This window comes from Megasphaera indica, from assembly GCF_046614755.1.
Lineage (GTDB): Bacteria > Bacillota > Negativicutes > Veillonellales > Megasphaeraceae > Megasphaera > Megasphaera intestinihominis.
On record NZ_JBKKJR010000005.1, the window covers coordinates 1 to 57671 of the forward strand.

Sequence of the window (57671 nt, forward strand, 5' to 3'; positions counted from 1 at the left end):
CAAGCAGCGATGCGTTACTTGGGACAAGAAATTCCGGTGAAGAAAGCGAAGGGACGGGAAGGCCTGCAGGGCTAACTGAGCGATAACCAGCCAGGTCAGCAGGAATTGCGTAGGCCGTGTCGCCGCAGAAAAATATGGAGAAAAGAAACGAAACAGACTACCAATAATCGAATTTTCGAGGTATAATGAATTCATCGCGTAACTCCTTTGAGATGGTGTGTTTTAGCAGATTCATTATACTTCAAAGTGTGGTTACGCGATATTTATTTGTTCAAAAAGTTGTAAACTGCTGAACTTAATTAATAAATCAATCAAATTTCGCCAATTTCTCTATAATCACTTTATCCACATCCGTATCAAACTTCCGAGCCATCAAATATCCAGAATTTTTCATAGCACCATAATCAGCTATCGTTAGTGTATTAGGACTATTTTTGACTTTTCCATCTTGGCTAGTCCAATCAACATAATGCAGATAATTATGTCTTGTTTCTTTATAGGGCGACATCATAAATAACGTTTGAAAAAAAGATTCATCAGGCGTCAAGCTGGATTTGTACCCTTCTTCGTACCAAGGATTATCGGACAAATATGATAATAACCACTTAGTGAAAGAATCTGTAATAGCAATCCATTGTGGCCCAAAATAAAAAGAAAGGGTGGAAAATTTATCCTTCCTACGAAAAATATAATAAGTAGAATTCCACCCCCCCGATATTTCTATATACAAACGTTTGAGGACTCTTTTAGAAAAAGTTCTATCCATAAAAAATTCCGGATATTTCATTACATTTCGTTTATCAAGATGATTTTCATGATGGTCGTTTCGATAATTATAAGACGGACGAAGAGATATAAAATTACGGCCAACATGCTGACTGAAATATTCAATAATCTGCCCCGGAGACTTTAAGGGAAAATCTTGTCCGCTGCAAAGCCAATAATAATCGAATCTAGTCGTTTTGTAAGCTTCTTTCAATAGATTAAGCGTTGCTTCAATCATTGAAAATCCGCTCCATTTCACATCGACACGAAGATTATCCGGTAACACATGGATATCTGGTCGTTTGATTAGTTGATCTACGATGTCGGCCTTCTTGTCCATATGAATAAAAAATTCGATGTCTGGATGCTTTAATGTCTCAAGAAAAAGATTAATTTGCTCTGCGTTTTTATGACAAAGCAACAAAATCGCCAACTTCATTCCGCATTACTCCTTATCCCATTATTTTCGCAAGATTTGTTTAAATAAAAATGCCCGTAACCAATTAGGTACAATAGCTCCAATCAGACGAATCATGCTCTGAATCTGGTATTGGTTTCTTGTGATGAACCCAGTTTGTGCCATGTATTTGAAGAGATTGCGCTGAGACTGGACATATTTCCAGCCACCTCGACGTTTATACATATCACTGCCGGCCCGCATCCACAGTAGCGGCTCCTGCAAATTATAGCCGATGAAACCTTGTTGGAGCATGCGAACCCAGAGATAGTAATCTTCTAACAGATAGAAATCTTGATAGCCTCCGGCAGCTTCTACGTCGCTTTTTTTGTACATAATACAAGGATGGTTGAAAGGATTGCGTTTCTTAGCAAAGTCAATGATGTCGTTTTGGTGTTCGGGAACGATACGGCGAACGGAGACGTTCGTGACGGTATCGCTGAATTCTTCTACGATACCGCTGACCAAGCTGTATTCGGGATGGTCCTGAAATGCGGCAAGCTGTCGTTCACACCGGTCGGGGCGACTGACGTCATCGGAATCCATGCGGGCGACGAGGTCGTTTTTGCATTGTCCGATACCGAAGTTCAAAGCTTTACCGAGGCCGCCGTTTTTTAAAAGACGGCAGACGTTCAGGCGCGGCCCGAATTGTTGCTGCATGTCGGCGATAACCGCATCCAGTTCCGGCGTCAATGGGCCATCACAGACGAGAACGAAGTCGTCAGTCGGGACGGTCTGGTCGTAAATACTTTGCATGCTTTGCCGCAAGTAATCGGGATGCTCTTTGTAGTAGACAGACATTAAAACAGAATAATTTACAGGCATAAATAATCCATCCTTTGTAAAAATAGGAAGAACCTCTCCGCCACTTCGTGGCACCTCCAGCACGACTCTCCGTTTTGGCAACCATCTTGCGCTTCCCTGCGGTCAGCACCTGATGGGCCAAAAAGGGCTTATTAGGGGAGGCTTTGAGGGCTTTTTAGCGCTGGAATTTGCTTAGGTCCAGGTCTTTGCCGCTGACGTCTTTGCCTTCGGTAGCGCTCTTGGTGACTAGGATCTTGATGGTCTGGATCATGATGATGAAGTCTTCTAAGATGCTGTAGTTTTCAATGTACATCAGGTCGTAGACGAGTTTGTCGTACGGCGTAGTGTTGTACTTTGCGAAGACCTGGGCCAGACCGGTGATGCCCGGTTTGACGTTATGGCGATAGGCGTATTCGGGGTTTTCTTGTTTGAATTTTTCGACGAAGAAAGGCCGTTCTGGTCGGGGCCCGACGAGGCTCATGTCTCCGTTGAGGACGTTGAGGATCTGCGGCAGTTCGTCCAGGCGGGTGGCGCGGATGAATTTGCCGACTTTGGTAATGCGTGGGTCGTCTTCCGTCGCCAGCTGGGGACCGGAATATTTTTCTGCATCGACGCGCATGGAACGGAATTTATAGACTTTATATTCCTTGCCAAAGCGTCCGACGCGGACCTGACTGTAGAGAACGGGACCGCCATCGCCGAGCTTGATAGCCAGGGCGACGGGAATGGCGAAGGGCAGGGCGCAGATGGCAGCCATACCGGCCACGATGATATCGACAGTGCGCTTGACGGCCCGTTGTTCCACGCTGAGGCGCAGGCTCTTGGGCCGGAAGACCGGGACGTCGTCGATTTTCTGCAGCATGGCACCGTTACAGAAGATTTCGTAAGAGCCGGGAATGATGTACGGCTGGATTTCCTTATCCGTGCAGTAGTTGACGATATCCGCCTTGGTTGTAATGGGGATATCCGAACAAATGATGAGCGTGTCGATGTCGCAGGTTTCCAGTTCCTGGCGCCAATTTTTCTGCGGATTCATGACGACGTGCTGGAGCTTCAGCTTGAGCTGAGGCTGGGCACTCATGCGGTAATAGACATGACGGCATTCGTCTTCGTTGCCCATAATTATGACCCGGCGGACAGGATGAAGGCTCTGTTCCCAACGTTGGACGGCTCGCTTCCAAAAACCGAGTAGGACAAACTGTACAGCCGTACTGGAAGCAATCAAGACCCGGGAATAAGCGAATTCATGAATGACAAAACTCAAAGCCATGACCAGGATGAGGACCAGGAAGAGACTGACAGCCAGGCTGATCAGGACTTCACTGAAGCGCTTGTGTTCAATCGTATAAAGATCATTGATGCTGAACAATAAGACCGAAAAGATAACAGCAACCGGCAGCATACCCGAGTATAAAGCCTGATGTATTTCCCGCGCACTAGGCGGGATAATCAGATAGGTCAGGAGTATATAAGTTAGGGTGATGATAGTCACGTCACCAAGTAAACCGAAAAGTTTACGTGACGTAGGATAGACACGGGTCTTCATGACCTTTTTTCATTCCTTTCATTGTATTATGGGGCCTTCAGCCCCGTCGTTCATCGTAGTTCGTTCGTCGTTAAGCCTCCCCTCATAGGGGAGGTGGCCTGAAAGGCCGGAGAGGTTGGTTTGTCGTGGGCGCCCTTATGGGCGCGCAGGTCGCTGTTCGCAAAACCATGCCACATTGACCAGTTAGATATATAGCTGACTGGTCGCTGTAAGAACCCTTCAGTCAGCTTCGCTGACAGCTCCCCTTCACAGGGGAGCCATTCGCCTCACTTGATAAGGGGAGGGGGACCGCTTGCGGTGGTGGGGTTCTTCCCTACGAGCCAAGGGTTACTCGAGGCGATGTTGTCGCTCTGAGTCTGTCGCGGCGGAACGCCGCATCTGAGTCCGAGGCGGCCGGCGGCCTGCGCCTCCCCTTCGCAGGGGAGGCTAACGTCTTTTCCGTTTTTTATTATGATTTTCGTCGTAATAGTAGTAGTAATAGTAGCCGCTCTTGTGGTGCTGCGGGACTTTATTTAAGATGACGCCTAGGATGTTGGCGTGGACTTTTTCTAAGAGTTCTTTGGCTTGTTTGCCTTCGTCCGGACTGATATCCCCGCTGCCCAAGACGAGGATGGTACCGTCGGTCTGGCTGCTCATGAGGACGGCATCAGTGACGGCCAGGACGGGGGGCATGTCGAGGAAGACGTAATCATACATTTCCGCCGCTTCCTGTAAAAGGGCCTTCATCTTCTTCGACCCCAGGAGTTCGGCCGGATTCGGCGGAATGGGGCCACTGGTAACGATATCGACATTGAGAAAAATATCCGGCTGGATGACTTCCTGCAACGGCAGGTCTTCAGCAAAGCAGTTCATTAATCCCCGGTTCAGTAAGCTGAGCCGACGATGAAGAGTCGGTCTGCGCAGGTCGCAGTCTATGAGTAAAGTGCGCTTATCATCTTGCCCTGTAATAATGGCAAGATTAGACACGACAGTCGATTTCCCTTCGTTCGGAACGGCCGACGTAAAGACGATGGTTTTCATTTTTTTCCCGGCACCGGCGAACTGGAGATTCGTCCGAATAGCGCGGTATGCTTCAGATACCGGAGACCGGCTGTTATAATGAGTGACAAAATCTATTTCCGCCATAATTTCCTCCTAAGTTTCGACCATAAACCGTCACGGCTGTCTTGTTCTTCCTGTAAGGTACTGGTATCGGGGATCATCCCCAGGACAGGCAGTCCCAATTCTTTTTCCACGTCTTCGGCCGTCCGTATCTTGCGATACATGAGGGATTGGACGATGACCGTCCCCATGCCGACGATGAGACCTAACAAGGTCATGATAGCCATAATCAAGACTTTCCGCGGCTTAATCGGTTTTTCCGGCAATGTCCCCCAGTCGACGACCTGTACTTCATTTGGTACCATGACTTCGGCTACTTTGGCTTCTTCCAAGCGTTTGGCCAGCATGACATAGATTTCGTTGTTGACGTCGGCATCGCGCTTGACGCGGACGAAGCCCTGTTCCTTTTCCGGCAGCGACGCGATGATGGCGTCATTCTGGGCATCCATCTGGTCCAGGGCCGTCTTTTTGCTCTGGGCTACGGCGATGGCCGCTTCGTTCTTGAATTTATCGGCCAGTAAGCCCTGCTGGACAGTATTGCTGGACGGCGCCTGCTGGGCGACAATCTTGCTGATTTCCTGATTCAGAGAATCACGGGTGGAGTTGATCTGGTTATTGATTTCCTGCATCTTCGGATGTTCGTCGGTATATTTGCCGACGTAACTGGCTTTGGTCGCTTCCAGCTGCGCCAGCTGGGTCTTATACTGCTGGATGGCCGGGCTGTCGGCGATGGAGACGCCAGCCGAGCTGAGCTGTTCATTGACGCTGCTCAGGCCGGCCTGGGCCGTTTCCAGGTTGAGCTGGTTTTCGGCTTTAGCCTTGTCGACAATGTTCAGCTTATCCGTAAGCTGCTTCATCTGGTCATCCGTCGAGTACATCTTGTTGGCCGACTGATACTGCTGCAGCTTATCTTCGGCCTGACTCAATTCGTCTTTGGACGCGGCCAGCCTCTTTTCCAGGAACTCGCGGGTCCGCTTCTGTTCGTCATGGCTCAGTTCGGTCAGGCGGTTCATGAAGCCCTTGATGATGAGGTTATTGGCCTTCTGGGCCTGTTCCGGCGACTTGCCTGTGACGTCGACTTCCAGGATTTCTGTATCTTTATACGGTTTGGTAATGATGTGCTTCTTGACATAGCCATCATAATCGGGCAGTTTCCCGTCTTCATCGCGTTCTTCTGTCTGGGCGATGACCGGCAGGACGACGTTGCGGCTCTTTAGGATTTCTGCATCAGTCATCATGCGCTGTTTATCGTCCATGGCATTGCCGCCGGACACTTTGGACAAAATCGAATCGCCCAGGCCCTTATCCTGCTTGATGCGCAGCAGCGACGTCGACTGGTACACCGGCGGCGCGACGAGCAGATAGGCCCCGCCGGCAATCATGAAGGCCGCCGTAATAGCCGCGATTTTCTTCTTGTTGGCCATGACAACTTGAAAGAGGTCTTTCAAATCAATGGTTATTTCTTCCACCCTGTTCAACTCCTGTATGGTAAATACTAATTGTTATCTAAGTTGTCTTTCGCTTCGGTAATCATGTAAATACTGCTGAAGATCGGCGCGATATCGCGGGCAAAGTCGATGCGATGGTTCTTGGTCAGGTAAAGGATGTCCCCTTCGCGGAGGGTGACATTCTGCGACATATCGCCGGTTTTGAGCATATTATTGAGGTTAATGGGAATGAGCGATTTCGGCTGATCCTGATGGATGAGGAAAATCTTCTTCTTCGCCGTATCCCGCGTAAAGCCCTGAGCGGCACCGATAGCGTCGATGACGGTATGGCCCTTTTCCAGTTCCACGGCACCGGGCTTCCTGACTTCACCAAAGACGTAGACCCGGACGCGGCCTAACTTGGAAATATTGACGGATACATCGGGATCGACGATATACCGGGCCAGGCCCTGCTGCAGGACATTGATGAACTGAGAGACCGTCATGCCTTCAGCGTGGATTTCCCCGACTAAGGGAAAGGACACGTTACCGTCGGGCCGGACAACGAAGGGCGACTGATTCGTTGATGAATTGCCCAGGTCCTGCTGCTGCGTGACGACGATGTTGAGCTCATCGCCAGGCCGCATATAATACTCTTCGGCACAGGCCGTCCCGGTCCACAAAGCGGTCACGGCGGCCAATGCCAGTATACTTTTCTTTAACATCTGTATTCACATCCTATATTCAACCAAAGAGACGATGGAAAAAGCCTTTTTTCTCCTTTTGCCAGTGCGACGGCAAGTCGGGATAAAAGACGCGGTTCTTTAAAATACATTCGGCATTGCGAGTCGCCGTGTTCCAAAGATTGACGTGCTGCTTATCCTTGGCAGCCAGGCGGTCCAGTTCTTCGTGGGCTTCGCGTATATCCGTCGTGCGAAATTCCACGCGATGCCCGTCGCTGCCCAGGAAGTGGATCATGCCATTGCGGTAGAGGTCGCGGACGCGCTGCTGCAATTTCGAGCCGAAATAGCCCGTGAAACTGCCTGTATTGCATTGAGCTAGGACACCCTTATTCATCCATGCCAAGAGCGTTTCCGGACGCTCCATGAGGCGCTCATAGCGTTCTACATGTGCTAAAAGTGGCAGGAACCCGCGCATTTGCAGCTCATAAATCATCTTTTCGACGATATCCGGCTGGGACTGGTCGGTCAGTTCCAACATGACATAACGGCTGCCAGCCAGGCAATAGTCGTCGTGATTTTCCTTCATAAAGCGCAACGTGTCTCCGTTGAGTTCCACTTCCGCGCCCGTATAGATACGGATAGGAATTTGAGCCTTATCCGCTTCTTCCTGAAGGGCTGCTACCTTGTCCAGAATCGTCTGCCAGGCCGGTATATGGCCCTGACGATTGACATGAGGCGTCGCAATAATATCGGTGACTCCGGAATCGACGGACATGCGCAGCATCTGCAGCGACATATCCAAAGCTTCAGAGCCATCATCAATGTCGTATAAAATATGTGAGTGAATATCTATCATGATTGTTCTCCATTTTGAGGCGCCCTTATGGGCGCGCCGGCCGCAGGCCGCTGTTCGCGAAACCATGCCACATGGACCCGGTTGGTGTATGGCCGACTGGTCGCAGCGGGCCGCCCTTTGGGACGGCCCCTACGCTGGCCCCGGTCGGGGCATGTCGTTCGTCGTAGTTCGTAGGTCGTTCATCGTTATGCCTCCCCTTATAGGGGAGGTGGCCTGAAAGGCCGGAGAGGTTGGTTTGTCGTGGGCGCCCTTATGGGCGCGCAGGTCGCAGGTCGCAAAACCATGCCACATTGACCAGCTTGGGTATATGGCTGACTGGTCGCTGTAAGAACCCCTCAGTCAGCTTAGCTGACAGCTCCCCTTCACAGGGGAGCCATTCGCCTCCCTTGATAAGGGGAGGGGGACCGCTTGTGGTGGTGGGGTTCTTCCCTACGAGCCGAGGGTTTCCCGAAGCGTCGTTGTCACTTTGAGTCTGACGCCGCGCAGCGGCATTTGAGTCCGAGGCGATCGGCGACCGGCGAACTGTGCCTGCGAAACCTCTCAGTCAGCTTCGCTGACAGCTCTCCTATCAAGAGAGCCGTATTCTAATACCTCCACTGAATGGTGGCAGTAGCGAATTTGTCGTGGTCTGTATGAATGGTGAAGTCCGCGTTTTCTACGTTGGCGTAGCCGATGATGCCGTTGAGGTAGACGTCCTGACCCAGTTTGGTCTGGCCAGTGAGGCCGAATTCATTGACAGTCGGATGGACGCGCATGCCCCGTTCCATTTCCGTCCGCTGGGCATAGAGGCCGATGGACGTTTCATGAGGCAAATAGTGGCGGATAGCGCCATAGTATTTGCGGGCATCGCGGCCCATGGCATCGCCCATGATGGCGTCGTGATAGGTCCAGCCGTTATTGAAGCGCTGGTGGCCGTACCAGACGTCGCTGGGTATCAGCCATTTCCAAGGTCATGTCCCAGGACCCATCATGAGTCAGTTTCGGCAGGTATATGCCGGCCCGGTAAGCAACTTTGGACGGCATATAGTGCGACTGGTCTTCGCCGTAGAGTTCGCCATAGAAGTCGCCGCCGGCAATATCATCCCAACGGTCCGTATCGGCATCGTCATTACGGCCATAGAGCCAATGGCCCCAGTCGGAACTATCCAGGCCATTACCGTCACCGCCGAGCATGGACAGGCGGGACAGGCCGAAGGTGAAGTACGATGTCGGCGAAAAGTCGGCGCGGATGCCGATGAGGCCGGCATCGTCGTAATCTGTCATTCCCCGGGCAGCCGCACGATCATGACGGTCGCCTTCGAGGAAGCCGTAGAAGAGATGGACGTCTGCCTGACCGAGGAATCGGAAGAAGCCGCCGACGCGCTGTGGTTCAATGAAGTGCGCCTGGATGGTCGTCAAGGGGCGCATGTTGTTCCCTAAGGCCAGATTGCCCGTTTCCCCCTGCCCCCAGGTCATGGCTTCTTTGCCGGCTTCAAAGGCCCAGATGCCGGCACGGGTCTTGATATAGCCTTCTTCCAGACTGGCGCTGAAATCGTTGTCCTTGTCATAGCTGAAGCGCGGCCGCAGGGCGATAGCCGTTTCATGACCGATGTTCCCGGAAATTTCAGCTTCCAAGATGCCATTGCCGTAACGGCCGTATTTATAGCCATTGCGATTGGCGCCAAAGGTCTGCCAGCCTGCATTAGTAGTATGACTGCGATTAATATGGCTATAGGAATGGCGTGGCGTATCCGAGAGCTGAGCCGCTGCCGTCAGCGAGACCGAGCGGAGTTTCAACGAATCGTATGTCTTTTCCCCGCGCAGGGTAGCCACTTCCGGGGCGACGTACTGCGCCAGGGCATCGACCTGATCTGCCAAGTATTTCGGCATGGGTTTGGTCTGGGCCTTATCCTGAGCCTGGACGACCCATTGAGCCATCTGCATGCGGCTGTATGGTTTGGCCCCATTGGGCATGGTATCGAGATAGCCCATGGCACTCAATTTTTCGATATACCCATAATACGGGCTGTCTACGGAAACGTTGGCCGTCGTCGCCGGTGCTGCCAATACACTCGCCGTCACACCCAAACTCAGCAGGACAGCACTCATCAAAGTTTTTTTCATTCTTTTCACCGCTATTAACCTAGTTGGTTTTATAGAGCCAATATTATATATTTTATCAATATATAATCTTTAATAATTAATTACAAATTCAATATTTTATATTAATAATTTATAAGTAGTAGAATAAATGACCTGTCAATGTCAAGCTCCAAAATATGTCTAAATCGTCGTATAAACGCAAAAAACGACAGATGATGTCCATCTGTCGTTTTTTACAATCTATTTAGTTATATAGAATTCATATAGCAAAATTCCATATGTTGTACATGTTCATTGTCTTCGGCAAAGGTGATGATGCCCTTTACTTTTTCTTTTTTCAGCAGCATAGGAATCCACGTCCGGTCGCCTTTCCACATTTCATCATACGGAAGGGCTACCGAGTCGAACCATTGCGGTTCCATCTCTTCGGTTTCCTGGACAGTCCCCTGCCATTGGCGGAGGAAGTAGACGAATCCGATGTGGTCCAGGTCCGGTGAGGCCGAGAAGTGAAAGTCCAGGAAGCCGACGAGTTCCAGGTCTTCTTCCCTGGCGATGAGGCCCGTTTCTTCCCGGAGTTCCCGGACGGCGCACTGCAGGAAGTTTTCACCGGCTTCGATCTTACCGCCGAAGCCGTTCCATTTGCTGACGCCGAAGCCGCGTTTTTTGCGGCCTAATAAAAGTTTCCCGTCCGGGCGGACGGGAAAGCAAAGTGTCGTAGGACGCATGGTCTTACCTCTTTTTATGAAAATATTCGTGTTCTTTCGACAATTCCTGCAAAATCGTTTCGATAGTCCAGGAAATGTTGTTCGGCGTCAACATGGCCTTGAGGGGTACGTTCTTCAGGCGGCCCCGGCGGATACTGCTCAGGAGCAGGTTGACAGCTTGGTTATCGAAGCCGCAGAGGATCAGCGCTTCCTTGGTGACAGGCGGAAGTTTTTCGTCTTCGTTCATCTGTTCATGAACCTTGGTCTGTTCCGTTTCCTGTTTCATAGCGGCGATTTCAGCGATTTCTTCGTCAGTCAGTCCCAGGACTTTGCCGACCGTTTCGCCTTTTTCCGCTTCCGTAACGGCCTTGACCTTCGATTTCGTCAAGAGGGCCAGGAGCTTGACCTGGTCCAGCCGTTCCGGTGTAAAGTTGACAGCTAACATCATACGATATGGCATTTATATTCACTCCTTTTGGGGTAGGCTCGCGTAGCGAGCTAGTGGTTAGTGGTTAGTGGTTAGTGGTTAGTGGTTAGTGGCTTATCGCCTTCGGCGATGTCGTTCATCGTTATGCCTCCCCTTATAGGGGAGGTGGCCTAAAAGGCCGGAGAGGTTGGTTGGTCGCATGCGCCCTCATAGGGCGCGCCGGCCGCAGGTCGCAGGTCGCAAAACCATGCCACATTGACCAGCTTGGGGTATGGCCAACTGTTCGCGGCGGGCCGCCAAAGGCGGTCTGAGAGGTTAAAGGTCGGCCCCCACGATAGCCCCGGTCGGGGCGTTTTTTACGAGCCGAGGGTCTTGATACGTTATCCCGCACCTGTAGGGGCGACCACGTGGGGCGCCCGCTACGCGCTGAGGGTTTCCCGAAGCGCCGTTGTCAGTTTAAGTCTGACGCCGCGCAACGGCATCTGAGTCCGAGATAAACGGCCGGTCGCCGGCCGCAGGTCGTGGGCGCGCTGTTCGCAGACCGCAGGTCACAAAATCATACCACATAGATTCGTTAAGTATATGGCCGATTGGTCGCGGCGGGCCGCCCAAGGCTCCCTTCATAGGGGAGCTGGCCGCCAAAGGCGGTCTGAGAGGTTAAAGGTCGGCCCCTACGATGGCCCCAGTTGGGGCATTTTTTAAGTTTGTCGCCGAGCAGCAGCATCTAAATCCGAGGCAGCCTGCGAAACCTCTCAGTCAGCTTCGCTGACAGCTCCCCTATCAGGGGAGCCATACGCGCCCCGATTGGGGCGTTTTTTACGAGCCGAGGGTCGTGATACGTTATCCCGCACCTGTAGGGGCGACCACGTGGGGCGCCCGCTACGCGCTGAGGGTTTCCCGAAGCGCCGTTGTCAGTTTGAGTCTGACGCCGCGCAACGGCATCTGAATCCGAAGCGGCCTGCGACCGGCGACCGGCGGATTGCAAAAAAGGAGCTGTCTTGCGACAGCTCCTTTTTTCTTACAAGCTTATACTAATTCGATGATTACCATCGGAGCAGCATCGCCCTGACGAACGCCAGTTTTGATGATGCGAGTATAACCGCCCTGACGATCTTTGTATTTCGGTGCAATTTCGTCAAACATTTTTTTGACAACTTCTTCATCCATCATGTATGCCAAGACCTGACGGCGAGCGTGGAGGTCGCCGCGTTTTGCGAGGGTAAGCATTTTGTCAGCGACTTTGCGAAGTTCTTTTGCCTTTGCTTCTGTCGTTTCAATGCGTTCATGCTGGAATAAAGAGGTGACAATGCTACGCAGCAATGCTTTACGTGCGGAGCTGTCTCGTCCCAACTTTCTATAAGCCATCGTTCATCCTCCTCGAACTATTCTTCGTTACTCGATTTTAAATCGTAACCTTCTTTTTGCAACTTTTCAATGATTTCATCGACAGACTTCTTGCCGAGGTTGCGAATCTTGGACAAGTCGTCTTCCGTCCGTTCTACGAGGTCGCCTAAGGTGTAGATGTTTGCACGTTTCAGGCAGTTCGAAGCGCGTACGGAAAGATCGAGGACATCAATCTTGATGTCGTTGAGGTCCGGTTCTGTCGGTGCTTCCGGTTCTTCGCCATCTTTGTTGGTGAATTCAGCCAACGTGTCATTGACTTTGGCGTCGGTGGCGATGTCCTGGAAGTAGTTCAAATAGCTGATCATAATGGATGCAGCCTTGGCGACGGCGTTTTCAGCACTGATGCTGCCGTCCGTCGTCACTTCAAGCGTCAACGAATCGTAATCCATTTCGTTGCCGACCCGGATATTGCCTACTTCGTAGTTGGTGCGCACAATAGGCGAAAAAATCGAATCGATGGGGATGACCCCGATCATATCCGTTTCTTTCTTGTTCTTCGTAGAAGGAACATACCCTTTGCCGCGTTCAATGTGGCACTGCATACGGATTTCAGCGTCCGTATCCAGCGTGGCAATATGAAGATCCGGGTTCAAAATTTCAATGTCTGAGTTTACGTTAAGATCGTTTGCAGTGAATTCACATTCACCAGAGATATCGACAGTGATATCGAGTTCGTTGATATCATCGTCCAGGAATTTCATCCGAACCTGTTTGAGGTTGAGGATGATTTCCGAAACATCTTCCCGAACGCCGGGGATGGTCGAAAATTCATGGAGAACACCATCGATTTTAATCGAAGTGATTGCTACGCCATCCAGGGATGCCAGGAGGACACGCCGCAAACTATTACCCAATGTGATTCCGTAACCCCGATCGAGAGGTTCACATACGAATTTTCCATAGGTACCGCCGTCATTGATTTCGACGGTTTTAACTTTAAACTTGTTATCATCGATCATTAGGAAAATCCTCCTATTTCAGAATCAAAACACCTTGGTTAATTATCTACGATTATACGCGTCTCCGTTTCGGCGGACGGCAGCCGTTATGCGGAATAGGAGTTACGTCTTTGATGGAGTTGACTTCAAGACCTGCAGCCTGCAATGCGCGGATAGCAGCTTCACGGCCGGAGCCCGGACCTTTTACGAAAACTTCTACCTGACGGAGGCCATGTTCCATAGCAGCTTTGGCAGCCTGTTCAGCAGCCATCTGTGCAGCGAACGGAGTGCTCTTACGGGAACCGCGGAAACCGAGGCCGCCGGCACTTGCCCAGGACAGTGCATTGCCTTTTGCATCAGTGATCGTAACGATCGTGTTATTGAAAGTAGAACGGATATGTGCTGCGCCCGATTCTACGTGTTTCTTTTCTTTTCTTTTGTTGCTTCTTACGTTCTTAGCCAAAATCGTTTCCCTCCTTACTTAAAGAATCTTATTTCTTCTTACCTGCTACAGCTTTTCTCGGACCTTTACGGGTACGTGCGTTCGTCTTGGTGCGCTGACCGCGGACCGGAAGACCTGCACGATGACGTTTGCCGCGATACGAATTAACTTCGATCAGGCGTTTGATGTTGAGTGCTGTTTCACGGCGAAGGTCACCTTCAACTTTATATTCAGAACCGATGACTTCACGAATTTTCTGTACTTCGTCTTCTGTCAGGTCGCGAACGCGGGTATCCGGGTTTACGCCAGTCTTAGCCAGGATCTTCTGGGAAGAAGAAAGACCGATACCTAAAATGTAAGTCAAACCAATTTCAACTCGTTTATCACGTGGTAAATCCACACCGGCTATACGTGCCATCTATTCATTCACCTCCTGCTTATTAACCCTGTTTCTGTTTATGTTTCGGATTTTCGCAAATGACCATGACGCGGCCTTTACGTTTGATAATTTTGCATTTTTCGCAAATTCTTTTTACTGACGGTTTTACTTTCATCATTAACCTCCTGCGTAATACTCTTACTTAAAGCGGTACGTGATACGACCGCGATTCAGATCATACGGTGTCAATTCGAGTGTGACCCGGTCGCCCGGAAGGATACGAATGAAGTTCATCCGCATTTTACCGGAGACATGAGCCAGTACGATGTGATCGTTTTCAAGCTTGACTTTAAACATGGCGTTTGGCAAAGCTTCAACGACGACGCCTTCTACTTCAATGACATCTACCTTCGACATAGTAACCTCCCTGGTCAATTCTTCACAGCCCGGTTCAAGACGGACCGTATCCATTCATTGCTGATTCTCGCGGGACCAGCGCTTCCAGTGGATACGCTCGTTCCCAATATCCGGAGATGCCGGCAATTCTTTTTTTTCGGCTTATCCAGGTTGTACTTTCTACCGTCAGCAATCCATACGTAGGGATAAGCCAGACTGCCGACAACAACATACAAGTGGCCTTTATCCCTGCCTGCCAGGCTTTCTACGACCGTGCAGACAGGTATCATCTGTGTCCGTTCCATCTTATTCTTCCGGAAGGGTAAGGATTTCAGGACCGTTTTCCGTGATGGCTACTGTATGTTCGAAGTGGGCTGCCGGTTTGCCGTCACGCGTGACGACGGTCCAGCCGTTCTTCAACTGGCGGACTTTTTCCGTGCCCATATTGATCATCGGTTCAATGGCCAGGACCATGCCCGGTTCCAGCAGTTCGCCGTGACCGGCCATGCCGTAGTTCGGCACTTCCGGATCTTCGTGCATGTCCGTACCGATGCCGTGGCCGACGTAGTCGCGGACGACGCCGTATCCAAAGGATTCGGCATACGACTGGACTGCGTGGCCGATGTCGCCGAGGTGATTCCCGGCAACGGCCTGTTCGATGCCTTTATAGAGGCTTTCTTCGGTGACCTTCAAGAGCTTGAGGGTCGCCGGATGAACGTGGCCGACGGGAATCGTTACCGTCGAATCGCCATGGTAGCCATTCTTGTTCACTACTAAATCAATGCTGATTATATCACCATCTTTGAGCTTGCGGTGGCCCGGGATGCCGTGGACAACTTCTTCATTTACGCTGGCGCAAATGGTTGCCGGGAACCCGTAATAGCCTTTGCAGCTCGGAAAAGCGCCGCAGCTGCGGATGTATTCTTCACAGCGCTGGTCGAGTTCGCCTGTCGTGATGCCAGGTTTTGCCAATTTCTTCATGAGCTGAAGGGCGTTGGCCGTAATGCGGCCAGCTTCGCGAATATACTCAATTTCCCGTTTGGATTTTAAAATAATCATGCTTATTTACTCTTTTCAAGACTAGCAACAATGTCTTTGTAGACATCTTCCATGCTCTGTTTGCCATCGATTTCGATGTAGAGATTGGAATTCTTATAGTAGTCGATGAGCGGTTTCGTCTGTGCAGCGTAGACGCTCAAGCGTTTCTTGACGGTTTCTACTTTATCGTCATCGCGCTGATACAATTCGCCGCCGCATTTATCGCAGACGTTCTTCACCTTGGACGGTTTGAATGTGACATGGTATGTCGCACCGCAGGAGCGGCAGATCTGACGGCCCGTCGTCCGTTTGATGAGTTCTTCATCGGGGACGGCGATGTTGATGACGCCATCGAGTTTGATGCCCAAATCGCGGAGGATGGCATCAAGGGATACAGCCTGGCTGGTCGTGCGCGGGAAGCCGTCGAGGATGAAGCCTTTTTTGCAGTCATCTTTGGCGAGGCGTTCTTTGACGATGCCTACGGTAACAGCGTCCGGTACGAGCTGGCCGTTGTCCATGTACTTCTTGGCTTCGAGGCCGAGCGGGGTCTGTTCTTTTACAGCTGCCCGGAACATGTCGCCTGTCGAAATCTGGGGAATACCATATTTTTCAATCAATCGTTCAGCCTGGGTACCTTTACCAGCACCCGGAGGGCCCATTAAAAGAATATACACTCAAACTACCCCCTTATTATTTCATAAATCCTTGATATTGTCTATTCAAAACTAAGGATTCTGCCTGTTTCATCGTGTCGATGGCAACACCGACGACGATGAGGATGGCCGTACCGCCGAAGTAAACCCCTTCGATCCCCGTAACCCAGCCGATGAAGTTCGGCAGGATGGCGATGAAGGCCAGGAAGAAGGCACCGGCGAGGGTAATTCTCGTCATGATGCGATCGATATACATGGCTGTCGGCTGGCCCGGGCGGATGCCAGGGATGAAGCCGCCATACTTCTGCATATTTTCCGTGAGCTGCGGGATGTTCAGCGAAATAGCCGTGTAGAAATAGGTGAAGAACATGATCAGGAGAGCGTACATGACCGTGTTGGTCACCGTCCCCCATGCAAAGAAGCTTGCAATCCACTGGACTGTTTCATTCTGTACGAACTGTGCGATGGTAATCGGGAACATCAGTACAGACGAAGCGAAGATGATGGGGATGACGCCAGCCTGATTGACTTTCAGCGGAATATGTGTCGAGTGACCGCCATACATCTTACGGCCGACGATACGTTTCGCATACTGTACCGTGACGCGGCGCTGACCCTGCGTGACTTCAATGACCACGACGATCATGAACAAGGCGATGACAGCAAAAAGCAAGGCCTGGAAGATGTTGATCGAACCAGCCTGGATGTACTTGTAAATCGTCATACAGCCTTGCGGGAAGCGCGCTACGATACCGGCGAAGATGATGAGAGAAATGCCGTTGCCGATGCCGCCAGCTGTAATCTGATCACCGAGCCACATGAGGAAACATGTGCCTGCCGTGAGGACCAGGGAGACCATGACGACCATGGCCCAGCTGTCGACGATGAGGGCATTGTTGACTTTCAGCGCATAGCTCATGGCGAAAGCCTGGATCAGTGCCAGGACAACCGTGCCGTACCGCGTGACCTTCTGGATCTTATCGCGGCCTTCCTGATTGTCCTTTGCCCATTGTTCAAAAGTCGGAACGACGGCTGTCAGCAGCTGCATGATGATCGACGCGTTGATGTACGGCGTGATGCTCATGGCCAGAACGGAGAACTTGCTCAGTGCCCCGCCGGCGAACAAGTCCAGGAGTCCGAACAAGTTGCCGCTGCTGAAGAGATTCTCAATGACCGACGAATCCACACCCGGTACGGGGATATGGACGCCGAGTCTGAAAACGATGAACATGATGAGAGTGAAGACTGCCCGTTTCCGGAATTCCGGGACGTTCAGTACGTTTTGGATGTTTTCTAACACCGCAACTCACCCCTACTGTTCTGCTACCGGTTCTTCTCCCGGTACTACAACCTTACCGCCTGCAGCTTCGATTTTAGCTTTAGCGGATTTCGTGAAGCCGTTGGCTACGACAGTGAGTTTCTTTTCGAGTTCACCGTTGCCGAGGATACGGACGCCGTCGCGGACATTCTTGAGGATGCCAGCTTCTACGAGAGCGACGGGATCGACAGTCGTGCCGTCTTCAAAGCGGTTGAGTACAGAAACGTTAACTTCTGCATATTCTTTAGCCCAAATGTTTTTGAAGCCGCGTTTCGGGAGCAAACGATACAACGGCATCTGGCCGCCTTCGAAGCCCGGGCGCTTGCCGCCACCGCTACGGGAGAGCTGACCTTTCATACCTTTGCCAGCCGTCTTGCCATTGCCGGAGCCGATGCCGCGGCCGACGCGGTTGCGTTTTTTCTTGGAACCAGGAACAATACTCATTTCATGAAGTTTCAATTCAGCGCACCTCCTTCTATATTAAATTTCTTCTACTTTTACTAAGTGTTCTACTTTATGAAGCATCCCTTTAATCTGCGGGGTGACTTCTTTTACTACGCTGGAGTTCGTCTTGTGGAGACCGAGGGCAACGATGGTTGCGCGCTGGTCGCCAGGACGGCCTGCCAAACTCTTTACGAGTGTAACTTTAACCTGAGCCATCTTGTTATATCCTCCTTATTAACCGTAAATTTCTTCTACAGTTTTGCCACGGAGTTCAGCAACTTTGTTGACATCCTTCAAGCGGCCCAAGCCTTCGAGGGTTGCCTGAACCATGTTGTTCGGGTTGGAAGAACCGATCGATTTGGTGAGGATGTTGCGGACGCCTGCCAGTTCCAATACGGCACGGACCGGGCCGCCAGCGATGACGCCAGTACCTTCAGCAGCCGGTTTCAGGAATACTTTGCCTGCACCGAAGATACCCGTGATCGTGTGGGGAATGGAACCGTTCTTGAGAGGAACGGAAATCATATGTTTCTTAGCGTCTTCAACGCCTTTGCGGATTGCTTCAGGAACTTCGCCAGCTTTACCTAAACCTGCGCCGACATTGCCATTGCCGTCACCGACAACAACGAGGGCACTGAAGGAAAAACGGCGGCCGCCTTTAACTACCTTAGCAACGCGGTTGATGAATACTACATTTTCCTGTAATTCGAGACCTGCATGGTCAACTTTTGCCATGTGTTATTTCCTCCTTGATTAGAATTTCAAGCCAGCTTCACGAGCTGCTTCTGCGAGAGCTGCAACACGGCCGTGATAAATGTAACCGCCACGGTCGAAGACAACCGTCGTGATACCTTTTTCGATAGCCCGTTTTGCAACTAAAGCACCGACTAATTTTGCGCCTTCGGCGTTGCCGCCGCTGACGTTCTGACCTTTGATTTCTTTGTCCAAAGAGCTTGCGGAAACCAAAGTTACGCCGTTCTGGTCGTCGATGACCTGAGCGTAGATATTGTTAAGGCTACGGAAAACGTTGAGACGCGGACGTTCTGCCGTGCCGTTGATGTTCTTGCGTAAACGCCAATGCCGTTTCAAACGGATTGTGTTTTTACTCTTCTTCAAGGAATTCACTCCTTTCTAATTAAATGTTACTTATTTCTTCGTACCAGCTTTACCAGCTTTACGACGGACATGTTCGCCTACATAGCGGATACCTTTGCCCTTGTACGGTTCAGGCAGGCGGTAGCCGCGGACTTTAGCAGCGAATTCGCCGACGACTTCGTTATCAGCACCGGAAATGGTGATCTGCGTAGCGCTCGGGCATTCGATGGTGATGCCGGCCGGAGCGTCGAGTTCGAGGGGATGGGAGAAGCCAAGAGTCAAGGCAAGTTTCTTACCTTTCATCTGTGCTCTGTAACCAACACCGACGATTTCCAATTCTTTCTTGAAGCCTTCCGAAACGCCTTTTACCATGTTGGCAATAAGGGCACGGGTGAGGCCGTGTAATGCACGATGATTTTTATCGTCAGACGGACGTTCTACAGTGATGACGTTATCAGCCACTGTGATTTTCATATCCTGGTGGAGCGTACGTGTGAGTTCGCCTTTCGGGCCTTTAACGGTAATTACGTGGCCATCGAGGTTTACATTTACGCCTGCCGGGATATCAATAGGCATTCTACCTACTCGGGACATATTGACACCTCCAAAACGATTTACCAGACGTAAGCGATAACTTCGCCACCCAAGCCGAGTTTACGAGCTTTTTTGTCGCTCATAACGCCCTGGGACGTAGAAATTACAGCGATCCCCAAACCACCGAGAACGCGCGGGAGTTCTTCCTTGCCAGCGTATACGCGCAGGCCCGGTTTGGAAATTCTCTTGATGCCGGTAATTACTTTTTCTTTATTAGAACCATATTTCAACGTAACCTTCAGCGTTTTGCCTTCGTTTACGGATTCGTAGTTTTTGACGAAACCTTCTTCTTTGAGGATGTCGAGCACTGCAGCTTTCATCTTCGAAGCAGGGATTTCTACTTTTTCGTGATATGCCGAGTTAGCATTACGGATTCTTGTGAGCATATCCGCAATCGGATCGGTCATTGCCATAATCTAAAAACCTCCCTCCATGGAATACGTGTTACCAGCTGGCTTTTTTAACGCCAGGGATCTGACCTTTGTAAGCCAGTTCACGGAATGTGATGCGGCAGATGCCGAATTTACGCATATAACCGTGAGGACGGCCGGTTACTTTGCAACGGTTGTGCAGACGAACCGGAGATGCGTTAGCCGGCAGCTGAGAAAGTGCTTCATAGTCGCCTTTTGCTTTGAGTTCAGCGCGGAGCTTAGCGTATTTGGCAACCATTTTTTCACGTTTCTTTTCACGTTCGAGCATCGATTTCTTTGCCATGTATGTTATCCTCCTCTATTACTTTTCAAAAGGCATGCCCATCATTTTCAGCATGTCACGGCCTTCTTCGTCGGTCGTAGCTGTGGTAACGATGGTGATGTCCATGCCGCGAGCTTTATCAACCTTATCGTATTCGATTTCCGGGAAGATAAGCTGTTCTTTCAGGCCGAGGGTATAGTTGCCGCGGCCGTCGAAACCGGTGGCACTGACGCCGTGGAAGTCACGGACGCGGGGCAGTGTCAAGTTCATCAGTTTATCGAGGAATTCATACATCCGTTCGCCGCGCAGGGTAACTTTGCAGCCGAGGTTCATGCCTTCACGGATTTTGAAAGCTGCGATGGATTTCTTGGCTTTCGTGATGATCGGTTTCTGACCGGAAATGATGGTCATATCATTGACAGCAGCGTCCAAGGCTTTGGAGTTGGTAACAGCTTCGCCAACGGCCATGTTGATAACAACTTTGGTAACCTTCGGAATCTGCATTACGTTTTTATAATTGTATTTTTCCTGCAAGCCTTTTACGACTTCGGAAAGGTATTTGTCTTTTAATCTGGACACTCTCAAGGGCCTCCCTTCTTATTAGATAGCTTTACCGCTCTTTACGGCTGTACGGACTTTGGTGCCATCGGCCTGCTGGACCATTTTGACACGAGTCGGTTTGCCGCTTTCAGGATCTACGAGCATTACGTTGGAAACATGGATTGCTGCTTCCTTGGTGATAATGCCGCCTTGAGGATTGTTCTGACTCGGTTTCGTGTGGCGCTTAACCAGGTTAAGGCCTTCAACTACAACACGGTCTTTTTTCGGATACGTTGCGATGACCTTGCCTTTTTTGCCTTTTTCTTTACCAGCGATGACGATGACCGTATCGCCTGTTTTAACGTGTATTTTACCCATTGAGAACACCTCCTCCTTATAATACTTCCGGAGCCAGGGAGATGATCTTCATGAAATCTTTTTCACGCAATTCTCTGGCAACGGGCCCAAAAATACGAGTACCTTTCGGGCTTTTATCATTATTGATTACGACAGCTGCGTTTTCGTCGAAACGGATATAGGAACCGTCTGCACGGCGCAAACCTTTTTTAGAACGAACGATAACAGCTTTGACTACGTCGCCTTTCTTGACAACGCCACCGGGTGATGCATCTTTAACAGATGCGGTAATGATATCACCAATGTTGCCATATTTACGATACGAGCCACCCATGACCTGGATGCACAAGATTTTCTTGGCGCCAGTGTTATCGGCAACATTCAACACAGTTTCTTGCTGAATCATGGCTTAACCTCCTAATTAATGAAGCTTATTTAGCTTTTTCTACGATTGTCACTACTCTCCAGTGTTTCTGTTTGGACAGCGGACGAGTTTCTTCGATGCGGACTACGTCGCCAACATGGCATTCGTTGTTTTCATCGTGGGCTTTGAATTTTACAGTCGAGATAATCGGCTTTTTGTACAGCTTGTGCTGTGTTTTATATTCTACAGCAACGACAACGGTTTTGTCCATTTTATCGCTGACAACTTTACCTACGCGGATCTTCCGTTCATTTCTTTCCATCTGTGCTTGTGACCTCCTTTTAGATTCCAATTATGGACGTTTCTTACGCCTGCGCTTTCAGTTCTGCTTCACGCTGTACCGTTTTGATGCGAGCGATCGTCTTTTTGACTTCGCGGATACGCATTGGATTTTCTAATTGGCCGGTCGCATGTTGAAAACGGAGGTTAAACAATTCTTCTTTCAGGCTAACCACTTTTTCATCCATTTCGGCAGCGCTCAGCGCACGGATTTCTTTAACCTTCATTTTATTCACCACCTAATTCCTGACCTTTAACAACAAACTTCGTTTTAATCGGCAGCTTATGGCCGGCAAGACGCATTGCTTCACGAGCAATTTCTTCGCTTACACCGCCCATTTCAAAGAGTACGCGGCCCGGTTTTGCAACGGCAACCCAGTATTCAGGAGCGCCTTTACCGGAACCCATACGAGTACCAGCCGGTTTTGCCGTGATCGGTTTGTCCGGGAAGATTTTGATCCAGACTTTACCACCACGTTTGATATAACGGGTCATAGCGATACGGGCTGCTTCGATCTGGCGGTTCGTGATCCACGACGGTTCGAGAGCGACGAGACCGAAATCGCCATGAGCAACTTTATTACCACGATGTGCCTGGCCTTTCATGCGGCCACGGAACTGTTTACGATATTTAACACGTTTTGGAATTAACATTATGCTTCACTCCCTTCGCGTTTCTTCGGAGCTTTCTTAGCTTCCGGGAGGATTTCACCTTTGTAAATCCAGCATTTTACGCCGATGCAGCCATATGTCGTATGAGCTTCAGCGAAGCCATAGTCGATGTTAGCGCGGAGCGTGTGCAAGGGGATGGAACCGTCGCGAAGGCTTTCGCTGCGAGCGATTTCAGCACCGCCAAGACGGCCGGAGCACATGATTTTGATACCTTTAGCGCCCATACGCATGGTACGGCCAACGCACTGTTTCATAGCGCGGCGGAAGCCGATACGGCGTTCGAGCTGGCCGGCAACGTTTTCAGCAACCAGTGTTGCATCCATTTCGGCCTGTTTGATTTCTGCGATGTTTACGTCGACAGTCTTAGTGGTGAAGGCTTTCAACGCTTTTTTAATATCTTCGATACCTGCGCCGCCACGGCCGATGACCATGCCCGGTTTTGCGGTATGGATAATCAATTTGATACGTTTTGCAGAGCGTTCGATTTCAATACGAGAAACACCTGCGATGTATAACTGTTTCTTTAAGAATTCACGGATCTTGACGTCTTCATTCAAAAGTGCAGCGTAATCTTTTTCTGCATACCATTTTGCGTCCCAAGGTTTGGAAACGCCGACGCGGAATCCATGGGCATTAACTTTCTGACCCACTCCATTTCCCTCCTTATGCTTTTTCGTCAACAACAACCGTCAAATGACTGGAATGTTTGAGAATTTTGAAGGCCTGTCCACGGCTGCGCGGATGAATACGTTTCATCGTGGAATCCTGGTCAACAAAGATTTCAGAAATGAACAATTTTGCAACGTCCATATCATTGTTATGTTCCGCATTAGCAACGGCACTGCGCAAAGTTTTTTCAACTACACGGGAACCCACTTTCGGAGTGAATTTCAAGATAGCGAAAGCTTCGCCGACGTTTTTGCCCCGAACCAAGTCAGCAACAATCCGAATTTTACGGGGAGCAATGCGAATGTGTTTCGTAACAGCTTTTACTGCCATTTATGTTACCCCCTTATTTAGTTACTTTTTCGGCTTTAGCATGACCCTTGAACGTACGAGTCGGTGCGAATTCGCCTAATTTATGACCTACCATATCTTCCGTGATATAGACAGGTACATGTTTACGGCCGTCGTGAACAGCGATGGTGTGGCCGACGAAGCTCGGCAGGATCATCGAGGCACGGGACCAGGTTTTGATTACTTTCTTTTCGTTGGCTTCGTTCATAGCGTCGATTTTCTTCAAGAGATGGTGTGCTACGAATGGGCCCTTTTTAATGGATCTGGACACTTAGTTATCTCCTTTCCTCAACACTTATTTACGTCTCTTCACAATGAATTTATTGGAAGCTTTCTTAGCGTCGCGAGTCTTAACGCCATAAGCAGGTTTACCCCAAGGAGTAACCGGACGTTTACGACCAACAGGAGCTTTACCTTCGCCGCCGCCATGCGGATGATCGCACGGGTTCATGACAACACCGCGGTTGCCCGGACGGATGCCCTTCCAACGGGAACGGCCGGCTTTACCGATGGTAATGTTTTCATAATCCGTATTGCTGACTACGCCGATCGTAGCGCGGCAGCGTACGTGTACCTGACGAAGTTCGCCAGACGGAAGGCGGAGCAGTGCATAGTTGCCTTCTTTAGCCATGAGCTGAGCCGATTCACCAGCAGAACGGACCATCTGGCCGCCTTTGCCGATTTTCAGTTCAACGTTGTGTACGAGTGTACCGAGGGGGATATTCTGGAGCGGCAATGCGTTGCCGACTTTGATATCCGATTCCGGGCCGCTGTAGACGACGTCGCCAACTTTAAGGCCGTTCGGAGCGATGATATATTTCTTTTCGCCATCTGCGTAGAACAGAAGAGCGATGTTGGCAGAGCGGTTCGGATCGTATTCGATCGTCGCAACTTTTGCCGGGATGTTATCTTTAATACGTTTGAAGTCGATCAAACGATAACGGCGTTTGTGACCACCGCCCTGATGGCGGACAGTCATACGGCCGCTGTTATTACGACCGCCCTTATTGGTTACTTTAGCCAATAAGGATTTTTCCGGTTTAGACGCCGTGATTTCTTCGAATGTCGAAACAGTCATGAAACGGCGGCTAGCGGAGTACGGTTTAAATGATTTAATGGCCATTGTAGTGCCTCCTCCTTATTCGTTAATTCCTTAAGCTCCTTCGAAGAATTCGATGGTTTCGCCTTCCTGAAGGGTTACGATGGCTTTCTTGTAATCCGGGCGCTTGCCGATGTATTTACCCATGCGCTTGAATTTGCCCATCGTGCGAAGTGTTGCTACGCTTTTAACTTTGACGCCGAAGACGGCTTCAACAGCTTTACGGATTTCAACTTTATTAGCACGGAGCGGTACTTTGAATGTGTATTTGCCATCAGACATCATCATGGTCGTTTTTTCAGTGATGACCGGTTTCAGCAAGAGATCATGCATGTTCATTATGCGAGCACCTCCTCAATCTTAGCTACAGCGCTCTTCGTAACGAACAATTTCGTGTAGTGGAGCAGGTCAAAGATGTTGACGCCCGTAGTGGAAATGGCTTTAACGCCTTTGATGTTGCGTGCGCAGCGTTCTACGACTTCATCGTTGTCGGTGATGAAAAGGACTTTTTCACCAGCGAATTTGAAGTTGTTGATGAGTGCGACGACTTCTTTCGTCTTCGGAGCTGCGAGATTGATTTCGTCGAGGACGAACAATTCGTTAGTATTGACTTTATCGCTCAAAGCGGATTTAACGGCGAGGCGACGAGCTTTACGCGGCATTTTCTGTGCGTAAGAGCGCGGATGGGGACCCCAGATGGTGCCGCCACCAACCCACAACGGGCTGCGGCTGCTGCCTACACGGGCCCGGCCGGTTCCTTTTTGTTTCCAAGGCTTTCTGCCACCACCGCGAACGACGCCGCGAGTTTTGGTGGAATGTGTGCCCAAGCGCTGGTTGGCGAGCTGACGGAGAACGGCCTGACGCATAACGGCTTCGTTCACTTCAACGCCAAATACGCTATCGTTCAATTCGATTTCACCGGTCTGTGCACCGGTAATATTATACGTGCTTACTTTTGGCATTATATTTTATCCTCCTTCCTGTAGACAACTATTAGCGGGGTTTTACAGTATCGCGAATCATGACGAGGCTGCCTTTGGCGCCCGGGATACCACCTTTAACCAGGATCAGGTTCTTGTCCATGTCGACTTTGACGATGGAGAGATGAAGAACAGTTGCCTGATTGCCACCCATTTGTCCAGGAAGTTTTTTACCTTTGACGACTTTACCGCCGCCACCACTGGTCATAGGTCCGAGAGAACCGGGTTCACGATGAGATTTGGAGCCGTGACCCATCGGTCCGCGGTGGAAACCGTGACGTTTGATGGTACCTGCAAAACCTTTGCCCTTGCTGGTGCCAATTACGTCGACGAGATCGCCGCTTGCGAAAATATCAGCTGCCAGAGTTTGGCCTACCGTATATTCCGGCGTATCTGTCAAACGGAATTCGCGAAGATACTTAACAGGAGCAACGCCTGCTTTGTCGAATTGACCCTTAACGGGTTTTGTCAGATGTTTTTCTTTGATTTCACCATAGCCGAGCTGAATGGAGTTGTATCCGTCCGTATCAACGGTCTTGACACGTACAACTACGTTCGGGGAAGCTTCGACGACGGTTACAGGGACGACTGCGCCTTCTTCAGTAAAGACCTGAGTCATACCTAATTTTTTACCCAAAATAGCTTTAGACATAATCGCACCTCCTCCTATAATTTGATTTCAATGTCTACGCCTGCCGGCAGATCGAGTCTTGTCAAGGCATCAACGGTCTTATTGGATGCTTCGAGAATGTCGATCAAGCGTTTGTGCGTACGGAGTTCGAACTGTTCACGAGAGTCTTTGTTGACATGGGGAGAACGAAGAATCGTGAAGATGTTCTTTTCTGTCGGAAGCGGAATCGGTCCGGATACCATAGCACCGGTACGTTTCGCCGTGTCGACGATTTTCGCCGCGCTCTGATCAAGCGTTTTGTGATCGTAAGCTTTGAGGCGAATACGAATTCTTTCCTGTTTTGCCATTACTTAATTCCTCCTAACGTCTATTTCCTTGAATAGACTGCTCCATAAGAGTTTCCCCGCAAGGCGGGCAACATCTTATATCATAGTTTAGCGCGCCGCAGAGGGTATTACCCTGTTGTCGCGTACTTACTTAGTTTACTACAAAAAGGCGCATCATGCAAGGAGTTTTCTATGTTTTTGAGAAATAATCGAACCAATTTAACATGGGTCCCATGTCGTTGCATCATGCTAAAGGACTTGTCGCATGACGACAAGTCCTTTAAGTTGTTAGCAGTTAGTGGCTAGTGGTTAGCAGCCCGGCTCTCCTGCTAGGAGAGCTGTCAGCGCAGCTGACTGAGAGGTTAACCTCTCCGGCCCTTCGGGCCACCTCTCCTATGAGGCGAGGCTTTGGTGCCCCACGCTACCGTAACCGCGATTCCCTCATTATGCCAGAAGCGGGCTCGCCACGTGCGAGCCCCTACAATCGCTTCCCCTCTGACGTACCAATGGAATGAAGCAAAGAACCCTTCCACCGCAAGCGGTTCCCCTCCCCTTCGCAGGGGAGGCTTTGTATGCAAAAAAGAGGCTGTCGCATATGCGACAGCCTCTTTGCGAACAGCGGACTGCGAACAGCCAACTGCCAATGACCTTATGTAATTCTTAGCCTTCGATTTCGGAAACGACGCCAGCGCCTACTGTACGGCCGCCTTCGCGGATAGCGAAGCGGAGGCCGGCTTCGATAGCGATCGGAGTGATGAGTTCAACATCCATTTTGACGTTATCGCCAGGCATGCACATTTCAGTGCCTTCCGGGAGCTGGATGACGCCAGTTACGTCAGTTGTACGGAAGTAGAACTGCGGACGATAGCCGTTGAAGAACGGAGTGTGACGGCCGCCTTCGTCTTTCGTCAAGACGTAAACCTGAGCTTTGAATTTCGTGTGCGGATGAATGGTACCCGGTTTAGCGAGGACCTGGCCGCGTTCGATTTCTTTACGGTCGACGCCGCGGAGAAGAGCGCCGATGTTGTCGCCTGCTTCAGCGCGGTCGAGGATCTTACGGAACATTTCAACGCCCGTAACAACCGTATCTTTCGGTTCGTCAGCGAGGCCGACGATTTCAACTGCGTCGCCAACTTTGAGTTCGCCACGTTCAACACGGCCTGTAGCAACAGTGCCGCGGCCTGTGATGGTGAAGACGTCTTCGACAGGCATGAGGAACGGCTGGTCCGTCGGGCGCTGCGGAGTCGGGATGTATTCGTCAACAGCATCCATCAATTTGAGGATGGACGGTTTGCCGATTTCGCTTTCGTCGCCTTCGAGGGCTTTGAGAGCAGAGCCAACTACGATAGGAACTTCGTCGCCGGGGAAATCGTAGGAGCTGAGGAGATCACGAACTTCCATTTCAACGAGTTCGATGAGTTCCGGATCGTCAACCTGGTCAGCTTTGTTGAGGTATACGACGATAGCCGGTACACCAACCTGGCGGGCCAAGAGGATGTGTTCACGAGTCTGGGGCATCGGGCCGTCAGCAGCGGAAACGACGAGGATAGCGCCGTCCATCTGAGCAGCACCGGTGATCATGTTCTTGACATAGTCAGCATGGCCCGGGCAGTCAACGTGTGCATAATGACGTTTGTCTGTTTCATATTCAACGTGTGCCGTGTTGATTGTAATACCACGTTCACGTTCTTCCGGAGCCTTGTCGATATCAGCATAGTCTTCGAATTTAGCGTAGCCTTTTTCAGCCAAAACTTTGGTGATGGCAGCTGTCAAAGTAGTTTTGCCGTGGTCGACGTGACCGATCGTGCCAATGTTAACATGCGGTTTGGTTCTTTCGTAATGTTCTTTAGCCATTTGCTGTTCCTCCAGTGTGAGTTAAATTATATTAGCCTTTTTCGCTGATGACTTTTTCGGCTACGTTCTTCGGAACTTCTTCGTAGTGGTCGAATGTCATCGTATAAACGCCACGGCCCTGCGTACGGGAACGCAAATCCGTTGCATAGCCAAACATTTCTGCCAGCGGTACGAATGCGTTGATATGTTCTGCACCGGAGCGCATTTCCATACCTTCGACACGACCACGGCGGGAGTTGAGGTCGCCGATGACGTCGCCCATGTATTCTTCAGGAACGACAACTTCGACTTTCGTGTACGGTTCGAGGAGAACCGGGTCTGCCTTGCGGGCACCTTCTTTGAAGCCCATAGAGCCAGCGATCTTGAAGGCCATTTCCGAGGAGTCGACTTCATGGTAAGAACCGTCGTATACGACAACTTTGATATCGACCATCGGGAAACCAGCCAAAACGCCTGTTTCCATTGCCTCTTTGACACCGGCTTCAACGGAGCCGATGTATTCCTTAGGAATAGCGCCGCCAACGACTTTGTTTTCAAATTCGTAGCCTTTGCCCTGTTCCTGCGGAATGAGTTCGAGCCAGCAGTCACCATACTGACCACGGCCGCCGGACTGACGCTTGAAGAAACCACGAGACTTGACATCTTTGCGGATGGTTTCGCGGTAAGCAACCTGCGGTTTGCCGACGTTGCAGTCTACTTTGAATTCGCGGGACATGCGGTCGACGATGATATCCAAATGGAGTTCGCCCATACCGGAGATGATGGTCTGGCCGGTTTCAGCATCGGTCTTGACTTTGAATGTCGGGTCTTCTTCAGCCAGACGAGCCAAGGCAATGCCCATTTTTTCCTGGTCAGCTTTCGTCTTCGGTTCAACGGCTACGGAAATAACCGGATCCGGGAATTCCATCTTTTCGAGGATGATCGGGTGTTTTTCATCGCACAGCGTATCGCCTGTAGTCGTATCTTTCAGGCCGACGATACCGCCGATATCGCCCGTGTAGGCTTCCTGGACTTCTTCACGGTGGTTAGCGTGCATCCGGAGGATACGGCCAACACGTTCTTTTTTACCTTTTGTCGAGTTGTAGACATAGGTACCGGCCTGTAACGTACCGGAGTAAACGCGGAAGAATGCCAGTTTGCCGACGAAGGGGTCAGCCATGATCTTGAATGCCAATGCGGAAAGCGGTGCATTGTCATCAGCTTCACGGGTTTCTTCTTCTTCAGTGTCGGGGTTGGTGCCTTTGACCGGAGGAATATCCAACGGGCTCGGCATGTAGTCGACGACAGCGTCGAGGAGCATCTGGATCCCTTTGTTCTTGTAAGCAGAACCGCAGAGGACCGGGAACAATTTGTTCGTGCAGACGCCTTTACGGATAGCTGCTTTCAATTCGTCGATGGTGATTTCTTCACCTTCGAGGTATTTCATCATGAGGTCTTCATCGGTATCGCAAACAGCTTCAACCATGATGTCATGATATTTCTTAGCTTCTTCTAATTCGTCTTCCGGGATGTCGACAACTTCGATTTCTTTACCGAGTGCATCGTCATAGACTTCTGCTTTCATGGTAATGAGGTCGATGATGCCGCGGAAGGTTGTTTCAGCGCCAATCGGGAGCTGAATAGCAACGGCATTCGCCTGGAGACGATCTTTCATCATGTCGACAACGTTCAGGAAGTCAGCACCGGTCGTATCCATCTTGTTGACGAATGCGATACGGGGAACATGGTAATGTTCAGCCTGACGCCATACCGTTTCCGACTGCGGTTCTACGCCGCCCTTTGCGGAGAAAACAGCAACAGAGCCGTCGAGTACGCGCAGCGAGCGTTCAACTTCAACCGTGAAGTCAACGTGCCCCGGAGTATCGATGATGTTGATGCGGTATCCCTTCCAGTGAGCCGTCGTAGCAGCCGACGTGATGGTGATACCACGTTCCTGTTCCTGAGCCATCCAGTCCATGGTAGCAGCGCCGTCATGAACTTCGCCGATCTTGTGGACACGGCCGGTGTAGAACAGGATACGTTCTGTTGTCGTGGTTTTACCAGCATCGATGTGAGCCATGATGCCAATATTTCTCGTTTTTTCCAAAGAAAATTCTCTTGGCACGGTTTTTTCCACTCCTCAAAAAATAATAAATATCGTAAATTACCAACGATAATGTGCGAAAGCTTTGTTAGCTTCAGCCATTTTATGAGTATCTTCCTTTTTCTTGATGGCAGCGCCTGTGTTGTTGAAGGCGTCCATCAATTCGCCAGCGAGCTTTTCTTTCATCGTGCGTTCGCCGCGTTTACGGGCATAGCCGACAGTCCAGCGGATACCGAGGGACAGGCGACGGTCTGCACGTACTTCGACAGGAACCTGGTAGTTAGCACCACCGACGCGGCGGGCACGGACTTCCAGGACAGGCATAACGTTGTTGAGAGCCTGTTCGAATACTTCCAAAGGATCTTTATTCATTTTAGAACGGATGATGTCGAAAGCATCATAAACGATGGTTTCAGCGACACCTTTTTTGCCGTCCAACATAACTTTGTTGATGAAGCGCGTTACCAATTTGGAATGGTACACCGGATCCGGCAGCACATCACGCTTCGGCACGGGGCCTTTTCTTGGCATGTCTAATTCCTCCTCTATGCTATGTAAGTCATCTTGTTCATCTTAAATGGCAAATCTTATTTGCCTTTCTTAGCGCCGTATTTAGAACGGGACTGCTGACGATCTGCTACGCCAGCTGTATCCAAGGCACCGCGGACGATGTGATAACGTACACCAGGAAGGTCTTTGACACGACCGCCTCTGATTAATACAACACTGTGTTCCTGTAAATTGTGACCAATGCCGGGAATATAAGCAGTTACTTCGATGGAGTTCGTCAAGCGAACACGGGCAACTTTACGCAGAGCAGAGTTAGGTTTTTTCGGGGTAGCTGTGTACACACGAGTGCAAACACCGCGTTTCTGCGGGCAGTTTTTCAAAGCCGGTGCTGTCGATTTTGTGACGGCAACCTGACGTCCTTTACGAACCAATTGGCTGATTGTTGGCATTTGGGCACCTCCTCTCCAAACAATTAGATTTATAATGTAATCATCAACGAGCAGAGCTCATGAGATGATGTTACCGAAAATTATTTTAACAAGCCGACAGCTGCAGCTTTTACCTTGATGTGGCAGGCCATGCCCAGCTCCGTCATGGTATACGCGCGGTCGACAGGGATGTGAGCGCCTTCGGCTTCTGCAATAAGCGGCGCTACGACCTGTTCATCGCAATCATTGGCGATGTACAGTTGTGTGACTTCGTTTCGTTTCATTGCTTTCAGGGTTTGCTTCGCGCCCACGGTCTTGCGGACACTGGCAGCTAGTTCCAAGCTCACGAAACCTCACTCCTTACGTCTTGCAATTTAGACGCAATACTTTCATTGCGACACTTAGATATTTTATCATCACGCTTATTATATGTCAATGAGTTTTTTGGTAAAAACTGCGTAATCAGTACATCTTTTATTACACGCGTCCTAGTGATTCGTGAGCCACGAGCCTTCCCATATATACAAAACGGGCTCGCCACGTGCGAGCCCCTACGAACGACAAACCACTAACAACAAAAAAGGCGCCGTCTTCATGGGACAGCGCCTTTTTTACTCTCTTAATGTCCGGCTTCCGGTGTCGTATCGGCACCTTCCGGTGCGTCTACGGGGTTGCCTTCTTCGTCTTCATAGCTGATAGACGGAACGGTCTTTACGACCTTGATCTTGCGGTAGCGGCTCATGCCCGTACCAGCCGGGATGAGTTTACCGATGATGACGTTTTCTTTAAGGCCCAGGAGCGGGTCGATCTTGCCTTTGATAGCAGCATCAGTCAGGACACGGGTCGTTTCCTGGAAGGATGCAGCCGACAGGAAGGAGTCCGTTGCCAGTGCGGCCTTGGTGATACCGAGGAGCATCGGTTTGCCGATAGCAGGCTTGCCGCCATTGCTTTCGATGCGCTTGTTCATATCTTCAAAGATGTTGACGTCGATATAATCGCCCGGCAATACATCGGCATCGCCGGCGTCTTCGATCTTCATCTTGCGCAGCATCTGGCGTACGATGACTTCGATGTGCTTATCGTTGATACCAACACCCTGGGATTTGTATACCTTCTGTACTTCGTATACGAGGTACCGCTGGGTAGCTTCGACACCCAGGATGTGCAGGATGTCGTGGGGGTTGATGGAGCCGGCCGTGATGCGGCTGCCCTTTTCGATGAAGTCGCCTTCATGTACGACGAGGTGCGAACCGAACGGGATGGTGTAGCTCCGTTCTTCACCGTCCTTGGAAGTGACATGGACGATGTTGATATCGTGATGGTCTTCTTTTTCGGTAATCGATACGGTACCGCTGATTTCCGTGACGATAGCATTGCCCTTCGGCTTACGGGCTTCAAACAATTCTTCGACACGAGGAAGACCCTGGGTGATATCGCCGGCCGTTGCGACACCGCCCGTATGGAAGGTACGCATGGTCAGCTGTGTGCCCGGTTCACCGATGGACTGAGCAGCGATGGTGCCGACCGATTCGCCGACATTGACCTTGCCGCCCGTACCGAGGTCGCGGCCATAGCACTTCGCGCAGACGCCATAACGGCTGCGGCAGGTGAGGACGCTGCGGATCCGGACTTTATCATAGTATTTTGCAATTTCTTTGGCCTGGTCTGCCATGATTTCTTCGTTGAGGGCAACGATGACTTCGCCCGTTTCCGGGTTGACCAGGGTTTCGGCAGCCGTACGGCCTTCGATGCGGTCTTCCAGCGATTCGATGACGCCGTTGCCGCTGTCTTCGACGATAGCCGTGACTTCGACGCCGCGGATGTCGTTGTTGCGGACCTTGACTTCATCGACGTCGCTGTTGAGGATGCGGTCGATGGCATCTTCTGTGAGCGGCGTGCCTTTGGCGCAGATTTCAATGCCGTTGGAATCAATGACGGCTTTTTCGACAGTCTTGCCGAGCATATTTTCCGCCATGGATTTGCGGATAGCTGCGCGGAAACCTTCTTCCGGAGCACCGAGGGAAACCGTTTCGATGACGTTGGTGTGGTTCAGGTCATCGTTGATATCCATCTGGCTGCCGCGGAGGTAGAGTTTCGGGATCTGGTGTTCGATGACCGTATCCATATCGTCATTGGTCAGGAGATGTTCTGCCGGGAAGACGATGTCGCCCGTTTCCGGATCCGCTACATCACGGGCCAGGACGCGGCCGATGAGCTTGTCACGCAGGAGGTTGACAGCCTGGCGGCACGAGCTGGCCAGACGGGCCCGTTCGCGGACGAGGTCGATGCCGAATACGTCGCAGTCATCTTCACGGACAATGACGTCCTGAGAGACGTCGACGAGACGACGGGTCAGATAACCCGAGTCAGCTGTACGCAGTGCCGTATCGGCCAAGCCTTTACGGGCGCCGTGAGACGAGGTGAAGTAGTCCAGTACGGACAGGCCTTCACGAAAGTTCGCTTTGATCGGCAAGTCGATGATACGGCCCGACGGGTCAGCCATCAAGCCACGCATACCGGCAACCTGACGAATCTGGTCACGGCTGCCTCGAGCGCCGGAGTCAGCCATCATGAAGATCGAGTTGAACGGGTCCATGTTATCCATCATGACATCCGTAACGTCGTTGGTGGCCTTTGTCCAGATTTCGACGCTCTTGTTATAGCGTTCGTTTTCGGTAATCAAGCCGCGCTGGTACATGGCATAGGCATTCTGGACCTTCTTGTCGGCTTCATTGAGGATATCCCATTTTTCTGCCGGGATCTGAATATCAGAAATAGCGATGGACATACCGGCCTGGCGGGCGTAATGGTAGCCGATGGCCTTGATCTTGTCCAGGAGTTCTGCCGTCTTGGTATTGCCGACGAGGTGGAAGCAGGCATCGACGAGTTTGCCGATCTGTTTCTTGCTCATGAGGACGCCCAGGCAGTTGACGTCGACATATTCTTTATCTTTCTTGAATTCAGCCACAGCGGCTTCGTCGATCTTACGCTTCGGCAAGGGGCGCGTAGCCGTGAGGTCGACACCGAATTTTTCTTTCAGCTGCGAGAAACCATAGTCGCGGATATGGCCTTCTTCGTCTTTGATCTTGACGAAGTGGGACCAGTCGATGAGGCCGTTTTCATAGGCGAAGACCGTGTCCTTCGGGTCCGTGAAGACCATGACTTTATCCGTATGGAAGAGGCGCAGTGGTTCATAGATCTGATAGTTGTAGAGCAGTTTGCCTGCCGTCGTTTCGATGAGGCCGTGGCCAGGGATGCGGACCTTGATCAGGGCTTCGATGTCGATGACTTTGGCATCGTAAGCGAGCATGACTTCATCGTAGTTGGAGAAAATCTTGCCTTCGCCCTTGGCAGCCGGTTTGACCAGGGTCAGGTAATAAGCACCGAGGACCATGTCCTGTGTCGGGACGGCGACCGGTTTGCCATCTTTCGGAGCCAGGATGTTATGAGACGAAAGCATGAGCGTCCGTGCTTCGGACTGGGCTTCTACGGAAAGAGGCAGATGGCAGGCCATCTGGTCACCGTCGAAGTCGGCGTTGAATGCCGTGCAGACCAGCGGATGCAGTTTGATGGCGCGGCCTTCCCAGAGGATCGGTTCGAAAGCCTGGATACCCAGACGATGCAGTGTCGGGGCGCGGTTCAAGAGGACAGGATGTTCCTTGATGACGTCTTCCAGGACGTCCCAGACTTCACTGTTGACGCGTTCGACTTTCTTCTTAGCGTTCTTGATATTGGTAGCAATGCCTTTTTCGACGAGTTTCTTCATGACGAAAGGCTTGAAGAGTTCCAGGGCCATTTCTTTCGGCAGGCCGCACTGGTGCATCTTCATTTCCGGACCGACGACGATAACCGAACGGCCAGAGTAGTCGACACGTTTACCGAGCAAGTTCTGGCGGAAACGGCCCTGTTTCCCTTTCAGCATATCCGACAGGGATTTCAGGGGACGGTTGCCCGGGCCCGTGACCGGACGGCCGCGGCGGCCGTTATCGATGAGGGCATCGACGGCTTCCTGGAGCATACGTTTTTCGTTGCGGACGATGATGTCCGGTGCGCCCAGTTCCAAGAGGCGGCTCAGGCGGTTGTTACGGTTGATGACCCGGCGATAGAGATCGTTCAGGTCGGACGTGGCGAAGCGGCCGCCGTCGAGCTGTACCATCGGGCGCAGTTCCGGCGGGATGACCGGGATGACATCCATGATCATCCATTCCGGTTTGTTGCCGGAGTGGCGGAAGGCTTCGACGACTTCCAGCCGGCGGATAGCGCGGACGCGGCGCTGGCCCGACGAATCGCGGAGTTCATCGCGGAGCTGTTTGTCCAGCTGGTCCAGGTCCAGGCCCTGCAGCAGTTCCTTGACAGCTGCAGCGCCCATACCGACGCGGAATTTATCGCCGTACATATCCAGATACTGACGATATTCCGTTTCCGTCATCAGCTGCTGCTTGGTAAGCGGCGTATCGCCCGGATCGAGGACGATGTACGAGGCGAAGTACAAGACTTTTTCCAGCGAACGGGGAGAAATATCGAGGATCAGGCCCATCCGGCTGGGGATGCCTTTAAAATACCAAATATGAGATACCGGTGTAGCCAGTTTAATATGGCCCATCCGTTCACGACGGACTTTGGCGCGCGTGACTTCGACGCCGCAGCGGTCGCAGACGACACCTTTATACCGGATACGTTTGTATTTGCCGCAGTGACATTCCCAGTCCTTTGTCGGCCCAAAAATGCGTTCGCAGAACAACCCATCCCGTTCCGGTTTCAATGTACGGTAATTGATCGTTTCTGGTTTCTTGACTTCCCCGTGGGACCATTCGAGGATCTTTTCCGGCGAAGCAAGACCGATCCGCATGGAATCGAATTCATTCACATCAAGCACTAATACCGCTCCCTTCTATCGACTCGTTATTCATCATCTTCAGTAGTATCATCATCGTCAGCCTGTTCAGCTTCGGCGACGGCATCGAGGCTCATGGCACTCATGATGTCATCTTCGCCGCCGTTGGCGACGGGTTCCTGTTCTTCGCCTTCTTCTCCTTCGGCAGGAGCGTCTTCAGCCGGTGCAGCCGGTGTTTCCGGACCATTTTCACCTTCCATGACGCGGCGGAGTTCATCGGTCTGTTCCGGTTCCGTTTCATCGTCATCATCGAGTTCCTTGATGACGACTTCTTCGCCGTCTTCGTTCAGGATCTGGACGTCGAGGCCGATGGCCTGGAGTTCTTTGAGGAGGACCTTGAACGATTCCGGTACGCCCGGTTCAGGAATATTTTCACCTTTGACGATCTTTTCGTAAGCCTTGACACGGCCGACGACATCGTCAGACTTAACAGTCAGCATTTCCTGGAGAGTATAGGCTGCGCCATACGCTTCCAGAGCCCAGACTTCCATTTCGCCGAAACGCTGGCCGCCGAACTGGGCTTTACCACCGAGCGGCTGCTGCGTGACCAGGGAGTACGGGCCTGTCGAACGAGCATGGATCTTGTCGTCGACGAGGTGATGCAGTTTGAGGAAGTACGTGTAACCGACAGTGACGCGGCGGTCCATCGGTTCCCCTGTGCGGCCATCATAGAGGACGGATTTGCCGTCTTCCGGCAGGCCGGCGATCTTCAGGGCTTCAAAGACGTCTTCGGCCTGAGCGCCGTCGAAGACCGGTGTTGCAATATGGACACCGGCGACGTCCGGTTTGGGCATGCCGTATTTATCGAAATCATAGCCGGCAGCGCGGAGTTTTTCTTCCAGGCCCGGATCCATTTCCTTGATCTGTTTACCCAGTTCGTGGACAGCCCAGCCAAGGTGGGTTTCCAAAATCTGACCGATATTCATACGAGACGGTACGCCCAAGGGGTTCAGGACGATCTGGACCGGCGTGCCATCGGGCAGGAAAGGCATATCTTCCTGGCGCATGACGCGGGAGACGACACCCTTGTTGCCGTGACGGCCAGCCATCTTGTCGCCTTCGTGGATCTTACGTTTCTGGGCGATGTAGACGCGGACCAGACGGTTTACGCCAGGCGGCAGTTCGTCGTTATTTTCACGGGAGAAGATGCGGACGTTGACGACTTTCCCCGATTCACCATGAGGTACGCGCAGCGACGTATCGCGGACTTCGCGTTCCTTGTCGCCGAAGATGGCGCGCAGCAGGCGTTCTTCCGGTGTCAGTTCCGTTTCGCCTTTCGGCGTGACTTTGCCGACCAGGACGTCGCCCGGGAAGACGTCGGCACCGATCATGATGATGCCGTTTTCGTCGAGGTTCTTCGTGCTTTCTTCACTGACGTTGGGGATTTCACGGGTAATTTCTTCCGAGCCCAGTTTCGTGTCGCGGGCATCACATTCGTATTCTTCGATGTGGATGGATGTGTAGAGGTCGTTCTTCGGGAGTTCTTCACTGAGGAGAACGGCGTCTTCGTAGTTATAGCCTTCCCAAGGCATGTAGGCTACGAGGATGTTGTAACCAAGAGCTAATTCGCCGCCGTCCGTAGCCATGCCGTCAGCCAGGGGCTGACCTTCCGTGACCCTTTCGTTCTTATAGACCAACGGGCGCTGGTTGATGCAGGTGCTCTGGTTGGAGCGGACGAATTTGATGAGTTTATATGTATCGACAGAACCAGAATCCGTGCGGACCTGGATGGTGTCGCCAGTAACGCGGGATACGACGCCGCTGTGTTTTGCCAGGACGCAGACGCCGGAGTCACAAGCCGTCTTGTATTCCATGCCGGTGCCGACGAGCGGAGCCTGTGTGCGCAGCAAAGGTACTGCCTGGCGCTGCATGTTCGCACCCATGAGGGCACGGTTGGCATCGTCGTTTTCCAGGAAGGGGATCATGGACGTACCGACGGAAACGACTTCCTTAGGCGATACGTCCATGAAGTCGACGCGGTCAGCCCGGAATTCACGGGTATCTTCACCGTGACGGCAGGCAACGCGTTCGTGGACGAAATGGCCATCTTCGGTCAACGGTTCGTTGGCCTGGGCGATGACGTACTGTTCTTCTTCATCAGCCGTGATGTAGTGGACATCTTCCGTAACGACGCCCGTTTCTTTATCGACGCGGCGGTACGGGGCTTCGATGAAGCCGAATTCGTTGACTTTACCGAAGCAGGCCAGGGACGAAATCAAGCCGATGTTCGGGCCTTCAGGCGTTTCTACCGGGCACATACGGCCGTAGTGGGAATGATGGACGTCGCGGACTTCGAACCCTGCGCGTTCACGGGACAGACCGCCAGGACCGAGGGCGCTCAGACGGCGTTTGTGCGTGATTTCTGCCAGCGGGTTGGTCTGGTCCATGAACTGGGACAGCTGGCTGGAACCAAAGAATTCTTTGATAGCAGCGACGACAGGACGGATGTTGATCAAGACCTGAGGCGTAATGCTTTCGGCATCCTGGATGGTCATGCGTTCGCGGACGACGCGTTCCATACGGGTCAGGCCGATGCGGAACTGGTTCTGCAGGAGTTCGCCGACGCAGCGCAGGCGGCGGTTGCCCAGATGGTCGATGTCGTCAATGGTGCCGAAGCCGTCCATGAGGTTGAGGAGATAGCTGATGTGGGCGATGATGTCTTCGCGGGTAATCGTGCGGTGGTCATACGGAAGGTCGCTGTTGTTGCAGATGATCTTGTAGACCGAGCCGTCCGGTTTTTCGACGAAGGCTTCGACGAGGCCGCCGCCGTCACCGGCGGGCGCACCGTCGGCGATTTCGCGATGGAAGACGCCGCTTTCGCGGATCTTTTCAACTTCAGCCGAGCCGATTTCCGTATGGGCATCGACGATGACTTCCCCTGTTTCCGGGTTGACGATCGGTTCGTGCAGGGTCAGGCCAAAGAGGCGGCGTTCCCAGCCGAGCTTCTTGCCGGCTTTGTAACGGCCAACGCGGGCCATATCATAACGGCGCGGGTCGAAGAAGAGGCCTTCAAAGAGATTGCGGGCACTTTCAACGGTCGGCGGTTCACCAGGGCGGAGTTTCTTATAGATTTCAACGAGGGCTTCGTCCTGATTTTCCGTCGTATCTTTTTCAAACGTAGCCTTCAGGCGTTTATCGTCAAAGAAGAGTTCGAGGATGTCGGCGTTCGACGACCAGCCCAGCGCGCGGATGAGGACCGTGACAGGAATCTTGCGGTTGCGGTCGATACGGGCATAGACGATGTCGTTGGCGTCTGTTTCCAATTCGATCCAGGCCCCGCGGTTCGGGATGACCGTCGAATTGTACAGGCGGATGCCCATCGGGTCGATTTCGCGGCCATAGTAGACGCCCGGAGAACGGACGAGCTGGCTGACGATAACGCGTTCTGCCCCATTGATAATGAAGGTACCTGTATCGGTAATCAGTGGGAAATCACCCATGAATACTTCCTGGTCCTTGATTTCACCTGTTTCGTGGTTGACAAGACGGATCTGGACGCGGAGCGGTGCGGCGTATGTCGTATCGCGTTCCTTACATTCACGAATGTCGTACTTCGGTTCCCCTAATTTAAAATCCTCGAAGGATAAAGACAGGTTACCCGATGCATCTTCGATGGGAGAAATGTCTTTGAAGATATCTTTCAGTCCCTTTTCCAGGAACCATTCGTAGGATTTATTCTGTAAATCCAACAAATGAGGCATTTTCAAGACCTCGTTAATCTTAGCATACGTGTATCGAGTCCTTTTCCCTACTTGTACAGGTTTGAACATGCTGATTCTTCACCCCTTATAAAAAGTAAATCATTATGATAGCGTTGTACAGCGCCGTGTAAAGCGACAGAAAAGCAAGGCTCTCAGACGATTTGAACCTTGCTTAATTTTTTGCTCACCGGAAGCGCTTCCTCCATGTATCTCATAATATCAATTGAACATTTTGCAATAAGTTATTATTGCATAGCAAAGCGCTTCTGTCAATATTCTATTTTAACAATTTTCTAAAATTTACCCTTACTGATGAACCCGAGCCAAAGTATATTTCTTCTTCCCTTTGCGGACGATGACGAACTTGCCGTTGGAATTCTTGTGAGGTTTGACGATTTCGTCGAGGGACGTGACTTTGATGCCGTTGATGGTGACCGCACCGTGGGTGATGTCTTCACGGGCCTGGCGTTTCGATTTGTAAATCTGGGAATCGACGAGCCAGTTGACGACGTCTTTTTCTTCGTTGGAAACGTCGACAGTCGGCATCTTGCCGAAGGCCTGTTCCAATTCGCGTTCCGACAGGTCGGCGATGCTGCCGTGGTACAGGGCTTCCGTGATGTTCTGGGCTTCCTTCAGGGCTTCCGGGCTGTGGACGAAAGTCGTGACTTCTTCAGCCAGGCGGCGCTGGGCCAGTCGTTTTTCCGGTTCTTTTTCGACCGATTCGGCCAGGGCGTCGATTTCTTCCTTGCTGAGGAAGGTAAAGTATTTCAAGTATTTGACGACGTCCGCATCATCCTGGTTGAGCCAGAACTGATAGAATTCAAAGGGCGATGTTTTTTCCGGGTCGAGCCAGACAGCACCGCCGGCGGTCTTGCCGAACTTGGTGCCGTCCGATTTCAGCATGAGGGGAATGGTCAGGCCATAGGCTTTGGCATCGCTGCCGTGCATCTTGCGGATTGTGTCGATACCGGCCGTGATGTTGCCCCACTGGTCGGCGCCGCCGATCTGCAGCTGGACGTCGTTATGGGAAAAGAGGTGTTCAAAGTCGATGGACTGGAGAATCTGGTAGGAAAATTCCGTAAAGGAAATGCCTGCTTCCAGACGGCTGGCAACGACTTCCTTGCTGAGCATGATGTTGACGCTGAACAGTTTGCCGTAATCGCGGAGGAAATCGAGGAGGCTGATCTGGCTGAGCCAGTCATAGTTATTGACGAAGGTGATGTTTTCCGAATCGCCGAAAAGATGCATGAACTGAGCCTTCAATTTTTCGGCATTGGCCTTGATTTTATCGAGAGTCTGGAGCTGGCGTTCCGTCTTGCGGCCGCTCGGGTCACCGATTGCACCGGTACCGCCGCCAATGACGACATACGGATGATGGCCGGCATTGGCAAAGCGTTTAAGCATCATGAACGGAATCAAGTGGCCGATATGCATGCTGTCACCCGTCGGGTCGACACCGCAATAGAGGGAAATGCTCTTTTCTTCCGTGAGCTTACGCAACCCTTCTTCATCTGTCATCTGATTGACGGCACCGCGCCAAGACAATTCATCAATAATATTCATCGAATTCGCTCCTTTTGTATAAAAAATGATAAGTTACTCTTCATTATAACGACATGAACGTATTACGTCAATGATGGGCGCCGAAGGCGCCCGCAGTTCGTGGCGCCCTTTATAGGGCGCGCCGTTCGCAGACCGCAGACCGCCGTTCGCAAAACCATGCTACATTGGCCCGCTTGGTATATGGCTGACTATTCGCGGCGGGCCGCCCAAGGCTCCCTTCATAGGGGAGCTGGCCGCCGAAGGCGGTCTGAGAGGTTAAAGGACGACCCCTACGCATGATGGGCGCCAAAGACGCCCGCTGTTCGCAGACCGCAGGTCGCAGTTCGCAAAACCACGCCACATTGCTCCGTTTGATGTATGTCCGATTGTTCGCGGCGGGCTCGCCACGTGCGAGCCCCTACCGATAATTACAGGAAAGGCTATCGGCTTACGCGGTTGACCAGGAAGCCGCCGAGGATGGCCGCCGTGAGGGACGCGGCGATGATGGCGGTCTTGGCCGTCATCAGGACCGGGCTGCCGGGAAAGGCCAGGCCGGCGATGAACAGGGACATGGTGAAGCCGATACCGGCCAGGAGGCCGACGGCCCAGAAGTGTTTCATCGTCAGCCCTTCTGGCAGGGACGCTTTTTTCAAGGCCGTCAACAGCCAGACGGCCAGGCCGATGCCGATGGGCTTGCCCAGGACCAGGCCTGCCAGGACGCCCAGTCCCGGTGCCGACGCCAGGCCGGTCAGGCCGCTCAGGTCGAGGCGGATGCCGGCGTTGGCCAGGGCGAAGACGGGCATGATGACAAAAGCCGAGACAGGCGTCAGGGCGTGTTCTGCCCGCAGCAGCAGGCCTTCCCTTCCATCCTTGCCGGGCACGGCCGGCATGGCGAAGCCCGTGAGGACGCCGGCCATGGTCGGATGGATACCGCCGTAGAAGAAGGCCAGCCAGATGAGGATACCTCCCACAGCGTAAAACCAGGCCGATTGCCAATTCCTGCGGCACCCAGCCAGCATCAGCAGCCAGACGATGAGGCCGCCGGCCAGGACCGGAAGATTGAGGGAACCGGCATAAAAGACGGCGATGACGACGATACCGCCGAGATCATCGACGATGGCCAGGGCCGTCAAAAAGACGACGAGGCTGCGCGGCGCTTTCGGAGCCGCCAGGGACAGGACGCCCAGGGAAAAGGCGATGTCCGTCGCCATGGGGATGCCCCAGCCACCAGCCGTCGGCAGGCCGGCATTGCACAGGCCATAAATCGCAGCCGGCACGAGCATGCCGCCTAAGGCCGCAGCCATGGGCAGCATCGCTGCCGACCGGGACTTCAGTTCTCCATAGAGGAATTCCCGCTTCACTTCGGCGCCGACGACAAAGAAGAACAACGCCATGACGGCGTCATTGACCCAGTGCAGCAGGGACATGTGCGTCCCTGCCGGCAGCGGGGCCTGGAGCCAGCGTTCATAAACGGGACCGAAGGGAGAATTAGAGATGGCCATGGCAAGTATCGCACAGGCAATGAGTAACAGTCCGCTTAACGATTCTCGTTTCATATTTCCTCCTTGATTTGGTGATGTCACACGAATGTTTCTAATATCATGCACGGATTTTTTCTTTATAGCTTGTAGTATAGAGTTTGTAGTTTGTAGAAGATGGCTTTAAATTATTTACGCTTTGCTGCAAACTAAAAACTGCAAACTTAAAACCGGGCGGGCCGCCCTTGGGGACGGCCTCCACTACGGGTTCGGACGGCGTTCGAGGATGACGCCCTGGCGGTAGGCTTCCAGCAGGGCCTTCAGGTCGTGGATCATCTGGAGGAGCTTCTTGCCGTTATCCGTGTCGCCGATCATGACGCGCTTCGGTTCCAGTTCGACCTGTGTCGATTCGGAATCGATGTCGACGTTGTTCATCAACGCCTGGTAGACATCTTCAAAGGGGTAGTGAGATTTGATGCGGATGCCGTGGGAATTAAAGATGAGCGTGTAGCCGGCAATGCCCGTCGACCCCTGGTAGGCCTTGCAGAAACCGCCGTCGATGCAGATTTCCTTGCCTTCCGCCCTGATAGGGCTTTCGCCTTTCTTGACCTTGACCGGCGTATGGCCATTGATGATGTGTCCCTGAGGCGAGTCGATGCCGAATTCGTGGAGGATCTTGATGCATTCGTCTTTATCGCGATTCAGGCGGTAGTAGGCATTCTGCGGTTCTTTCCACGTCGATTCGTCTATGATGTAACTCCGTTCAAAAGTCTTGACGATGCGGCCGGATACAGGGGAATCGGCACCGCACCAGAGGTACCACATATAGTCCAGGCTGTCAGTATCGCGCTGGTCATAAGCCCGGCGGATGAGGTGTTCCGCCTTATCCATGAAGGCTTTGCCCTTATACGGCTTACCGTCGAGGTAGATTTCCTTAAAGCTGCCGTCTTCATTGAGGGGCAGGCCGCCGTGGAACAGGAGGTTGTTATTCATGCAGCGGTATAACGAGCCGTGGCTGTAGAGGAAGCGGATGTGGCGCTGCAGGCGTTCGCTTTCGGTAAATTCAGCCTGGATATCGTTCATGAGCTGGTGTTCTTCCGGCGACAGCGTGTACGGGTCCTGGGGATTGACCGTCGGGAAGTCCTTGGTCTTCAATTCATACGTCTTGCCATCGAGGGTGATGACGCCTTTTTCCCAATCAATCTTGTGGAACAGCAGGCGGTCGTCCATGTTGTAGTCGGGATGGCGGTAAATGGTCTGACCTTCCAGCTTGGCCACGATGACGTTGATGGCCTTGACCATGGGCTCAATGCCGTCGTCCTCTTTATACGTCTGCAAGGCAAAGAGGGCAAAGGGCCGAAGGCTGATGCCATAGCCGCTTTCTAATATTTCCATATTATGGTAACGGATGTTATTGCGCAGGACATTGGCGATGCAGGCCGCGTTGCCGGCAGCAGCACCCATCCAGAGGACGTCGTGGTTGCCCCACTGGATGTCCAGAGAATGATGATGCATGAGCGTGTCCATGATCTTGTCGGCATGAGCGCCGCGGTCGTAGATATCGCCGATGATGTGCAGGTGGTCGACGGCCAGCCGTTTGATGAGATTGGCCAAAGCGTAAATGAATTGGCGCGTACTTCCCGTTTCCAAGATGGTGTCGAGAATCTTCATGTGATAGACCAGCTGGTTCTGGTCTTCATCGGGCTGGGCGTGCAAGAGTTCATCGATGACGAAGCGGAAGACTTCCGGCATGGCTTTACGGACTTTCGACCGCGTATATTTCGACGACAAAAGCTTGGCCAGGTCGATCATCCGTTCCAGCGTCGTCCGGGCCCAGTCATCGTTGACCTTGCCTTCGCGGTAGAGCATGTTCAGCTTTTCCTTAGGATAATAAATAAGAGTCAGTAAGTCGTCCTGTTCGGCCTTGCTCATCTTGTCAGAAAAAATCATTTCCACTTTTTCGCGGATGACGCCGGAGCAGTTGTTGAGGATGTGATAGAAGGCTTCGTATTCACCGTGCAGGTCACTCATGAAGTGTTCTGTCCCTTTCGGCAGGTTGACGATGGCCTGCAGATTGATGATTTCCGTGAACGTCGCCGCCTGCGTGGGATACTCCTTGGACAGGAGCTCCAAATAGCGCAAATATTCCGGGGAATAGGTATCGTACGTTTCCATGTTGCGTACCTCTCTTTCTTATATAGTATATGTTGTATGGCTTATTTACTTTCTATTGTATATCATCATTGTCAGGGTGACTAGGTTCTTTTTCTGATTTTCGTCACCTTCTTCTCCATTTTGTTTAACTGGTGTATACAATTATTTCTCCAGCAAAAGACAAAGGGCCGTCTTCCCCCTTCTTCCTCAATAAGTATAGTTCTATTTATACCATGATTTTGATTCATATTGCAATTATTTTTAACGAATACTTCCCTTTAACTTACTATAACGTTTATCTTATACCTTAAAAATCCTTGAATTTTGACGTCCTCTTTCACATAGTGGCAATGTAGTGCCATCATGGAAAAATCTTTTCCTCATTGTGGTATTTGCAAGGACGGAAAAACATGCTATTATGTAATTGTAGAAATCAGTTTTGGGTATAATTAATTTCAAATGAGGTGATTACATATGAATAAGTATTTGGAATCTGTCATTGAAAATGTACGCACGAAACACGCAAACGAACCGGAATTCGTCCAGACCGTCGAAGAAGTCTTCAGCTCCCTGGACCCTGTCGTCGAACGCCACCCGGAATATGAAAAGTTCGACCTCCTCAACCGTCTCGTCGAACCGGAACGGCAATTCACATTCCGCGTCGTCTGGCAGGATGATGCAGGCAAATACCACACCAACACGGGCTACCGCTTCCAGTTCAACGGCGCTATCGGGCCCTACAAAGGCGGCCTTCGTTTCCAGAAGAACGTATACTCAGGCATCATCAAATTCCTGGGCTTTGAACAGATTTTCAAGAACGCACTGACCGGCCTGCCTATCGGCGGCGCCAAAGGCGGGGCTGACTTCGACCCGACGGGCAAGTCCGACGCTGAAATCATGCGTTTCTGCCAGAGCTACATGCAGGCTCTCTATCGCTACATCGGTCCCGATGTCGACGTACCGGCTGGGGACATGGGCGTCGGCGGCCGTGAAATCGGCTACCTCTTCGGCGAATACCGCCGCCTGAAAGGCTGCTTCGAAAACGGCGTCCTCACGGGCAAAGGCTTCAGCTTCGGCGGTTCCCGCATCCGTCCGGAAGCTACAGGCTACGGCGCCGTATACTTCCTGGAAAACGTCCTCAAAGACGACGGCCAGGACATCAAAGGCAAAACTATCGCCGCTGCCGGCTTCGGCAACGTAACCTGGGGCATCTGCAAGAAAGCAACGGAACTGGGTGCCAAAGTCGTTACTCTGTCCGGTCCGGACGGCTACATCTATGACCCGGACGGCGTCGCTACGCAGGAAAAGATCGACTACATCGTCGAAATGCGCAACAGCGGCCGCAACCGCGTCCAGGACTATGCCGACAAATTCGGCGTCGAATTCTTCCCGGGTGAAAAACCGTGGGGCCGCAAAGTCGATATCGTCATGCCGTCGGCTATGCAGAACGACGTCCATATGGAACAGGCTAAACAGATTGCTGCCAATAAGATCCGCTACTACATCGAAGTCGCCAATATGCCGACGACCAACGATGCCCTGAAATTCTTACTCGACCAGAACGACATCATCGTCGCTCCGTCGAAAGCCGTCAACGCCGGCGGTGTCGCTACATCGGCCCTGGAAATGAGCCAGAACAGCGAACGCCTGGTATGGACTGCCAAGGAAGTCGATGACCGTCTCCACGAAATCATGAACACCATTTACCAGAACTGCAAAGACGCAGCTGCCCGCAACGGCCTGGGCTACAACCTCGTAGCCGGTGCCAATATCGCCGGGTTCGAACGCGTCGCCGACGCTATGCTGGCACAAGGTGTCTTCTAAGGTATACCTGAAACTGAATATATAGAACGTGAAAAAAGGAGCTGTCGCATCGCGACAGCTCCTTTTTCTGTAGGGGTCGCCACGTGGGCGACCCGTTCACGCAAATCCGTTCTACAAGTATTTCACATATACCTAACGGGCTCGCCCTCTACAGCGGTCCGTTTCAGCAGCCGTCTTGCCATTCCTTGCAGTCATAACCTGACAGGCTGAAAAGGCATGTACGAGCCCCTACAAACTACCTCTATCAGGAGAGGCTCTTCGCCGTGAACTCGTCTTTCATCTGCTGGCGCAGGGCCGTGTCCTTGGCGAAGAGCAGGGCCAGGCGTGCCATGATTTCGGCGCCTTTGACGATGGTCGGTTCGATGGTCCTGGCCTTGACGGCATTGGCGATGTCCGTCGAGTGTTCCGGCATGGGGACGTCGCCCAAGGCCAGGTGGACGTGGACGGCCGGGCACTGATGGCTGACGTTGCCGACGTCGGAGCTGCCGCAATCCTTTGGTTCTTCGTAAGGGATCCCCATGGCCTGGAGGACCTGTTCCGACGCTTTCGTCGCCGCTTCATTCCAGACCATGTTATCGAATTTGCAGCCCATTTGGGTGACGTCATATGTCGTTTCCGTAGCAATGGCCGCCCCTTTGAAGCAGTTCATGACCTTGGCCACAACGGTATCGAGATATTCCCGTTCGCTGTGGCGGATACAACATTCGACTTCGGCGTAATCGGGAACGACGTTGGAGGCGGCCCCACCGTTTACGATATACGAGCCGATGCGCGTTTCCGGCCGGACGTGCTGGCGCAGCATATCGACGGCGTGCAGGGCCAGCATGGCCCCATTCAGGGCATTGCGGCCGTTCCAGGGTTCACCGGCGGCGTGAGCCGTCTGGCCGTGGAAGGCGATGCGGTAGTCGTCGAGGGCCAGGAAATGGGAATTGGCATTGGTCTGGGTCGGCGACACATGGACCATGACGGCGAAATCGTAGTCCTTGAAGACTCCCTGGTCGCACATGATGACCTTGCCGCCGCGCAGTTCTTCATCCGGTGTGCCGATGAGGTCGACGTCGACAGGCAGATCCTTCAAATCCTTTAAGGCCGCAGCGGCCAGGAAGCTCATGGCGCCATTGGCCGAATGGCCGCAGCCGTGGCCGACACCGGGGAGGGCGTCGTATTCCGCCAAAAGGGCCATCTTGAAGACAGGTTTATCGGCCCGATGGGCGATGGCTCGGAAAGCCGTCGGCTGACCGGTGAACTGTTCTTCCACGTCCATGCCCAAAGAACGGCACAAATCGACGTAGTGCCGGCAGGCATGATATTCTTCACCGGACAGCTCCGGGTCGTCAGCAATGGTATAGTTGAGCTGAAAGGCCTGGGCTTCATAGGCTTTCAAGGCTTTCTTCAAATCTTCGAGGGTGTTCATTTTCTAAAAAAACTCCTTCTATCCAATGATAAACATATATAAGGGAATGATGACGATGCCCATGACGACGGTGATAAAGCTGACTTCCGTCGAATAACGGACATCGGCGCCGACGGACTTGGCGACGACTGTCATCTGGGTCATGGCCGGCATACTGGCCTGCATAGTAAAGACCTGGGCCGACATGGGCGTGACCGGGATGAAGGGCAGGAGCACCAGGACGCAGGCCGGACAGACCAGGAAGCGGCCGACGAGGGCGCCGATGATGTCCCGGTCCCAGCGGACCGACGCCAGAGAAATGCCCGTCATTTCAATGCCGATGACCATGAGCGACAGCGGCGTCGCCATATTGCCGACGTATTGGAACGACGTCAGCAGGAAATCAGGCAGCTTGATATTGGCCATAATCAGGACCAGGCCAGCCAAAAAGCCCAGGAGCGGCGGCGAAAAGACTTTCTTCAGGGTCTGCAGGGAAAACAAGGGCATATTCCCCTTGCCGCCCAGACTGTCGTTGACGATATGGTAGACGCCGAGGGTCCAGAACATGGTCGTGTTGGCCATGTAATAGAGCATGACCGACGGTACGCTCTGCGTCCCGAACAGGGCCAAGTTGACGGGCAGGCCGATGAAGATGGTATTGGCAATGAAAAAACAAGTGATGAAGACGCCCTGCCGGTCCTGGCGGATGTGCAGGACTTTGGCCGCTATGCGGCCGACGGCATAGGCCAAAAGAATAGACGCAAAGGGCAGGAGTAGGTCCGGCGCGATGCGGAGCAGCGAATCATGGGTGAAGTCCTTTTCCAGCTGGCAGAGCATGTATAAGGGCAGGCTTATCTTCATGACCAGTTTGGTAAAGACAGCGCTCATGTCCGGCCCGAACCAGCCTTTCTTGGCCAAGATGAAGCCGATGGAAATGATGAAGAGGACTTCAAAAATACCTTGTAACCCGTGCAATACGCCTTCCACGTTACCGCTTCCCTTCTAAATGATATAACTCAGGCCGCCGGTCGCGAAAGACATTGATGCGGCTGCGGATGTCTTTGATGACGGACAAGTCGATTTCACCGGTAACGATTTCCTCACCGTCTCCTCCTTGGGCCAGCACTTCGCCCCACGGGTCGATAATCATAGAATGGCCGCAGAAGCGGTAGTCACCGCAGGTACCGCAGCTGTTGACGGCGATGACGAAGAACTGGTTCTCAATAGCCCGGGCCCGATTGAGTATCTGCCAATGAGCCAGTCTGGGATGAGGCCAGGCGGCCGGGACAAAGAGGATCTGGGCACCGGCCAGGGCCGCCATGCGGACCCACTCACCAAAGCGCAGGTCATAACAGGTAATCGACGCCATAGGGATGTCGCCCAGGAAGAACGTATTCAAATGGTTTCCCGGCGTGAAGACCTTTTCTTCCCCGCCAAGCGTGAATAAATGGCATTTGTCATACGACGAAACGCGATTCCCCTCTTCATCGACGATATACGTCGTATTGTACAGGCGCCCGTCGTGACGGCGGACAATGGAGCCGCCGATGAGCTGGATATGACAGGACGAAGCCAGGTCCTGCAAAAACTCCTGGGCCTGGCGGCCCTCTTCATCGGCCAGGTCATAAACATCAGGCGGGTAGAACGACAGGTCCCACAATTCAGGCAGCACGGCCATATCCGAACCAGCCCTGGCCGCCTGTTGGACGCGGCGCCGGACCTGGTCGAAATTGGCCAGCCTGTCGCCGGGGACGATAGGAAATTGAATGAGTGAGATTTTCACTGCACTTCCCCCTTTCTTTAATTGTCATGTCAATTTAGCTTTATTATATACCATACTATAGTATGTAAAAAGTATTTTTTTAGAATACTGCTGAACGACTTGAAAAGAGGCGGCCGCCTTGTTATAGTAAAATTAATTATCGCATAAAGAAGGGGTATCATGGAAGAAAATGAAAAGATGAAAGATTGGCTGACAGGACTCATGAGCTGTACAGCCTGTCACTTACGGGACGAAGGCAATCGCGGACCGACGCGCTATTCCGGCGATTGTGCGTCGCCGCTGATGTTCGTCGGCGAAGGGCCTGGCGGTGTGGAAGACGAATACGGCGTTCCCCTCATCGGCCCGTCGGGGCAGCTCCTCGACAAGGCCTTGTGGAGCGTCGGACTCACGCGGGACCACGTCTATGTCACCAACATCGTCAAGTGCCGGCCCAAGAACAACCGCACGCCGACCCTGGAAGAAGGGCGCCACTGCGCGGACATCCATTTGGTCAAAGAAATCGAACTGGTCCAGCCGAAAGTCATCGTCTGCCTAGGCAAAGTCGCCTTCCAGTATTTCTATGGCCGCGCCGCCAGCATCATGCGCAACCGCGGCAAGTGGTTCACGTGGCGCGGCTATGACATCATGCCGACATATCACCCGGCCTTTCTCCTGCGCCAGACCGGCCACGAACTGGTCGAATCGAAATGGCAGGTCTACTACGACTTCAAAGCGGCTGTCGAAAAAGCCAAAGCCGCCATGCCCGACTATACCTATCAGAGCCCGGAAAAGCCGGACCTCCTGGCCCAATATGCAGCATTAAAAGAGAGCCGGCATTGGTAAATGGCCCTTGAAGGCTGCAGTTCGCAGGCCGTGTAAAAAAAGGCTGTCGCAGATGCGACAGCCTTTTTTTCTGTAGGGGCGCACGTGGGGCGCCCGCTCCGGGATATGTATGATGTCCCGACCAGATTGCTGAAAGAACCTTCCAAATCCTAAACGGGTCGCCCACGTGCGCCCCTACAAACTTTGGTGAAAAAGGTCACTACATAATGACCATACCCTTCATCAGTCAAAAATACGGTCGTACAGGTGGCTCCGTTCGAGGAATTCTTCGACTGTCGGGAAGCCTAATTGTTTCAACAGTTCGATGACGTAGGGATTTTCCATGGGCGTCTTGTAGGCTGCCTGTTTGCCGTAGGCCTGGACATTGACCTTGCCTTCTTCTTTCTTGATGATGGCCCGGGGACCGCCGACGCAGCCGCCCAGGCAGCCCATGCCTTCAAAGAAGTTGCCATCGCGGTTGCCGGCCAGGATGTCGTTGATCATGGCCTTGCAGGCCGGGACGCCATCGGCTTTGCGCGTCTTGATGTCGACTTTGCGGTCCGGGTTCAGCTGATGGACCGTTTCCGTGACGGCTTCAGAGACGCCGCCGGCATAGGCGTAGCAGATGCCCGCTTCCGAAGCGTGGGGCACGTTGTCTTCCGGCAGGGATGCCAGGTCGATGTCCGTAACCGTCAGGAAGTCGCGCAGTTCCTGATAGGTCAGGACGTAATCAATAGCGCCTACCAGGTCCGGTTCTTTCCGTTCAGCTTTCTTAGCCAGGCAGGGCCCGATGAAGACAGTCTTGGCATTAGGATGCAGGGCCTTAACTGTACGGCCGCCGGCAATCATAGGCGAGACAGAGCCCGGGACGTTGGGCAGGAGCTGGTGATAGAGCTTCTTGATCATGGCAATCCACATGGGGCAGCAGCAGCTGGTGAGCTGGAACTGGTCTTCATTGTTGATGTTCTTGTCGAATTCCAGGGCTTCTTTCAATGTCAGGATATCGGCAAAGGCGGCGACTTCCAGCATACCCGTGAAACCCAGGCGCTTGAAAGCTGTCCGCAGTTTCCCCATGGTAACATCGGGACCGAACTGACCGGATACGGCAGGAGCAACCAAAGCGTAGATAGGGCCGTCGTAGTCGTGCAGTTCCTGGACGACAGGGATAAGGTCTTTCCGCGTCTTCAGGGTATCGAGCTTGCAGGCATCGACGCAGGCCTGGCAGCCGACGCACTGGCTGTCGTCGATGGTGATGCCATCGGGACCGGACGTGATAGCGCCCCAGTCACAGGCTTCCTGGCAGTGATGTGGTTCATCGGGCGGACAGAGACAGGGCTTGACCCGCCAGATCAGGGGATGGTCGTCGGGATGAGCCAGACAATCGATCAATTTCGGGTCACCATCGACACCGACCGGTTTACCGTCAGCAGCCCGTTTAAGCATCTGCTGGTACAATTCATCTAATGTTTTCATGAGGAACCTCCTTTATGAACATCTGCTAACACAGATTGATACAGCCCTATTGTAGCAGATTTTTCGTTATTACAACAGTTTTATTTTAAAGATGCCCCTTCATTCAGAGCATACGTAGCGGCCATATGACGCAAAGAGTGAACACCAATATGGGGTATTCCTATCTTTTTGCACATTTTTGTCAGCCATGTATTCAGATAACTAGGACTTGCAGGAACTAGATGATCATGTAGTTATCAGGTAAATCATCTATTGCCTTCAGCAATTTCTTCAGCTGTTCTTCCTGAATAATGGGATAGTGATGATAACTCCATCCCTTGGATTTCGCCCCCGATGACAAAGGCTCCTTCGCCGTCGGATTCGGCTCCTACAAGAGCGAACATGCCGCAGCCCTCGGCGCCTTCTATCGCTCCAATGAAGACACCATGGTAAACCTTCCCGCTACCATCAGCAACAACGACAACATGTACAGCGCCGGCGTTTCCTTCAAAATCGGATCATCCTCGCCTTACGCTCATATGAGTAAATCAGAAATGGCCGTCAAACTGGAATCACAAGATAAACAGTTGACCGACCAGAATCAGAAGATTGAAACCTTGGAAAGCCAAAACCAGGATTTCAATGCACGACTCGCTAAATTAGAAGCCCTCGTCGCCTCTAAATAACACGATTTCCTCCTTAGACAAAAAGGCATCCTTTGACTTGCAGCAGCGAGGGATGTCTTTTTTCTATTGTTTCTGAAATCTTATGGTCAACAGGAATAACACATGAAAAACCTTTATTGACAGGAGTATGAAAAGGGATTATACTGAGCTGTATTTAGCAAAATGCAGTTTCTTACAATAAAAAAAGGAGGCTATCATGCTATTCAAAACGATTAGTCGCCACCTTCTCGGCAAGCCTTTGGAGAATACCAAACTCGAGGGCGAACAGATGCCAAAATGGAAGGCCCTGCCTATTTTCTCATCGGATGCCCTGTCATCCGTCGGGTACGGGCCGGAACAGATTGCCATCGTCCTGGCTTCGGTACCGACCTTAGCGACATACCGTTATTTCGGACCTATCGTCTTAGCTATCATTGCCTTATTATTCATCGTTGCCCTGTCCTATACCCAGGTCGTCCGGGTCAATCCGGGCGGCGGCGGTTCCTATGGCATCGCCATGAAATACCTCGGTGTCTACCCGGCCCTTACGGCAGGGGCGGCGCTTCTGGCCGATTACATCCTGACCGTTGCCGTTTCCATTTCTTCAGGGACGGCGGCGCTGGTCAGTGCCTTTCCGGTCCTCCACCCTTATCACGTCTACCTTGACCTCGGCGTTCTCATCCTGATGATGATCGTCAACCTGCGCGGTACCAGGGAGGCCTCAACCGTCTTCGTCTGGCCGACGTACTTCTTCTTGGCTGCCATGGGGATCACCTTAATCGGCGGCTTCTATCAAATCTGGAACGGCACCCTCACGGCTCATACCGTCGCTGTCGAAACGGTAGCCCCATTGAATCAGACCGCCTTGATGCTCATCGTCCTGCGGGCCTTTGCTAACGGCTGTAGTTCCATGACCGGCATCGAAGCCATTGCCAACGGCGTCACCATGTTCAAGGCGCCTCAGCAAAAAAACGCCATCGAAACGACGGCTGTCATGGCCTGTATCCTGGCAATCATGCTCGGCGGCCTCAGTTACCTCATCATTTATCTTCACCTCTTGCCGACACAAGGCTACACCCTATTGTCCCTCCTTGTCGAAGATATCTTCAGCCGGACCTTGATTTACTACGTCATCCAGATTTTGATGATGGTCATCCTCTACATCGCCGCCAATACGGCCTACAACGGCTTGCCGCCGCTTCTTTCTTTCATGGCCGTCGACGGCTACGTCCCCCGCTACTTTGCCAACCGAGGTGAACGCCTGAGCTATTCTAACGGCATCCAAGTCCTGACGCTCATGGCCGGCATCTTGATTGTCCTCTTCCAGGGTAATATTGAGCACCTCATTTCCCTCTATGCCATCGGCGTATTCCTCTCCTTCACCATTGCCCAATCGGCCATGGTCGTCTACTGGAGACAATGCCGGGAACGAAACTGGCGCCTCTTTTCCGTCATCAACGGCTTCGGTGCCCTGGTCACGGCCTGCGTCGTCGTCATCGTCCTCATCACCAAATTCATCTACGGAGCCTGGATTATCGTCCTGCTCATCCCTACCTTGGTCTATATGTTCCTTAAAGTCCATCATCACTATGATGACGTCCGAGAACAGCTGTTGCTGACACCGGAAGAGTATACGAAAGTCATGACCACCGACTTAGGCCACAATATCATCATCATCCCCATCGCGTCCCCGACTCAAGCCGTAGCCAAGGCCATTCGCTACGCCAAGATCATCAGCGGTCCGAAAGATAAAATCTATGCCGTCCACGTCTACAGCGACGATGAACGGGGTAAAAAAATCAAAACCTTGTGGCGCCAACTGGAACCCGACATCGAGCTCATCATGCTTCAATCGCCTTATCGGCAGTTGACGGACCCGCTCATCACCTTTATCCAAGAGCTGCGGAAAGAGACGGCTCCGAAAGATACGATTACCGTCCTCATTCCGGAATTTGAAACGAAAAAATTATGGCACCGCCTGCTTCACAACCAGAGCGGCTGGCTGCTAAGACTCCGTACCCTGCCTTACTTAGACGTCGTCGTATCGACAGTCCCCCTGCAGTTTACGAAATAGAAATCAAGTAGCATCTACAACAAAGCCCCGTCGAAGGAAATTTCTTCGACGGGGCTTTCTGTTATGGAACTGTCATCGGGAGATGGTCAGTTATTTTTTATAGAGCATGCGGACCGAATTGAGGACACACAGGGCGGATTTGATTTGTTTTCTTTTAAGTTGTTCTAATAATTGGCTGAGGAAGTCACTGATGTAAACTGTCCGGATGGACTTGTCCGTCTTTCGATTAGAGACTTCAGTACAACGAGATGATACATATTTCACAGACCTCTGAATACAGATTTTTTTCTCATCCCAGTCTATATCCGACCATCTTTACGGATTTTGTTGCCGTCCTTATCTTGACCTATATAGACCCGAAGCTCCCAATGACCATTTCCTCGATTGATTACAGTAGCCAACAATTACACCTCCTAAAAAAGAGGCTCACTTAGAGAGCCTCTTTGATATGCTACGATACTATAAATTGTATTTTTATTACCATTTCATTCATAAATCATTGCCCCTTTTTATTTTCCATAAAATCGCTTAACCATGCGGTTTATAGGCCCTTTAAAGCTTGTATTCCATAAATGTAGAGCTTGTATTCAGGGTCAAACTGCACCCCTCCTGCACCCCTTTTGAAGAAAAATCACTAAAAATCAGCGAAAATGTACAGTAAAACAATTACTCAGAAAATCAATAAAAAAAGGCGGAAAAAGCTAGATTTTATCTGCTTTTCCGCCTATTGTTAACCATTATAAAAGGCCGTGAGGCCTTATTTTACCAGTATTTCAAGAAAATTCTTCGAAAACCTTTACAAACCGCATGAATACTGGTAAAATGAACAAGTAAAAGTTCATGCGGGTGTAATTCAGTGGTAGAATACGAGCTTCCCAAGCTTGGTACGAGGGTTCGATCCCCTTCATCCGCTCCAGAATACAAAAAAGGCTGTCGCATGTGCGACAGCCCTTTTTTTGTAGGGGCGCCCACGTGGGGCGCCCGCTCACACAAATCCGGTTCGCAAGTATTATCACTTTAAATTTAAAGCAACTTCTCCGGCCTTTCAGGCCACCTCCCCTATTAAGGGAGGCAAGAGCTAGTAGCCAGCTACTAGCCACGAGCCACTTTCCCTACTTAGCCGGCATAGCCGCCTTTTACGCCTTCACGGGCATCTTTTTCCCAATCTTCGAAATGTTCTTTGGCAGCCTTGCCGATCTGTTCGTCGTTGTTGTAATCGCCGAGTTCGGTCTGTACGCCATCTTCCTTGGCTTCGGAAGCGTTGACGGCTGCTGCGAAATCACGGCCGTATTGGCGGCATGTTTCCTGGGTTGCCTGGTCCGGGTTCCACTGGCAGCGCAGGCCGTCGTTGACGACGTCGAAGCCGGCACCCTGGAGGAGAGCTGTAATCTGTTTGACAGCTTCACCGCTCCAGCCATAGCTGCCGAAAGCAGCGGCTTTCTTATTCTTGAATTTCAGGCCGCGGATCATTTCCATGATACCGCCGATGGAGAAGAGGAAGCCGTAGTTGATGGTCGGCGAGCCGACGAGGATGGCTTTCGATTTGAAGACTTCCGTAACGATGTCGTTCTTGTCATCGACAGCGGAATTGAAGAGTTTCACCGTCAGCGTCGGATCCGTTTCGCGCAGGCCTTCGGCGATGCATTCAGCCATGCGGCGCGTGGAATTCCACATCGTATCGTAAATGATGGTGATCTGGTTTTCCTGGTAAGCTTTGGCCCAATCCTGATATTTGGCGACGATTTTCAGGGGATCTTTGCGCCAGATGACACCGTGACTCGGGCAAATCATGTTGACCGGGACACCCATCTTGAGGATTTCATCGATTTTCCGCGTAACCATGGGACTGTAGAGGTTGAGGATATTGGCATAGTATTTCATGGCTTCCTGATAGAGTTCTGCCTGGTCTACGCAGTCATTGTACATTCTTTCGCTGGCATAGTGCTGACCGAAACCGTCGTTGCTGAAGAGGATGTTTTCGCCGGTCATATAAGTGAACATCGTATCCGGCCAATGGAGCATAGCGGCTTCGATGAAGACGAGCTGGCTGTCGCCCAGGTCCAGGGTATCGCCGGTCTTGACGTTGACGAAGTTCCAATCCTGGTGATAGAGGCCGCGCAGGATGGCTTCCCCTTTCTTGGTGCAGTAAATCGGCGTATCCGGGATTTCCCGCATCAGTGCCGGCAAAGCGCCGCTGTGGTCGTTTTCATTGTGGTTCATGACGATATAGTCGATGTCTTTGAGGTCGATTTCCTTCTTCAGGTTAGCGACGAATTCGTCGTCAAAGGGTTTCCAGACCGTATCCATGAGGACCGTCTTTTTATCGCGGATCAAGTAGGAGTTATACGAAGAGCCCTTTTCTGTCGAATATTCATGGCCGTGGAATTCGTTCAATTCCCAGTCTATTTTACCTACCCAAGTCACTTTTTCTGTAATTTTTTTACCCATGATGAGCGTCTCCTTT

General features: G+C 51.9%; 60 protein-coding genes, 1 tRNA gene and 1 pseudogene. 5 read left to right on the plus strand and 57 right to left on the minus strand.

Annotated elements, in window-relative coordinates:
• The 52 genes and pseudogenes from ACFCTO_RS04015 to ACFCTO_RS04270 form a co-directional block, all read right to left on the minus strand.
• Positions 1–195, minus strand: a pseudogene (locus tag ACFCTO_RS04015) (IS701 family transposase); the annotation flags it as partial.
• 112 nt (positions 196–307) lie between these two features.
• Positions 308–1204, minus strand: a complete 897-nt coding sequence (locus tag ACFCTO_RS04020; protein ID WP_499876438.1) for a beta-1,6-N-acetylglucosaminyltransferase — start codon at positions 1202–1204, stop codon at positions 308–310.
• A gap of 21 nt (positions 1205–1225) precedes the next feature.
• Entirely contained in the window at positions 1226–2047 is an 822-nt protein-coding gene (locus ACFCTO_RS04025; protein ID WP_302485212.1) for a glycosyltransferase, read from the minus strand.
• Positions 2048–2201: 154 nt separating this feature from the next.
• The gene (locus ACFCTO_RS04030) at positions 2202–3572 is read right to left on the minus strand and encodes a sugar transferase (protein WP_499876439.1); all 1371 of its coding nucleotides are present in this window, start codon (positions 3570–3572) and stop codon (positions 2202–2204) included.
• Positions 3573–3998: 426 nt separating this feature from the next.
• On the minus strand, positions 3999–4697 hold the full coding sequence (locus tag ACFCTO_RS04035) for a CpsD/CapB family tyrosine-protein kinase (protein WP_302485210.1): 699 nt from the start codon (positions 4695–4697) through the stop codon (positions 3999–4001).
• Complete coding sequence (locus ACFCTO_RS04040; RefSeq protein WP_499876440.1) at positions 4685–6142, minus strand: GumC family protein; 1458 nt, start codon at positions 6140–6142, stop codon at positions 4685–4687. Before ACFCTO_RS04040 ends, ACFCTO_RS04035 begins: the two co-directional genes overlap by 13 nt.
• 26 nt (positions 6143–6168) lie before the next feature.
• On the minus strand, positions 6169–6825 hold the full coding sequence (locus ACFCTO_RS04045) for a polysaccharide biosynthesis/export family protein (RefSeq protein WP_481324963.1): 657 nt from the start codon (positions 6823–6825) through the stop codon (positions 6169–6171).
• A gap of 19 nt (positions 6826–6844) precedes the next feature.
• Entirely contained in the window at positions 6845–7639 is a 795-nt protein-coding gene (locus ACFCTO_RS04050; protein ID WP_302485207.1) for a tyrosine-protein phosphatase, read from the minus strand.
• Between the two features lie 584 nt (positions 7640–8223).
• Positions 8224–8508 (minus strand): hypothetical protein, encoded by a 285-nt coding sequence (locus ACFCTO_RS04055; RefSeq protein ID WP_302485206.1) that lies wholly within the window; start codon positions 8506–8508, stop codon positions 8224–8226.
• A gap of 25 nt (positions 8509–8533) precedes the next feature.
• Positions 8534–9742, minus strand: coding sequence for a capsule assembly Wzi family protein (locus tag ACFCTO_RS04060; protein WP_302485205.1), 1209 nt, complete (start codon positions 9740–9742; stop codon positions 8534–8536).
• A 227-nt stretch (positions 9743–9969) separates the two neighbouring features.
• Complete coding sequence (locus tag ACFCTO_RS04065) at positions 9970–10446, minus strand: 8-oxo-dGTP diphosphatase (protein WP_302485204.1); 477 nt, start codon at positions 10444–10446, stop codon at positions 9970–9972.
• A 4-nt stretch (positions 10447–10450) separates the two neighbouring features.
• On the minus strand, positions 10451–10885 hold the full coding sequence (locus tag ACFCTO_RS04070; RefSeq protein ID WP_239639729.1) for a DUF3783 domain-containing protein: 435 nt from the start codon (positions 10883–10885) through the stop codon (positions 10451–10453).
• A gap of 993 nt (positions 10886–11878) precedes the next feature.
• Entirely contained in the window at positions 11879–12217 is a 339-nt protein-coding gene (gene rplQ, locus ACFCTO_RS04075; RefSeq protein ID WP_499876441.1) for a 50S ribosomal protein L17, read from the minus strand.
• Positions 12218–12234: 17 nt separating this feature from the next.
• On the minus strand, positions 12235–13215 hold the full coding sequence (locus ACFCTO_RS04080) for a DNA-directed RNA polymerase subunit alpha (protein WP_292300283.1): 981 nt from the start codon (positions 13213–13215) through the stop codon (positions 12235–12237).
• Positions 13216–13267: 52 nt separating this feature from the next.
• Complete coding sequence (rpsK, locus tag ACFCTO_RS04085) at positions 13268–13657, minus strand: 30S ribosomal protein S11 (protein ID WP_014015761.1); 390 nt, start codon at positions 13655–13657, stop codon at positions 13268–13270.
• Positions 13658–13685: 28 nt separating this feature from the next.
• Complete coding sequence (gene rpsM / locus ACFCTO_RS04090) at positions 13686–14054, minus strand: 30S ribosomal protein S13 (protein WP_014015760.1); 369 nt, start codon at positions 14052–14054, stop codon at positions 13686–13688.
• A gap of 22 nt (positions 14055–14076) precedes the next feature.
• Positions 14077–14190: a 50S ribosomal protein L36 gene (gene rpmJ, locus ACFCTO_RS04095; RefSeq protein WP_020311734.1), complete on the minus strand. Its 114-nt coding sequence runs from the start codon at positions 14188–14190 to the stop codon at positions 14077–14079.
• A 23-nt stretch (positions 14191–14213) separates the two neighbouring features.
• Positions 14214–14432: a translation initiation factor IF-1 gene (gene infA / locus ACFCTO_RS04100; protein WP_014015759.1), complete on the minus strand. Its 219-nt coding sequence runs from the start codon at positions 14430–14432 to the stop codon at positions 14214–14216.
• A 285-nt stretch (positions 14433–14717) separates the two neighbouring features.
• Positions 14718–15470, minus strand: a complete 753-nt coding sequence (gene map / locus ACFCTO_RS04105) for a type I methionyl aminopeptidase (protein ID WP_020311735.1) — start codon at positions 15468–15470, stop codon at positions 14718–14720.
• A gap of 2 nt (positions 15471–15472) precedes the next feature.
• Positions 15473–16123, minus strand: coding sequence for an adenylate kinase (locus tag ACFCTO_RS04110; RefSeq protein WP_014015756.1), 651 nt, complete (start codon positions 16121–16123; stop codon positions 15473–15475).
• 16 nt (positions 16124–16139) lie between these two features.
• Positions 16140–17402: a preprotein translocase subunit SecY gene (gene secY, locus ACFCTO_RS04115; protein ID WP_481324960.1), complete on the minus strand. Its 1263-nt coding sequence runs from the start codon at positions 17400–17402 to the stop codon at positions 16140–16142.
• A gap of 12 nt (positions 17403–17414) precedes the next feature.
• Positions 17415–17879, minus strand: coding sequence for a 50S ribosomal protein L15 (rplO, locus tag ACFCTO_RS04120; RefSeq protein WP_014015754.1), 465 nt, complete (start codon positions 17877–17879; stop codon positions 17415–17417).
• Positions 17880–17900: 21 nt separating this feature from the next.
• Positions 17901–18080, minus strand: coding sequence for a 50S ribosomal protein L30 (gene rpmD, locus ACFCTO_RS04125; protein ID WP_014015753.1), 180 nt, complete (start codon positions 18078–18080; stop codon positions 17901–17903).
• Between the two features lie 18 nt (positions 18081–18098).
• Positions 18099–18599, minus strand: coding sequence for a 30S ribosomal protein S5 (gene rpsE / locus ACFCTO_RS04130; RefSeq protein ID WP_020311738.1), 501 nt, complete (start codon positions 18597–18599; stop codon positions 18099–18101).
• An 18-nt stretch (positions 18600–18617) separates the two neighbouring features.
• Positions 18618–18980 carry a 50S ribosomal protein L18 gene (gene rplR / locus ACFCTO_RS04135; protein WP_014015751.1) on the minus strand — a complete coding sequence of 121 codons (363 nt, stop codon included), beginning with the start codon at positions 18978–18980 and terminating at the stop codon, positions 18618–18620.
• 30 nt (positions 18981–19010) lie between these two features.
• Positions 19011–19553 carry a 50S ribosomal protein L6 gene (gene rplF, locus ACFCTO_RS04140; RefSeq protein WP_292298421.1) on the minus strand — a complete coding sequence of 181 codons (543 nt, stop codon included), beginning with the start codon at positions 19551–19553 and terminating at the stop codon, positions 19011–19013.
• Between the two features lie 20 nt (positions 19554–19573).
• Positions 19574–19966 (minus strand): 30S ribosomal protein S8, encoded by a 393-nt coding sequence (gene rpsH, locus ACFCTO_RS04145; protein ID WP_014015749.1) that lies wholly within the window; start codon positions 19964–19966, stop codon positions 19574–19576.
• 31 nt (positions 19967–19997) lie between these two features.
• The gene (gene rpsN, locus ACFCTO_RS04150; protein ID WP_014015748.1) at positions 19998–20267 is read right to left on the minus strand and encodes a 30S ribosomal protein S14; all 270 of its coding nucleotides are present in this window, start codon (positions 20265–20267) and stop codon (positions 19998–20000) included.
• Between the two features lie 18 nt (positions 20268–20285).
• Entirely contained in the window at positions 20286–20825 is a 540-nt protein-coding gene (gene rplE / locus ACFCTO_RS04155; RefSeq protein ID WP_014015747.1) for a 50S ribosomal protein L5, read from the minus strand.
• A 21-nt stretch (positions 20826–20846) separates the two neighbouring features.
• Entirely contained in the window at positions 20847–21164 is a 318-nt protein-coding gene (rplX, locus tag ACFCTO_RS04160; protein WP_499876442.1) for a 50S ribosomal protein L24, read from the minus strand.
• Positions 21165–21180: 16 nt separating this feature from the next.
• A complete protein-coding gene (gene rplN, locus ACFCTO_RS04165; RefSeq protein ID WP_014015745.1) occupies positions 21181–21549 on the minus strand; it encodes a 50S ribosomal protein L14 in 369 nt (122 codons plus the stop codon).
• A 25-nt stretch (positions 21550–21574) separates the two neighbouring features.
• The gene (rpsQ, locus tag ACFCTO_RS04170; protein ID WP_014015744.1) at positions 21575–21829 is read right to left on the minus strand and encodes a 30S ribosomal protein S17; all 255 of its coding nucleotides are present in this window, start codon (positions 21827–21829) and stop codon (positions 21575–21577) included.
• Positions 21830–21872: 43 nt separating this feature from the next.
• Positions 21873–22073, minus strand: coding sequence for a 50S ribosomal protein L29 (gene rpmC / locus ACFCTO_RS04175; RefSeq protein WP_014015743.1), 201 nt, complete (start codon positions 22071–22073; stop codon positions 21873–21875).
• A gap of 1 nt (position 22074) precedes the next feature.
• Positions 22075–22500: a 50S ribosomal protein L16 gene (gene rplP / locus ACFCTO_RS04180; RefSeq protein ID WP_020310052.1), complete on the minus strand. Its 426-nt coding sequence runs from the start codon at positions 22498–22500 to the stop codon at positions 22075–22077.
• Complete coding sequence (gene rpsC / locus ACFCTO_RS04185; protein WP_020310053.1) at positions 22500–23168, minus strand: 30S ribosomal protein S3; 669 nt, start codon at positions 23166–23168, stop codon at positions 22500–22502. The genes rplP and rpsC overlap by 1 nt, the downstream gene beginning before the upstream one ends.
• A 13-nt stretch (positions 23169–23181) precedes the next feature.
• Positions 23182–23517, minus strand: coding sequence for a 50S ribosomal protein L22 (rplV, locus tag ACFCTO_RS04190; RefSeq protein ID WP_014015740.1), 336 nt, complete (start codon positions 23515–23517; stop codon positions 23182–23184).
• A gap of 13 nt (positions 23518–23530) precedes the next feature.
• Complete coding sequence (rpsS, locus tag ACFCTO_RS04195; RefSeq protein ID WP_014015739.1) at positions 23531–23806, minus strand: 30S ribosomal protein S19; 276 nt, start codon at positions 23804–23806, stop codon at positions 23531–23533.
• 24 nt (positions 23807–23830) lie between these two features.
• Positions 23831–24658 carry a 50S ribosomal protein L2 gene (rplB, locus tag ACFCTO_RS04200; protein WP_020310054.1) on the minus strand — a complete coding sequence of 276 codons (828 nt, stop codon included), beginning with the start codon at positions 24656–24658 and terminating at the stop codon, positions 23831–23833.
• 30 nt (positions 24659–24688) lie between these two features.
• The gene (rplW, locus tag ACFCTO_RS04205; RefSeq protein ID WP_014015737.1) at positions 24689–24973 is read right to left on the minus strand and encodes a 50S ribosomal protein L23; all 285 of its coding nucleotides are present in this window, start codon (positions 24971–24973) and stop codon (positions 24689–24691) included.
• A complete protein-coding gene (rplD, locus tag ACFCTO_RS04210) occupies positions 24973–25596 on the minus strand; it encodes a 50S ribosomal protein L4 (protein WP_226885140.1) in 624 nt (207 codons plus the stop codon). Before rplD ends, rplW begins: the two co-directional genes overlap by 1 nt.
• Positions 25597–25627: 31 nt before the next feature.
• Positions 25628–26266 (minus strand): 50S ribosomal protein L3, encoded by a 639-nt coding sequence (gene rplC / locus ACFCTO_RS04215; RefSeq protein WP_014015735.1) that lies wholly within the window; start codon positions 26264–26266, stop codon positions 25628–25630.
• A 14-nt stretch (positions 26267–26280) separates the two neighbouring features.
• Positions 26281–26592 (minus strand): 30S ribosomal protein S10, encoded by a 312-nt coding sequence (rpsJ, locus tag ACFCTO_RS04220; RefSeq protein WP_014015734.1) that lies wholly within the window; start codon positions 26590–26592, stop codon positions 26281–26283.
• A gap of 639 nt (positions 26593–27231) precedes the next feature.
• Positions 27232–28425, minus strand: coding sequence for an elongation factor Tu (tuf, locus tag ACFCTO_RS04225; RefSeq protein ID WP_014015733.1), 1194 nt, complete (start codon positions 28423–28425; stop codon positions 27232–27234).
• Between the two features lie 31 nt (positions 28426–28456).
• Positions 28457–30529: an elongation factor G gene (gene fusA, locus ACFCTO_RS04230; protein ID WP_292261058.1), complete on the minus strand. Its 2073-nt coding sequence runs from the start codon at positions 30527–30529 to the stop codon at positions 28457–28459.
• Positions 30530–30568: 39 nt separating this feature from the next.
• A complete protein-coding gene (gene rpsG / locus ACFCTO_RS04235) occupies positions 30569–31039 on the minus strand; it encodes a 30S ribosomal protein S7 (RefSeq protein ID WP_014015731.1) in 471 nt (156 codons plus the stop codon).
• Between the two features lie 56 nt (positions 31040–31095).
• On the minus strand, positions 31096–31467 hold the full coding sequence (gene rpsL, locus ACFCTO_RS04240; RefSeq protein ID WP_014015730.1) for a 30S ribosomal protein S12: 372 nt from the start codon (positions 31465–31467) through the stop codon (positions 31096–31098).
• Positions 31468–31547: 80 nt separating this feature from the next.
• The gene (locus ACFCTO_RS04245) at positions 31548–31793 is read right to left on the minus strand and encodes a L7Ae/L30e/S12e/Gadd45 family ribosomal protein (RefSeq protein WP_020310059.1); all 246 of its coding nucleotides are present in this window, start codon (positions 31791–31793) and stop codon (positions 31548–31550) included.
• A 272-nt stretch (positions 31794–32065) separates the two neighbouring features.
• Positions 32066–36322: a DNA-directed RNA polymerase subunit beta' gene (gene rpoC, locus ACFCTO_RS04250; protein ID WP_292261061.1), complete on the minus strand. Its 4257-nt coding sequence runs from the start codon at positions 36320–36322 to the stop codon at positions 32066–32068.
• A 26-nt stretch (positions 36323–36348) separates the two neighbouring features.
• Complete coding sequence (rpoB, locus tag ACFCTO_RS04255; RefSeq protein WP_302420543.1) at positions 36349–40110, minus strand: DNA-directed RNA polymerase subunit beta; 3762 nt, start codon at positions 40108–40110, stop codon at positions 36349–36351.
• Between the two features lie 237 nt (positions 40111–40347).
• Positions 40348–41604, minus strand: coding sequence for a tyrosine--tRNA ligase (gene tyrS, locus ACFCTO_RS04260; RefSeq protein ID WP_499876443.1), 1257 nt, complete (start codon positions 41602–41604; stop codon positions 40348–40350).
• 419 nt (positions 41605–42023) lie between these two features.
• A complete protein-coding gene (nhaA, locus tag ACFCTO_RS04265; RefSeq protein ID WP_294025965.1) occupies positions 42024–43139 on the minus strand; it encodes a Na+/H+ antiporter NhaA in 1116 nt (371 codons plus the stop codon).
• Between the two features lie 183 nt (positions 43140–43322).
• Positions 43323–45236: a fructose-1,6-bisphosphatase gene (locus ACFCTO_RS04270; RefSeq protein WP_292261658.1), complete on the minus strand. Its 1914-nt coding sequence runs from the start codon at positions 45234–45236 to the stop codon at positions 43323–43325.
• A 453-nt stretch (positions 45237–45689) separates the two neighbouring features.
• Here ACFCTO_RS04270 and gdhA point away from each other — a divergent pair, with 453 nt between their 5' ends.
• The gene (gene gdhA, locus ACFCTO_RS04275; protein ID WP_481324956.1) at positions 45690–47039 is read left to right on the plus strand and encodes an NADP-specific glutamate dehydrogenase; all 1350 of its coding nucleotides are present in this window, start codon (positions 45690–45692) and stop codon (positions 47037–47039) included.
• A gap of 244 nt (positions 47040–47283) precedes the next feature.
• On the opposite strand, the gene ACFCTO_RS04280 is transcribed toward gdhA, so the two are convergent.
• Genes ACFCTO_RS04280 through ACFCTO_RS04290 form a run of 3 tightly spaced genes read right to left on the minus strand, consistent with a single transcriptional unit; the run spans position 47284 to position 50215 of the window.
• Entirely contained in the window at positions 47284–48453 is a 1170-nt protein-coding gene (locus tag ACFCTO_RS04280) for a M20 family metallopeptidase (RefSeq protein ID WP_481324955.1), read from the minus strand.
• Positions 48454–48471: 18 nt separating this feature from the next.
• Complete coding sequence (locus ACFCTO_RS04285; RefSeq protein WP_020310066.1) at positions 48472–49419, minus strand: AEC family transporter; 948 nt, start codon at positions 49417–49419, stop codon at positions 48472–48474.
• 1 nt (position 49420) lies between these two features.
• Positions 49421–50215, minus strand: coding sequence for a carbon-nitrogen family hydrolase (locus tag ACFCTO_RS04290; RefSeq protein WP_499876444.1), 795 nt, complete (start codon positions 50213–50215; stop codon positions 49421–49423).
• 159 nt (positions 50216–50374) lie between these two features.
• Between ACFCTO_RS04290 and ACFCTO_RS04295 the strand changes: the two genes are divergently transcribed.
• Positions 50375–51037, plus strand: a complete 663-nt coding sequence (locus tag ACFCTO_RS04295) for a uracil-DNA glycosylase (protein WP_499876445.1) — start codon at positions 50375–50377, stop codon at positions 51035–51037.
• Between the two features lie 222 nt (positions 51038–51259).
• Here ACFCTO_RS04295 and ACFCTO_RS04300 read toward each other — a convergent pair whose 3' ends face one another.
• Positions 51260–52489, minus strand: a complete 1230-nt coding sequence (locus tag ACFCTO_RS04300) for a [Fe-Fe] hydrogenase large subunit C-terminal domain-containing protein (protein WP_499876446.1) — start codon at positions 52487–52489, stop codon at positions 51260–51262.
• A 317-nt stretch (positions 52490–52806) separates the two neighbouring features.
• Here ACFCTO_RS04300 and ACFCTO_RS04305 point away from each other — a divergent pair, with 317 nt between their 5' ends.
• From ACFCTO_RS04305 to ACFCTO_RS04315, 3 genes are all read left to right on the plus strand, one after another.
• Positions 52807–53154, plus strand: coding sequence for a YadA C-terminal domain-containing protein (locus tag ACFCTO_RS04305; RefSeq protein ID WP_481324951.1), 348 nt, complete (start codon positions 52807–52809; stop codon positions 53152–53154).
• Between the two features lie 268 nt (positions 53155–53422).
• The gene (locus ACFCTO_RS04310) at positions 53423–55207 is read left to right on the plus strand and encodes an APC family permease (RefSeq protein ID WP_499876447.1); all 1785 of its coding nucleotides are present in this window, start codon (positions 53423–53425) and stop codon (positions 55205–55207) included.
• A gap of 842 nt (positions 55208–56049) precedes the next feature.
• Positions 56050–56123: transfer RNA gene (locus ACFCTO_RS04315), tRNA-Gly, on the plus strand.
• A gap of 200 nt (positions 56124–56323) precedes the next feature.
• On the opposite strand, the gene ACFCTO_RS04320 is transcribed toward ACFCTO_RS04315, so the two are convergent.
• The gene (locus ACFCTO_RS04320) at positions 56324–57655 is read right to left on the minus strand and encodes an anaerobic nitric oxide reductase flavorubredoxin (RefSeq protein WP_294024979.1); all 1332 of its coding nucleotides are present in this window, start codon (positions 57653–57655) and stop codon (positions 56324–56326) included.
• Positions 57656–57671: the final 16 nt, after the last annotated feature.

What these genes read in the sequence shown, in the direction of transcription:
- ACFCTO_RS04020 (WP_499876438.1), bottom strand. Translation starts at nt 1,204, where the DNA reads ATGAAGTTGGCGATTTTGTTGCTTTGTCATAAAAACGCAGAGCAAATT.
- ACFCTO_RS04025 (WP_302485212.1), bottom strand. Translation starts at nt 2,047, where the DNA reads ATGCCTGTAAATTATTCTGTTTTAATGTCTGTCTACTACAAAGAGCAT.
- ACFCTO_RS04030 (WP_499876439.1), bottom strand. Translation starts at nt 3,572, where the DNA reads ATGAAGACCCGTGTCTATCCTACGTCACGTAAACTTTTCGGTTTACTT.
- ACFCTO_RS04035 (WP_302485210.1), bottom strand. Translation starts at nt 4,697, where the DNA reads ATGGCGGAAATAGATTTTGTCACTCATTATAACAGCCGGTCTCCGGTA.
- ACFCTO_RS04045 (WP_481324963.1), bottom strand. Translation starts at nt 6,825, where the DNA reads ATGTTAAAGAAAAGTATACTGGCATTGGCCGCCGTGACCGCTTTGTGG.
- ACFCTO_RS04050 (WP_302485207.1), bottom strand. Translation starts at nt 7,639, where the DNA reads ATGATAGATATTCACTCACATATTTTATACGACATTGATGATGGCTCT.
- ACFCTO_RS04055 (WP_302485206.1), bottom strand. Translation starts at nt 8,508, where the DNA reads ATGGGCGATGCCATGGGCCGCGATGCCCGCAAATACTATGGCGCTATC.
- ACFCTO_RS04060 (WP_302485205.1), bottom strand. Translation starts at nt 9,742, where the DNA reads ATGAAAAAAACTTTGATGAGTGCTGTCCTGCTGAGTTTGGGTGTGACG.
- ACFCTO_RS04065 (WP_302485204.1), bottom strand. Translation starts at nt 10,446, where the DNA reads ATGCGTCCTACGACACTTTGCTTTCCCGTCCGCCCGGACGGGAAACTT.
- ACFCTO_RS04070 (WP_239639729.1), bottom strand. Translation starts at nt 10,885, where the DNA reads ATGCCATATCGTATGATGTTAGCTGTCAACTTTACACCGGAACGGCTG.
- rplQ (WP_499876441.1), bottom strand. Translation starts at nt 12,217, where the DNA reads ATGGCTTATAGAAAGTTGGGACGAGACAGCTCCGCACGTAAAGCATTG.
- ACFCTO_RS04080 (WP_292300283.1), bottom strand. Translation starts at nt 13,215, where the DNA reads ATGATCGATGATAACAAGTTTAAAGTTAAAACCGTCGAAATCAATGAC.
- rpsM (WP_014015760.1), bottom strand. Translation starts at nt 14,054, where the DNA reads ATGGCACGTATAGCCGGTGTGGATTTACCACGTGATAAACGAGTTGAA.
- rpmJ (WP_020311734.1), bottom strand. Translation starts at nt 14,190, where the DNA reads ATGAAAGTAAAACCGTCAGTAAAAAGAATTTGCGAAAAATGCAAAATT.
- infA (WP_014015759.1), bottom strand. Translation starts at nt 14,432, where the DNA reads ATGTCGAAGGTAGATGTCATTGAAGTAGAAGGCGTCGTCGTTGAAGCT.
- map (WP_020311735.1), bottom strand. Translation starts at nt 15,470, where the DNA reads ATGATTATTTTAAAATCCAAACGGGAAATTGAGTATATTCGCGAAGCT.
- rpmD (WP_014015753.1), bottom strand. Translation starts at nt 18,080, where the DNA reads ATGGCTCAGGTTAAAGTTACACTCGTAAAGAGTTTGGCAGGCCGTCCT.
- rpsE (WP_020311738.1), bottom strand. Translation starts at nt 18,599, where the DNA reads ATGGCAAAAGTTGACCATGCAGGTCTCGAATTACAGGAAAATGTAGTA.
- rplF (WP_292298421.1), bottom strand. Translation starts at nt 19,553, where the DNA reads ATGTCCCGAGTAGGTAGAATGCCTATTGATATCCCGGCAGGCGTAAAT.
- rpsH (WP_014015749.1), bottom strand. Translation starts at nt 19,966, where the DNA reads ATGGCAATGACCGATCCGATTGCGGATATGCTCACAAGAATCCGTAAT.
- rpsN (WP_014015748.1), bottom strand. Translation starts at nt 20,267, where the DNA reads ATGGCAAAGAAATCGATGCTCGAACGTGAAAAGAAACGTGAAAAAATG.
- rplX (WP_499876442.1), bottom strand. Translation starts at nt 21,164, where the DNA reads ATGGGTAAAATACACGTTAAAACAGGCGATACGGTCATCGTCATCGCT.
- rplN (WP_014015745.1), bottom strand. Translation starts at nt 21,549, where the DNA reads ATGATTCAGCAAGAAACTGTGTTGAATGTTGCCGATAACACTGGCGCC.
- rpsQ (WP_014015744.1), bottom strand. Translation starts at nt 21,829, where the DNA reads ATGGAAAGAAATGAACGGAAGATCCGCGTAGGTAAAGTTGTCAGCGAT.
- rpmC (WP_014015743.1), bottom strand. Translation starts at nt 22,073, where the DNA reads ATGAAGGTTAAAGAAATCCGTGCGCTGAGCGCTGCCGAAATGGATGAA.
- rplP (WP_020310052.1), bottom strand. Translation starts at nt 22,500, where the DNA reads ATGTTAATTCCAAAACGTGTTAAATATCGTAAACAGTTCCGTGGCCGC.
- rplV (WP_014015740.1), bottom strand. Translation starts at nt 23,517, where the DNA reads ATGGCAGTAAAAGCTGTTACGAAACACATTCGCATTGCTCCCCGTAAA.
- rplB (WP_020310054.1), bottom strand. Translation starts at nt 24,658, where the DNA reads ATGGCCATTAAATCATTTAAACCGTACTCCGCTAGCCGCCGTTTCATG.
- rplW (WP_014015737.1), bottom strand. Translation starts at nt 24,973, where the DNA reads ATGAACATGCATGATCTCTTGCTGAAACCGGTCATCACTGAAAAAACG.
- rplD (WP_226885140.1), bottom strand. Translation starts at nt 25,596, where the DNA reads ATGCCAAAAGTAAGCACGTATAATATTACCGGTGCACAGACCGGTGAA.
- rplC (WP_014015735.1), bottom strand. Translation starts at nt 26,266, where the DNA reads ATGTCTAAAGCTATTTTGGGTAAAAAATTAGGTATGACTCAGGTCTTT.
- rpsJ (WP_014015734.1), bottom strand. Translation starts at nt 26,592, where the DNA reads ATGGCAAAACAGGAAAGAATTCGTATTCGCCTCAAAGCTTACGATCAC.
- tuf (WP_014015733.1), bottom strand. Translation starts at nt 28,425, where the DNA reads ATGGCTAAAGAACATTACGAAAGAACCAAACCGCATGTTAACATTGGC.
- rpsG (WP_014015731.1), bottom strand. Translation starts at nt 31,039, where the DNA reads ATGCCAAGAAAAGGCCCCGTGCCGAAGCGTGATGTGCTGCCGGATCCG.
- rpsL (WP_014015730.1), bottom strand. Translation starts at nt 31,467, where the DNA reads ATGCCAACAATCAGCCAATTGGTTCGTAAAGGACGTCAGGTTGCCGTC.
- rpoB (WP_302420543.1), bottom strand. Translation starts at nt 40,110, where the DNA reads ATGTTCAAACCTGTACAAGTAGGGAAAAGGACTCGATACACGTATGCT.
- tyrS (WP_499876443.1), bottom strand. Translation starts at nt 41,604, where the DNA reads ATGAATATTATTGATGAATTGTCTTGGCGCGGTGCCGTCAATCAGATG.
- nhaA (WP_294025965.1), bottom strand. Translation starts at nt 43,139, where the DNA reads ATGAAACGAGAATCGTTAAGCGGACTGTTACTCATTGCCTGTGCGATA.
- ACFCTO_RS04270 (WP_292261658.1), bottom strand. Translation starts at nt 45,236, where the DNA reads ATGGAAACGTACGATACCTATTCCCCGGAATATTTGCGCTATTTGGAG.
- gdhA (WP_481324956.1), top strand. Translation starts at nt 45,690, where the DNA reads ATGAATAAGTATTTGGAATCTGTCATTGAAAATGTACGCACGAAACAC.
- ACFCTO_RS04280 (WP_481324955.1), bottom strand. Translation starts at nt 48,453, where the DNA reads ATGAACACCCTCGAAGATTTGAAGAAAGCCTTGAAAGCCTATGAAGCC.
- ACFCTO_RS04295 (WP_499876445.1), top strand. Translation starts at nt 50,375, where the DNA reads ATGGAAGAAAATGAAAAGATGAAAGATTGGCTGACAGGACTCATGAGC.
- ACFCTO_RS04300 (WP_499876446.1), bottom strand. Translation starts at nt 52,489, where the DNA reads ATGAAAACATTAGATGAATTGTACCAGCAGATGCTTAAACGGGCTGCT.
- ACFCTO_RS04310 (WP_499876447.1), top strand. Translation starts at nt 53,423, where the DNA reads ATGCCAAAATGGAAGGCCCTGCCTATTTTCTCATCGGATGCCCTGTCA.
- ACFCTO_RS04320 (WP_294024979.1), bottom strand. Translation starts at nt 57,655, where the DNA reads ATGGGTAAAAAAATTACAGAAAAAGTGACTTGGGTAGGTAAAATAGAC.